This is a genomic window from Pseudomonas alkylphenolica (assembly GCF_016009175.1).
GTDB classification, from domain to species: Bacteria; Pseudomonadota; Gammaproteobacteria; order Pseudomonadales; family Pseudomonadaceae; genus Aquipseudomonas; species Aquipseudomonas alkylphenolica_B.
In genome coordinates, this window is sequence record NZ_JADUCM010000006.1 from 56,962 (window position 1) to 114,632 (window position 57,671).

General features: G+C 61.0%; 52 protein-coding genes (2 of these 52 only partly in view). All 52 read right to left on the reverse strand.

Going from position 1 to position 57,671, the window contains the following annotated elements; genetic code table 11:
* Nucleotides 1-324, reverse strand: partial view of a DUF2802 domain-containing protein gene (locus I5S59_RS08195; RefSeq protein ID WP_197876179.1) — the 5' portion only. It extends 75 nt beyond the left edge of the window; 324 of the gene's 399 nt are visible here — the first part of the coding sequence; it begins with the start codon at nt 322-324; the stop codon falls past the left edge of the window.
* Between the two features lies 1 nt (nt 325).
* Nucleotides 326-805 carry a chemotaxis protein CheW gene (locus I5S59_RS08200; protein WP_028945467.1) on the reverse strand — a complete coding sequence of 160 codons (480 nt, stop codon included), beginning with the start codon at nt 803-805 and terminating at the stop codon, nt 326-328.
* Nucleotides 806-866: 61 nt separating this feature from the next.
* The gene (locus tag I5S59_RS08205; protein ID WP_197876180.1) at nt 867-1,739 is read right to left on the reverse strand and encodes a CheW domain-containing protein; all 873 of its coding nucleotides are present in this window, start codon (nt 1,737-1,739) and stop codon (nt 867-869) included.
* A complete protein-coding gene (locus I5S59_RS08210; RefSeq protein ID WP_197876181.1) occupies nt 1,739-2,527 on the reverse strand; it encodes a ParA family protein in 789 nt (262 codons plus the stop codon). Before I5S59_RS08210 ends, I5S59_RS08205 begins: the two co-directional genes overlap by 1 nt.
* A gap of 45 nt (nt 2,528-2,572) precedes the next feature.
* Nucleotides 2,573-3,460 (reverse strand): flagellar motor protein MotD, encoded by an 888-nt coding sequence (gene motD, locus I5S59_RS08215; RefSeq protein ID WP_197876182.1) that lies wholly within the window; start codon nt 3,458-3,460, stop codon nt 2,573-2,575.
* Nucleotides 3,461-3,463: 3 nt separating this feature from the next.
* Nucleotides 3,464-4,204, reverse strand: a complete 741-nt coding sequence (locus I5S59_RS08220) for a flagellar motor protein (RefSeq protein WP_128324365.1) — start codon at nt 4,202-4,204, stop codon at nt 3,464-3,466.
* Nucleotides 4,204-5,322 carry a protein-glutamate methylesterase/protein-glutamine glutaminase gene (locus I5S59_RS08225; protein ID WP_197876183.1) on the reverse strand — a complete coding sequence of 373 codons (1,119 nt, stop codon included), beginning with the start codon at nt 5,320-5,322 and terminating at the stop codon, nt 4,204-4,206. Before I5S59_RS08225 ends, I5S59_RS08220 begins: the two co-directional genes overlap by 1 nt.
* A 44-nt stretch (nt 5,323-5,366) precedes the next feature.
* A complete protein-coding gene (locus I5S59_RS08230) occupies nt 5,367-7,592 on the reverse strand; it encodes a chemotaxis protein CheA (protein WP_197876184.1) in 2,226 nt (741 codons plus the stop codon).
* Nucleotides 7,593-7,604: 12 nt separating this feature from the next.
* Nucleotides 7,605-8,393, reverse strand: a complete 789-nt coding sequence (locus tag I5S59_RS08235) for a protein phosphatase CheZ (protein WP_128324362.1) — start codon at nt 8,391-8,393, stop codon at nt 7,605-7,607.
* Nucleotides 8,394-8,412: 19 nt separating this feature from the next.
* Nucleotides 8,413-8,787, reverse strand: a complete 375-nt coding sequence (locus I5S59_RS08240) for a chemotaxis response regulator CheY (protein WP_036990294.1) — start codon at nt 8,785-8,787, stop codon at nt 8,413-8,415.
* 104 nt (nt 8,788-8,891) lie between these two features.
* Nucleotides 8,892-9,632: an RNA polymerase sigma factor FliA gene (fliA, locus tag I5S59_RS08245; RefSeq protein WP_045189022.1), complete on the reverse strand. Its 741-nt coding sequence runs from the start codon at nt 9,630-9,632 to the stop codon at nt 8,892-8,894.
* Nucleotides 9,629-10,462 (reverse strand): flagellar synthesis regulator FleN, encoded by an 834-nt coding sequence (fleN, locus tag I5S59_RS08250; RefSeq protein WP_038613333.1) that lies wholly within the window; start codon nt 10,460-10,462, stop codon nt 9,629-9,631. The genes fliA and fleN overlap by 4 nt, the downstream gene beginning before the upstream one ends.
* Nucleotides 10,463-10,581: 119 nt before the next feature.
* Complete coding sequence (gene flhF / locus I5S59_RS08255) at nt 10,582-11,892, reverse strand: flagellar biosynthesis protein FlhF (RefSeq protein ID WP_197876185.1); 1,311 nt, start codon at nt 11,890-11,892, stop codon at nt 10,582-10,584.
* 11 nt (nt 11,893-11,903) lie between these two features.
* Nucleotides 11,904-14,033, reverse strand: coding sequence for a flagellar biosynthesis protein FlhA (flhA, locus tag I5S59_RS08260; protein WP_197876186.1), 2,130 nt, complete (start codon nt 14,031-14,033; stop codon nt 11,904-11,906).
* A gap of 210 nt (nt 14,034-14,243) precedes the next feature.
* Complete coding sequence (gene flhB, locus I5S59_RS08265) at nt 14,244-15,380, reverse strand: flagellar biosynthesis protein FlhB (protein ID WP_197876187.1); 1,137 nt, start codon at nt 15,378-15,380, stop codon at nt 14,244-14,246.
* 2 nt (nt 15,381-15,382) lie between these two features.
* Nucleotides 15,383-16,159 (reverse strand): flagellar biosynthetic protein FliR, encoded by a 777-nt coding sequence (gene fliR, locus I5S59_RS08270; protein WP_197876188.1) that lies wholly within the window; start codon nt 16,157-16,159, stop codon nt 15,383-15,385.
* Between the two features lie 7 nt (nt 16,160-16,166).
* The gene (fliQ, locus tag I5S59_RS08275) at nt 16,167-16,436 is read right to left on the reverse strand and encodes a flagellar biosynthesis protein FliQ (protein WP_128324357.1); all 270 of its coding nucleotides are present in this window, start codon (nt 16,434-16,436) and stop codon (nt 16,167-16,169) included.
* Nucleotides 16,437-16,457: 21 nt separating this feature from the next.
* Nucleotides 16,458-17,210, reverse strand: a complete 753-nt coding sequence (gene fliP, locus I5S59_RS08280) for a flagellar type III secretion system pore protein FliP (protein WP_197876189.1) — start codon at nt 17,208-17,210, stop codon at nt 16,458-16,460.
* Nucleotides 17,210-17,662: a flagellar biosynthetic protein FliO gene (fliO, locus tag I5S59_RS08285; RefSeq protein WP_197876190.1), complete on the reverse strand. Its 453-nt coding sequence runs from the start codon at nt 17,660-17,662 to the stop codon at nt 17,210-17,212. The genes fliP and fliO overlap by 1 nt, the downstream gene beginning before the upstream one ends.
* A complete protein-coding gene (gene fliN / locus I5S59_RS08290) occupies nt 17,663-18,133 on the reverse strand; it encodes a flagellar motor switch protein FliN (RefSeq protein WP_197876191.1) in 471 nt (156 codons plus the stop codon). It lies immediately after the preceding gene.
* Nucleotides 18,134-18,181: 48 nt separating this feature from the next.
* A complete protein-coding gene (gene fliM, locus I5S59_RS08295) occupies nt 18,182-19,150 on the reverse strand; it encodes a flagellar motor switch protein FliM (RefSeq protein ID WP_128324353.1) in 969 nt (322 codons plus the stop codon).
* 9 nt (nt 19,151-19,159) lie between these two features.
* Complete coding sequence (fliL, locus tag I5S59_RS08300) at nt 19,160-19,657, reverse strand: flagellar basal body-associated protein FliL (RefSeq protein ID WP_197876192.1); 498 nt, start codon at nt 19,655-19,657, stop codon at nt 19,160-19,162.
* Between the two features lie 154 nt (nt 19,658-19,811).
* Nucleotides 19,812-21,101, reverse strand: a complete 1,290-nt coding sequence (locus I5S59_RS08305; protein ID WP_197876193.1) for a flagellar hook-length control protein FliK — start codon at nt 21,099-21,101, stop codon at nt 19,812-19,814.
* 81 nt (nt 21,102-21,182) lie between these two features.
* A complete protein-coding gene (locus I5S59_RS08310; protein ID WP_197876194.1) occupies nt 21,183-21,530 on the reverse strand; it encodes an Hpt domain-containing protein in 348 nt (115 codons plus the stop codon).
* 25 nt (nt 21,531-21,555) lie between these two features.
* A complete protein-coding gene (locus I5S59_RS08315; RefSeq protein ID WP_197876195.1) occupies nt 21,556-23,256 on the reverse strand; it encodes an ATP-binding SpoIIE family protein phosphatase in 1,701 nt (566 codons plus the stop codon).
* An 8-nt stretch (nt 23,257-23,264) separates the two neighbouring features.
* Complete coding sequence (locus I5S59_RS08320; protein ID WP_128324348.1) at nt 23,265-23,567, reverse strand: STAS domain-containing protein; 303 nt, start codon at nt 23,565-23,567, stop codon at nt 23,265-23,267.
* A 93-nt stretch (nt 23,568-23,660) separates the two neighbouring features.
* The gene (fliJ, locus tag I5S59_RS08325) at nt 23,661-24,113 is read right to left on the reverse strand and encodes a flagellar export protein FliJ (RefSeq protein WP_197876196.1); all 453 of its coding nucleotides are present in this window, start codon (nt 24,111-24,113) and stop codon (nt 23,661-23,663) included.
* 6 nt (nt 24,114-24,119) lie between these two features.
* Complete coding sequence (fliI, locus tag I5S59_RS08330) at nt 24,120-25,487, reverse strand: flagellar protein export ATPase FliI (protein ID WP_197876197.1); 1,368 nt, start codon at nt 25,485-25,487, stop codon at nt 24,120-24,122.
* On the reverse strand, nt 25,477-26,238 hold the full coding sequence (gene fliH, locus I5S59_RS08335; RefSeq protein WP_197876198.1) for a flagellar assembly protein FliH: 762 nt from the start codon (nt 26,236-26,238) through the stop codon (nt 25,477-25,479). The genes fliI and fliH overlap by 11 nt, the downstream gene beginning before the upstream one ends.
* A gap of 29 nt (nt 26,239-26,267) precedes the next feature.
* Nucleotides 26,268-27,287 carry a flagellar motor switch protein FliG gene (gene fliG / locus I5S59_RS08340; RefSeq protein WP_038613367.1) on the reverse strand — a complete coding sequence of 340 codons (1,020 nt, stop codon included), beginning with the start codon at nt 27,285-27,287 and terminating at the stop codon, nt 26,268-26,270.
* A complete protein-coding gene (gene fliF / locus I5S59_RS08345; protein WP_197876199.1) occupies nt 27,280-29,061 on the reverse strand; it encodes a flagellar basal-body MS-ring/collar protein FliF in 1,782 nt (593 codons plus the stop codon). The genes fliG and fliF overlap by 8 nt, the downstream gene beginning before the upstream one ends.
* Before the next feature lie 15 nt (nt 29,062-29,076).
* Nucleotides 29,077-29,403, reverse strand: a complete 327-nt coding sequence (gene fliE, locus I5S59_RS08350) for a flagellar hook-basal body complex protein FliE (protein ID WP_128324343.1) — start codon at nt 29,401-29,403, stop codon at nt 29,077-29,079.
* Between the two features lie 120 nt (nt 29,404-29,523).
* A complete protein-coding gene (locus I5S59_RS08355) occupies nt 29,524-30,894 on the reverse strand; it encodes a sigma-54-dependent transcriptional regulator (RefSeq protein ID WP_197876200.1) in 1,371 nt (456 codons plus the stop codon).
* Nucleotides 30,891-32,105, reverse strand: coding sequence for a sensor histidine kinase (locus tag I5S59_RS08360; protein WP_232239640.1), 1,215 nt, complete (start codon nt 32,103-32,105; stop codon nt 30,891-30,893). The genes I5S59_RS08355 and I5S59_RS08360 overlap by 4 nt, the downstream gene beginning before the upstream one ends.
* Nucleotides 32,106-32,309: 204 nt before the next feature.
* A complete protein-coding gene (gene fleQ, locus I5S59_RS08365; RefSeq protein WP_197876201.1) occupies nt 32,310-33,785 on the reverse strand; it encodes a sigma-54 dependent transcriptional regulator in 1,476 nt (491 codons plus the stop codon).
* A 170-nt stretch (nt 33,786-33,955) separates the two neighbouring features.
* Nucleotides 33,956-34,252, reverse strand: coding sequence for a flagellar protein FliT (locus I5S59_RS08370; RefSeq protein WP_197876202.1), 297 nt, complete (start codon nt 34,250-34,252; stop codon nt 33,956-33,958).
* 9 nt (nt 34,253-34,261) lie between these two features.
* The gene (gene fliS, locus I5S59_RS08375) at nt 34,262-34,657 is read right to left on the reverse strand and encodes a flagellar export chaperone FliS (protein WP_128324338.1); all 396 of its coding nucleotides are present in this window, start codon (nt 34,655-34,657) and stop codon (nt 34,262-34,264) included.
* Nucleotides 34,658-34,811: 154 nt separating this feature from the next.
* Nucleotides 34,812-36,215: a flagellar filament capping protein FliD gene (gene fliD / locus I5S59_RS08380; RefSeq protein WP_197876203.1), complete on the reverse strand. Its 1,404-nt coding sequence runs from the start codon at nt 36,213-36,215 to the stop codon at nt 34,812-34,814.
* 80 nt (nt 36,216-36,295) lie between these two features.
* A complete protein-coding gene (locus I5S59_RS08385) occupies nt 36,296-36,652 on the reverse strand; it encodes a flagellar protein FlaG (RefSeq protein ID WP_197876204.1) in 357 nt (118 codons plus the stop codon).
* A 72-nt stretch (nt 36,653-36,724) separates the two neighbouring features.
* On the reverse strand, nt 36,725-37,585 hold the full coding sequence (locus I5S59_RS08390) for a flagellin domain-containing protein (RefSeq protein WP_128324335.1): 861 nt from the start codon (nt 37,583-37,585) through the stop codon (nt 36,725-36,727).
* Between the two features lie 251 nt (nt 37,586-37,836).
* Nucleotides 37,837-38,772: a ketoacyl-ACP synthase III gene (locus tag I5S59_RS08395; RefSeq protein WP_128324334.1), complete on the reverse strand. Its 936-nt coding sequence runs from the start codon at nt 38,770-38,772 to the stop codon at nt 37,837-37,839.
* A 351-nt stretch (nt 38,773-39,123) separates the two neighbouring features.
* A complete protein-coding gene (locus I5S59_RS08400; RefSeq protein ID WP_197876205.1) occupies nt 39,124-42,666 on the reverse strand; it encodes a glycosyltransferase in 3,543 nt (1,180 codons plus the stop codon).
* Nucleotides 42,667-42,714: 48 nt separating this feature from the next.
* Nucleotides 42,715-43,869 carry a dTDP-4-amino-4,6-dideoxygalactose transaminase gene (gene rffA / locus I5S59_RS08405; RefSeq protein ID WP_197876206.1) on the reverse strand — a complete coding sequence of 385 codons (1,155 nt, stop codon included), beginning with the start codon at nt 43,867-43,869 and terminating at the stop codon, nt 42,715-42,717.
* 24 nt (nt 43,870-43,893) lie between these two features.
* Nucleotides 43,894-45,273: an NAD(P)/FAD-dependent oxidoreductase gene (locus I5S59_RS08410; RefSeq protein WP_197876207.1), complete on the reverse strand. Its 1,380-nt coding sequence runs from the start codon at nt 45,271-45,273 to the stop codon at nt 43,894-43,896.
* A 10-nt stretch (nt 45,274-45,283) separates the two neighbouring features.
* Nucleotides 45,284-46,051 carry a dTDP-6-deoxy-L-hexose 3-O-methyltransferase gene (locus tag I5S59_RS08415; protein ID WP_197876208.1) on the reverse strand — a complete coding sequence of 256 codons (768 nt, stop codon included), beginning with the start codon at nt 46,049-46,051 and terminating at the stop codon, nt 45,284-45,286.
* Between the two features lie 36 nt (nt 46,052-46,087).
* Entirely contained in the window at nt 46,088-46,723 is a 636-nt protein-coding gene (locus I5S59_RS08420; RefSeq protein ID WP_197876209.1) for a class I SAM-dependent methyltransferase, read from the reverse strand.
* Nucleotides 46,720-47,418, reverse strand: a complete 699-nt coding sequence (locus tag I5S59_RS08425; protein WP_197876210.1) for a WbqC family protein — start codon at nt 47,416-47,418, stop codon at nt 46,720-46,722. Before I5S59_RS08425 ends, I5S59_RS08420 begins: the two co-directional genes overlap by 4 nt.
* A gap of 109 nt (nt 47,419-47,527) precedes the next feature.
* Complete coding sequence (locus I5S59_RS08430) at nt 47,528-50,266, reverse strand: glycosyltransferase family 2 protein (RefSeq protein ID WP_197876211.1); 2,739 nt, start codon at nt 50,264-50,266, stop codon at nt 47,528-47,530.
* A gap of 54 nt (nt 50,267-50,320) precedes the next feature.
* Entirely contained in the window at nt 50,321-53,887 is a 3,567-nt protein-coding gene (locus tag I5S59_RS08435) for a glycosyltransferase (protein WP_197876212.1), read from the reverse strand.
* Nucleotides 53,888-53,969: 82 nt separating this feature from the next.
* Nucleotides 53,970-55,535 carry a flagellar hook-associated protein 3 gene (locus tag I5S59_RS08440; protein ID WP_197876213.1) on the reverse strand — a complete coding sequence of 522 codons (1,566 nt, stop codon included), beginning with the start codon at nt 55,533-55,535 and terminating at the stop codon, nt 53,970-53,972.
* Between the two features lie 13 nt (nt 55,536-55,548).
* Nucleotides 55,549-57,594, reverse strand: a complete 2,046-nt coding sequence (flgK, locus tag I5S59_RS08445) for a flagellar hook-associated protein FlgK (protein WP_197876214.1) — start codon at nt 57,592-57,594, stop codon at nt 55,549-55,551.
* Nucleotides 57,595-57,604: 10 nt separating this feature from the next.
* Nucleotides 57,605-57,671, reverse strand: the 3' end of a protein-coding gene (gene flgJ / locus I5S59_RS08450) for a flagellar assembly peptidoglycan hydrolase FlgJ (protein WP_197876215.1). 1,136 nt of this gene lie beyond the right edge of the window; only the last 67 of its 1,203 coding nucleotides appear in the window; its start codon lies off the right edge, out of view — the gene reads right to left on this strand; its stop codon occupies nt 57,605-57,607.

Here is a 57,671-nt window from a genome sequence, read left to right on the forward strand (position 1 = left end):
ATCGACACTGGCGCCCATGCCCACCAGCCGCGCCGCCTGAGCGAACGACAGACTGTTGGGGTCACGCTGCTCCAACTGCAACATTTTGTCGGGCAGCGGTGCTACCGTCGCACGCAGCTCATGCAGGGCTTCGCCCATGCGCACCGTACCGTTCTGGTAGTCGTCCAGGCGCTTGGCCAGATCCTTGATGCGCTGGTCACGCAGCGCATCCCCCTGAGCCTGCTGGGCCGCTACCTCGCGCTGGCGCTTGCTGTAGTTCAGGAAGAACCACAGGCTGAGCACCCAGAGCAACGCCAGAAAAATGACTGCAACCTCGAGGATCACCTCAAATATTCTCCAGCTCGGACCACTCTTCCTCGGTCATCATCTTGTCCAGCTCGACCAGGATCAGCAGTTCGTTGTTCTTGTTGCACACACCCTGAATGAATTTGGCCGATTCTTCGTTGCCTACATTCGGCGCGGTTTCGATTTCCGACTGGCGCAGGTAAACCACTTCGGCGACGCTGTCGACGAGGATGCCAACCACTTGCTTGTCGGCTTCGATGATGACGATGCGGCTGTTGTCGGTGATTTCACTCGACATCAGGCCGAAGCGCTGGCGGGTGTCGATCACGGTGACCACGTTGCCACGCAGGTTGATGATGCCCAGCACATAGCTCGGTGCACCCGGGACCGGGGCGATCTCGGTATAGCGCAGGACTTCCTGCACCTGCATCACGTTGATGCCGTAGGACTCGTTGTCCAGTTTGAAGGTTACCCACTGCAGGATCGGATCTTCGGAACCTTGTGCAGACGACTTTTTCATTCCCCTATCCCTCAAAAACCGCCTTCGGCGGAGTGCTCTGTGCGGTCGCAGGCGCGACCGATTATTTATGGATTGCGTGCAGCTGCCGGACTGCACCGCTGGCGATCAACTCGGCCAGCTCGGCAACATCCAGCAAGGCGCACATGTGTTCGATGACCGTGCCCGCCAGCCAGGGTCGCTGGCCGCGCTGGCTGCGCCATTTGATCTCGTTGGGGTCCAGGCGCAGCGAACGGCTGACCTGATGCACCGCCAGCCCCCACTCGTAGCCCTGAACCGAAATGACATACTGCAGGCCCTGTCTGAAGTCGTCGCGGTAGCGGTCGGGCATTACCCAACGTGCAGTGTCCAGGACTTTAAGGTTGCCGCTTTGACTTGGCAGGATGCCCAGGAACCAGTCAGGTTGTCCGAACAGTGGCGTCAGCTCATGGCCGGCCAATGAATAGATTGAGCCCAGGCACACCAGCGGTACCGCCAGTGTCAGCCCGGCCACGTCAAACAGCAGGCACTCAAAGGGTTCGGCAGCCCAGGCCGGGCGACCGTCGACAGTGACTGGCGGCACGGGTGTGTTGGGCGCGGGTGGCAGGTGCACCTCCACCAGCGGCTCGACCGGTGTCGGCAGCTCGGCGATCACTGCAACTGCTACCGGTTCAGGTTCGGGTTCAGGCATCGGCGCAACAACCGGCAGCACAGCCGGCAGCGCTACCGCCGCTGGCTCCGCAAACGGCAAGGGCTTGGCCTTGACCTCCGGTGCCGGCGACTGACGGACAACCTGGGCATCGCGCGCCTGCTCTTCGAGCACCGCAGCCTGGAACTCGTCGATTTCGATGGACTGTACAACCTGCCCGATTTCCTCGGTGGCCTCATGCAGCAAACCGTCCAGGTAGGACTGCAGGGCCAGTTGCGGGCCGGTAGCGAGCTTGTGGGCGCGATTCATCAGGCCACCTGCTGGGCAATGTTGCAGGTCAACAGGTGCTTGAGCAGCGCCCGGTAGGCCACCACCCCGCGGCTCTTGCCGTCGAATTGCGACGGCGTCACGCCGGCACGGCTGGCATCACGCAGGCGCGTGTCCACCGGGATGTAGCCTTGCCAGATGTTCTCGGGATAGGCATCGCGCAGCACCCGCAAGGTGCCCATCGAGGCTTGCGTACGACGGTCGAACAGCGTTGGCACGATGTGATAGGGCAACGCCTGCTTGCGCGAGCGGTTGACCATCGCCAGGGTACTGACCATGCGCTCCAGCCCCTTCACCGCCAGGTATTCGGTCTGCACCGGAATCACCAGCTGCTGGCTGGCTGCCAGGGCGTTGACCATCAGCACGCCCAGCAATGGCGGGCTGTCGATAATGGCGTAATCGAAGTCCTGCCACAGCTGCGCCAGAGACTTGGCGATTACCAGGCCCAGGCCACTTTGCCCGGGCGACTGGCGTTCCAGCACAGCCAGTGCCGTGCTCGACGGCAACAGCGAGATCTTCTCGTCACTGGTGGGCAGCAGCAATTGCCCCGGCAAACCCTCAGGCACACTGCCCTTGTGCAGGAACAGGTCGTAGCAGCTGTGCTCCAGAACGTCCGGATTGTGCCCAAAGTAGCTGGTCATGGACCCGTGGGGGTCGAGATCGACCACGACCACGCGCTTGCCCGCCTCGGCCAGCAAGCCGGCCAGAGCGATAGAAGTGGTGGTCTTACCGACGCCACCTTTTTGATTGGCTACTGCCCAGACTCTCATTACGCTGCTTCCTCCCGGCAAGGCGGCCTGCCCTGCCAGGAACGGTTATGGGTTCGGTGACGGAGGATTGACGCGATTGCCCCCCACCGTCGGTGATACCGCTGCCGGTGCAGTTTGTGTGCCAGCCCGCTTCAATGCCGCATCAGGCGTTGCATTGGCGCTGCCGGTACCGGTCAGGCTACGACGCACTTCAAGGTTGCGGGAGATCACCAGCACCACCCGGCGGTTGCGCGCCCGTCCTTCGGCGGTGTCGTTGCCGGTTATCGGCTGGAACTCGCCATAGCCCACCGACGCCATGCGTGCCGGGTTCACCCCTTCCATCGCGAGCAGGCGGACGATACTGGCGGCGCGTGCCGAAGACAGTTCCCAGTTGGTCGGGTATTGCGCCGTGCGGATCGGCAGGTCGTCGGTAAAGCCCTCGACATGCACCGGGTTGGCGAACGGTTTGAGGATCCTGGCGACCTTCTCGATGATGTTGAACGCAACATCGCTGGGCATTGCATCGCCGCTGCCAAACAGCAGCGAAGAGTTGAGTTCGATTTCGACCCACAGCTCATTACCGCGCACGGTCATCTGATCGGACTTGATCAGGTCGCCAAAGGCATCACGTACATCGTCGGTAATGGTTTTCAGCGGGTCGCTGCTGGTCTGTGCAAGCCCGGCGTCCACCTGGTCGCTGTCCTTGATCAGAGGTTCGGCCGGCTTCACCGTCAGCGGACGCTCATCACCGATCGGGATCGGACGCATGCTTTTTTCCGGGTCGTTGAACACCCCGATCAACGCCTGGGAAAGGATTTTGTACTTGCCCTCGTTAATCGAAGAGATCGAGTACATGACCACGAAAAAGGCAAACAGCAAGGTGATGAAGTCCGCGTAGGACACCAGCCAGCGTTCGTGGTTTTCATGCTCTTCGGGCTGTCGACGGCGCGCCATGTATTACTCCATGAAGCCCTGAAGCTTCAGCTCGATCGAACGCGGGTTTTCACCCTCAGCGATCGACAGCAGGCCCTCCAGCAGCATTTCCCGGTAACGCGACTGGCGCATGGCCAGAGCCTTGAGCTTGTTCGCGATCGGTAACAGGATGAGGTTGGCACTGGCCACGCCATAAATGGTGGCAACGAAGGCCACGGCAATGCCGTTGCCCAGCTGCGACGGATCAGCCAGGTTGCCCATCACATGAATCAGGCCCATGACCGCACCGATGATGCCGATGGTCGGTGCGTAACCGCCCATGCACTCGAACACCTTGGCGGCCTGGATATCCCGGCTTTCCTGGGTGTAGAAATCCACTTCAAGGATGCTGCGGATGGCCTCGGGCTCAGCACCATCGACCAGCAACTGCAGGCCTTTGCGCGCATACGGGTCAGGCTCGGCATCGGCCACGCCTTCCAGGCCCAGCAGGCCCTCCTTGCGCGCCGTCAGGCTCCAGTTGACTACGCGATCTATGCCACCGGCCAGGTCGACCCGTGGCGGAAACAGAATCCAGCGCACGATCTGCAGCGCCCGCTTGAACGCGCTCATCGGCGACTGCAGCAGCGCCGCCGCCAGGGTACCGCCCAGCACGATCAAGGCCGCCGGGCCGTTGATCAGGGCAGACAGGTGCCCGCCTTCAAGAAAGTTGCCGCCGATAATGGCGACAAACGCCAGAATGATCCCGATAAGGCTCAAAACATCCATCAGACGCAAGCCTCGACCAGGTGTTTGCCAATCTCATCCAGGCTATACACCGCGTCGGCCAGGTTGGCCTTGACGATAGCCATGGGCATGCCATAGATCACGCAGCTGGCTTCATCCTGGGCCCACACCGTACTCCCGCCCTGCTTGAGCAGACGTGCGCCTTCACGGCCATCGGCGCCCATGCCGGTCAGCACGACTGACAAGACTTTGTCGCCGTAGGACTTGGCTGCAGAACCAAAGGTGATGTCTACGCATGGCTTGTAGTTCAAGCGCTCATCACCCGGCAGAATCTTCACCGCGCCACGACCGTCGACCATCATTTGCTTGCCGCCCGGGGCCAGCAACGCCAGGCCCGGACGCAACATGTCACCATCTTCGGCTTCTTTCACACTGATCTTGCACAGCTTGTCGAGTCGCTCGGCAAAGGCCTTGGTGAACGCCGCCGGCATGTGCTGGATCAGCACGATCGGTGCCGGGAAATTCGCCGGTAGCTGGGTCAGCACGCGCTGCAGGGCTACCGGGCCTCCGGTGGACGTGCCAATGGCGACCAGCTTGTAGGGCTTGCGCTTGGGCGCAGGCGAGCTGGCGACAGGTGCCGCTGCCCGCACTGGCGCTGCGCTGCGCACGGTGGCGCTGGCGCCCAGGCTGCTGACATGCGGCTGAGCAACGGCGCTCGGCTGCGGTGCTGGCGCCGGGCTGGCATGGCTGCTGAAACGACGGTTGCTGCGCGAAATGGTATGGACCTTTTCGCACAGCATCTGCTTGACCTTCTCCGGGTTGCGCGAGATGTCTTCAAAGTTTTTTGGCAGGTAATCGACCGCGCCGGCATCCAGGGCGTCGAGGGTGACCCGCGCACCTTCGTGCGTCAGCGAAGAGAACATCAACACCGGGGTCGGGCAGCGCTGCATGATGTGCCGCACCGCGGTGATGCCATCCATCATGGGCATTTCGTAGTCCATGGTGATGACATCGGGTTTGAGCGACAGCGCCTGGTCGATCGCTTCCTTGCCGTTGGTCGCAGTACCCACGACCTGGATAGTCGGGTCCGCTGAAAGAATTTCCGAGACACGGCGGCGGAAGAAACCGGAATCATCCACCACCAGGACCTTGACTGCCATAAACACTCCATTAGGGGGCGCGGCGGGCGGCCGCGCCACCAGAATCAAATACGCCGGGCGGCGTAACGCTTGAGCATGCTCGGCACGTCGAGAATCAGCGCAATGCGCCCGTCACCGGTGATGGTGGCGCCCGACATGCCTGGCGTGCCCTGGAGCATTTTGCCCAGCGGCTTGATGACCACTTCCTCCTGACCCACCAGCTGATCGACGACGAAGCCGATACGCTGGGTGCCCACCGAAAGGATCACCACATGGCCTTCGCGCTGCTCTTCATGAGCGGCGGAACTGACCAGCCAACGCTTGAGGTAGAACAGCGGCAAGGCCTTGTCGCGGACGATGACCACTTCCTGACCGTCGACGACATTGGTGCGCGACAGGTCGAGGTGGAAAATCTCGTTGACGTTGACCAGCGGGAAAGCAAACGCCTGGTTGCCGAGCATCACCATCAGCGTCGGCATGATCGCCAGGGTCAGCGGCACCTTGATGACGATCTTCGAGCCCTGGCCCTTGGCCGAGAAGATGTTGATCGAGCCGTTGAGCTGGGCGATCTTGGTTTTCACCACGTCCATGCCCACACCGCGACCGGACACATCGGAGATTTCGGTCTTGGTCGAAAAGCCCGGGGCAAAAATCAGGTTGTAGCAGTCCGACTCGCTCAGGCGATCGGCTGCATCCTTGTCCATCAGGCCCTTTTCCACGGCCTTGGCGCGCAGCACGTTAGGGTCCATGCCCTTGCCGTCGTCAGAAATCGACAGGAGGATGTGATCACCTTCCTGCTCGGCCGACAGCACTACCTTGCCGCCCCGCGACTTGCCCGATGCTTCACGTTCTTCCGGGGTTTCGACGCCATGGTCGACGGCGTTGCGCACCAAGTGCACCAGCGGGTCGGCCAAGGCCTCCACGAGGTTCTTGTCGAGGTCGGTTTCTTCACCGACGAGCTCGAGGTTGATCTCTTTCTTCAGCTGGCGGGCCAGGTCGCGAACCAGCCGCGGGAAGCGCCCGAAGACCTTCTTGATCGGCTGCATGCGGGTTTTCATGACTGCGGTCTGCAGGTCGGCCGTGACCACGTCAAGGTTCGACACTGCCTTGGACATGGCCTCGTCGCCGCTGTTGAGCCCCAGACGAACCAGGCGGTTACGCACCAGCACCAGTTCGCCGACCATGTTCATGATTTCGTCCAGCCGCGCGGTATCGACCCGCACAGTCGTTTCCGCTTCACTGGCGGCATGCTTGTCAGGCGCCGGGGCTGCCTGGCGTGCAGGGGCCGCGGCAGGCGCCGCAGCTTTCGCCGGCGCAGCAACGGGTGCAGCCGCAGGTTTGGCGGCCGGCGTTGGCGCAGCGGCTGCGGCAGGCTTGGCTGCACTGGCAACGGCCGGCGCGGCGGCAGTGGCAACGCTGTCCGGGGTGAACTTGCCCTTGCCATGCAACTGATCGAGCAGCGCTTCGAACTCGTGCTCGGAAATGTGTTCGTCTGTGCTCGCTACTGCCGGGGTTTCAGCCGGTGCGGCACCTGCCAGCGCGTCGACGGCGAAGGTGCCCTTGCCGTGCAACTGGTCCAGCAATGCTTCGAACTCGTCGTCGGTGATTTCGTCACTGGCGCTTGGCGTGCTCTCGGCAGTGGCTGCCGGCGCGCTGACGCTGCCAGGGGCGAACTGGCCTTTACCGTGCAGTTGATCGAGCAGCGACTCGAACTCGGCGTCGGTGATCTCGTCACTGGCAGCCTCAGGCGCCTGCGTTTCGGCCTCGGCCTGCGCCTTGACGGCGTTGAGCGAGTCGAGCAACTGCTCGAATTCGGTATCGGTAATGTCGGCATCAGCCGGCGTTTCGACAGCTTGCTCAAGCACAGGCTCCGGGGTGGCAACCGCTGCCGGTGCGGCACCGCCGGGCTCGGCCAAGCGTGCCAGCGCAGCCAGCAATTCGGCGGTGGCCGGGGTGATGTCAGTGCGTTCGCGCACTTGACCAAACATGCTGTTGACCGTGTCCAGGGCCTCCAGGACCACGTCCATCAGTTCGGCGTCGACGCGCCGCTCACCCTTGCGCAGGATATCGAACACGTTCTCGGCGATGTGGCAGCACTCCACCAGCTCGTTGAGCTGGAGGAAGCCGGCGCCCCCTTTTACAGTGTGAAATCCGCGGAAAATCGCATTGAGCAGGTCGGCATCATCCGGACGGCTTTCCAGCTCGACCAGTTGTTCGGACAGTTGCTCAAGAATCTCCCCGGCTTCTACCAGAAAATCCTGGAGGATTTCTTCATCGGCGCCGAAGCTCATTAAACGTGCTCCCTAAAAACCCAGGCTGGACAGCAGATCGTCGACATCGTCCTGACCGGACACAACGTCTTCACGCTTATCGGCATGAATCTGCGGACCTTCACCCCGAGTCGGATGTTTTTCTTGATCTTTTTCAGCGCGCAGCTGTTGGTGGTCATGTTCGATACCGGCAAAACGGTCGACCTGACTGGCCATCAGCACGAGCTTGAGCAGATTGCTTTCTACTTCGGTAACCAGTGCAGTGACGCGCTTGATTACCTGACCGGTCAGGTCCTGATAGTCCTGAGCCAGCAAAATGTCATTGAGGTGGCCGGCGACCTTGCGGTTGCCCTCCTCGCTACGCGTCAGGAAGCTGTCGACGCGCTTGGCCAGCTCACGAAACTCCGGCGCGGCCACTTCGCGGCGCATGAAGCGCTGCCAGTCGACACTCAGGCTTTTCGCTTCGGCACTCAGCTCATTGAGCACCGGGGTGCTTTCCTCGACCAGGTCCATGGTCCGGTTAGCCGCCCCTTCCGTCAGCTTGACCACGTAGGACAGGCGTTCGGTCGCATCGGTGATCTGCGAGACTTCCTCGGCTTGAGGCATCTGCGGATCGATCTGGAAACTGACGATCGCGCTGTGCAGCTCACGCGTGAGCTTGCCCACTTCCTGGTACAGGCCACGGTCACGGGTCTGGTTCAGCTGATGGATCAGTTGCACCGCGTCGCCGAACTTGCCTCTTTCAAGGCTGTCGACCAGTTCCTGGGCGTGCTTTTTCAGCGTCGACTCGAACTCGCCCAAGGATGATTGTGTTTGCTCCATAGCGCCCCCGTGGCGTGTCTCAGCTATTGACGCGCTCGAAGATCTTCTCGATCTTTTCTTTCAGCACCTGGGCAGTGAAAGGCTTGACCACGTAACCATTGACGCCGGCCTGAGCCGCTTCGATGATCTGCTCGCGCTTGGCTTCGGCGGTAACCATCAGCACCGGCAGGTGCTTGAGGCGCTCGTCGGCACGCACTTTGCGCAGCAGGTCGATTCCGGACATGCCCGGCATGTTCCAGTCGGTCACGAGGAAATCGAAATGACCGCTTTCAAGCATCGGCAGCGCCGTGTTGCCGTCGTCGGCTTCCTGGGTGTTGGTGAAGCCCAGGTCACGCAACAGGTTTTTGATGATCCGCCGCATCGTCGAAAAATCGTCGACGATGAGGATTTTCATGTCTTTGTTCAATTAGACCTCCAAGCAGTCTTAAACGCGTTCGGCGCTGAACGCGCACTCAATCAATTCGGGCACAACATTTCACGACTGCATTGAACCTGCGTTCAACGCGCCCGCCATTCCCCCAGGCGACTGCGCAAACGCGCCGCGCACTGGCTGTGCAGCTGGCTGACACGCGACTCGCTGACCCCCAGCACCTCACCGATTTCCTTGAGGTTCAGTTCTTCGTCGTAGTACAGCGCCAGCACCAGACGCTCGCGTTCAGGCAGGTTGGCAATGGCATCGGCCAGTGCCGCCTGAAAACGCTCGTCCTCCAGATCGCGCGAAGGCTCGAGCTGGGCACTGGCGCCGTCCTCGTGCAGGCCTTCATGCTCGCCGTCCTGCAACAGGTCGTCGAAGCTGAACAGGCGGCTGCCCAGGGTGTCATTCAAAATCCCGTAGTAATCATCGAGACTCAATTGAAGTTCGGCAGCAACTTCGTGATCTTTAGCGTCACGGCCGGTTTTTGCTTCAATTGCGCGAATCGCATCACTGACCATGCGGGTGTTGCGGTGAACCGAGCGCGGCGCCCAATCCCCCTTGCGCACTTCATCCAGCATTGCCCCGCGGATCCGGATACCGGCATAGGTCTCGAAACTGGCCCCTTTGCTCGCGTCGTACTTGTTCGCGACTTCGAGCAAGCCGATCATCCCGGCCTGGATCAGATCCTCCACCTGCACACTGGCTGGCAAACGTGCCAGCAAGTGATAGGCGATGCGCTTGACCAACGGCGCATAGCGCTCGATCAACTCATACTGGCCATCGCGCGATGCCTTGCTGTACATCCGATAACCGCTGGCGTTCATAGCACCGGACCCGCACTGGTTGGCTGTACCAGACGTTCGACGAAAAACTCCAGGTGGCCACGCGGATTGGCCGGCAACGGCCAGGTGTCAACCTTCTGGGCAATCGCCTTGAATGCCAGCGCGCACTTGGAACGCGGGAAGGCTTCATACACGGCTCGCTGCTTTTGCACCGCCTTGCGCACGCACTCGTCGTACGGCACTGCGCCGACGTATTGTAGGGCCACGTCAAGAAAGCGATCCGTGACCTTGGTCAACTTGGCGAACAGGTTGCGCCCTTCCTGAGGGCTTTGCGCCATGTTGGCCAACACGCGGAAACGGTTCATGCCGTAATCGCGGTTGAGCAACTTGATCAGCGCGTAGGCGTCGGTGATCGAGGTCGGTTCGTCGCACACTACCAACAACACTTCCTGCGCTGCGCGAACAAAACTGACTACCGAGTCACCAATACCTGCAGCTGTGTCGATGACCAGCACATCGAGGTTGTCGCCGATCTCGCTGAACGCCTGAATCAGGCCTGCGTGCTGCGCCGGTGCCAGGTGCACCATGCTTTGCGTGCCAGAGGCTGCCGGTACGATGCGCACACCGCCCGGCCCCTGCAGCAGCACGTCGCGCAGCTCGCAGCGGCCCTCGATGACGTCAGCCAGGGTGCGCTTGGGCGTCAGGCCCAGCAGCACGTCTACGTTGGCCAGCCCCAGGTCAGCGTCCAGCAGCATGACGCGACGGCCGAGTTCGGCCAGCGCCAATGACAGGTTCACCGACACGTTGGTCTTGCCGACGCCACCTTTACCGCCAGTTACGGCGATCACCTGTACGGGATGCATGCTACCCATATTTGTTTATTACCTTGTCTTGCTTAGACCGAGGCCACATGACTGGCTGCGCTTTCAACACCTGAAAAATGCCTGGCAGTCCATCAATGCAGATACTTTGCAACGTCTTCACAATCACCTCAGCCAACACGCTTGCCGGGGCTGTGGTAGAGATCAGCGAACATATCGGCCATTGCCTCTTCGCTGGGCTCCTCCTGCATCTGCACGCTCACCGCCCGACTGACCAACTGGTGCCGGCGGGGCAAGTGCAGATCGTCAGGAATGCGCGGCCCATCGGTTAGATAAGCCACTGGCAATTCATGACTGATGGCCAGGCTCAGGACTTCACCGAGACAGGCCGTTTCATCAAGCTTGGTCAGGATGCACCCGGCCAGCCCACAACGCTTGTAGCTGTGGTAGGCCGCCGTGAGCACCTGTTTCTGGCTGGTTGTCGCCAGCACCAGATAATTTTTAGACGCAATACCGCGTCCGGCAAGGGTTTCCAGCTGCATGCGCAGGGCCGGATCGCTGGCTTGCAGGCCGGCGGTATCGATCAGCACCACGCGCTTGCGCAGCAACGGGTCCAGCGCCTGTGCCAACGATTGCCCCGGATCGACGTGGGTCACCGAGACATTGAGGATCCGCCCCAGGGTCTTGAGCTGTTCCTGGGCACCGATGCGAAAACTGTCCATGCTCACCAGCGCCAGGTTCTGCGCGCCGTACTTGAGCACATAACGCGCAGCGAGCTTGGCCAGGGTGGTGGTCTTGCCCATGCCAGCCGGGCCGACCATGGCAATCACCCCGCCCTCTTCGATCGGTTCGATCTCGGGCACATCGATACGCCGCGCCAGGTGCGCAAGCAGCATGCGCCACGCCTGGCGCGGTTCCTCGATACCCGTGACCTGATCCAGCAGCTCGTGCGCCAACGGCCCCGACAGGCCGACACGCTGCAAGCGCCGCCAGAGGTTGGCTTGCTGCGGCTGGTTGCCCTGCAGCTGGCTCCAGGCCAATGAGCCGAGCTGCACTTCAAGCAGCTCGCGCAGCCCGGACAGCTCGGAGCGCATGGCATCGAACAGGCGCGGATCGACCGGCGCCGGTGCGACCACAGGTGGCGCCACCGGCGCTTCCACATGGGTATCGATCAGCGGCTCGGAAGCCGTCAGTGGCAAACCGGCAAACAACTGACGGTTACCCTCTTCGCTTTCACTGCGGCTGCTCAGTTCGGCCTGGGCCGTGACGATGCGCGACTGGGTCTTGCGCAACTCGTCCTCGAGCTCGACATTCGGCACCCGCGGCGCGAGGGCAGACAGCTTGTAGTCCAGCGCAGCCGTCAGCTCGACGCCACCAGCAATCCGCCGGTTGCCGATGATGGCGGCCTCAGCCCCCAGCTCATCACGAACCAGCTTCATGGCCTGACGCATATCGGCTGCGAAAAAACGCTTAACTTGCATAACCCACTACCTCAGCCGTTGGGGCCTACTGTGGCAACGATGGTAACTTGCTTGTTGTCAGGTATTTCCTGATACGCCAAAACATGCAAATTCGGTACAGCCAGACGACCGAAGCGCGACAGCATTGCCCGAACCGGTCCTGCGACCAGCAAGATCGCCGGCTGCCCTTGCATCTCTTGACGCTGGGCGGCTTCGATCAACGAACGCTGAAGCTTTTCGGCCATGCTCGGTTCAAGAAGAACACCATCTTCCTGACCTTGTCCGGCCCTTTGCAGACTATTGAGCAAAATCTGTTCCAACCTTGGCTCAAGGGTGATCACAGGCAGCTCGGACTCAACGCCGACAATGCTTTGGACGATGGCGCGACACAATCCGACGCGTACCACCGCCACCAGCGCGGCGGTATCTTGACTCTTGGCAGCGTTGTTGGCGATAGCCTCGGCAATGCTGCGAATATCACGCACCGGCACCTGCTCGGCAAGCAACGCCTGCAACACCTTGAGCAGACCCGACAATGAAATGACGCCTGGCACCAGTTCTTCAGCCAGTTTCGGCGACGCCTTGGCCAGCACTTGCAGCAGTTGCTGGACCTCTTCGTGGCCGATCAACTCATGGCAGTGCTTGTGCAGAATCTGGTTCAAGTGGGTCGCAACCACGGTGCTGGCATCCACCACGGTATACCCCAGCGACTGGGCCTGGCTGCGCTGGTTGACGTCGATCCACACCGCTTCCAGGCCGAAGGCCGGGTCGCGGGCGGCGATACCGTTGAGGGTACCGAACACCTGCCCGGGGTTGATCGCCAGCTCGCGATCCGGATAGATCTCGGCCTCCGCCAGGATTACGCCCATGAGAGTTAAGCGATAGGCGCTTGGTGCCAGGTCGAGGTTGTCGCGGATATGCACGGTGGGCATGAGAAAACCCAGGTCCTGGGAGAGCTTCTTGCGCACCCCCTTGATCCGCGCCAGCAATTGACCCGCCTGATTGCGGTCGACCAGCGGAATCAGCCGGTAACCGACCTCCAGGCCGATCATGTCGATCGGCGTGACATCGTCCCAGCCCAGCTCTTTGGTTTCCATCGCCCGCTGCGGGGACGGCAGCAGGTCTTGCTGGCGCTGGACTTCCGCCAGCGCCTTGACCTTGGCTTCGTTCTGTTTGCGCCAGAGCCAATAGGCACCACCAGCAGCCACCAGACCCAGACTCAGGAAGGCAAAGTGCGGCATGCCCGGCACCAGGCCCATGACAATCATGATCCCCGCCGACACCGCCAGCGCCTTGGGTGACGTGAACATCTGCCGATTGATCTGGTTACCCATGTCTTCGGAGCCGGAAGCACGGGTTACCATGATGGCCGCAGCGGTGGACAACAACAGTGATGGCAATTGCGCCACCAAACCGTCACCGATGGTCAGCAAGGCATAGACTCTACCGGCATCGCCGAACGTCATGCCGTGCTGGAACATGCCCACCAGCATGCCACCGATCAGGTTGATGAAGAGGATCAGCAGACCCGCGATGGCATCACCGCGAACGAACTTGCTGGCACCGTCCATCGAACCGTAGAACTCAGCCTCCTGAGCAACTTCCGAACGCCGCGCCTTGGCCTGCGCCTGATCGATCAGGCCAGCGTTGAGGTCGGCGTCGATGGCCATCTGCTTGCCCGGCATCGCATCGAGGGTGAAACGCGCACTCACCTCGGAAATACGCCCGGCCCCCTTGGTCACCACCACGAAGTTGATGATCATCAGGATCGCGAACACCACGATACCGACCACGTAGTTGCCGCCGATCACCACCTCACCAAACGCCTGGATCACTTTACCGGCAGCGTCATGACCATCTTGCCCATGGAGCATGACCACCCTCGTGGAGGCCACGTTGAGCGCCAGGCGCAGCAATGTCGCCACCAGCAGGATGGTCGGAAACGCAGCAAAATCGAGGGGGCGCAGCGCGTAGACGCAGACCAGCAGGACCACGATCGACAGCGCGATGTTGAAGGTAAAGAACACGTCGAGCAGGAACGGCGGGATCGGCAACATCATCATTGCCAACATCACCAGCAGCAACAGCGGCACACCCAGATTCCCCCGGCCTAGTCCGGCCAGGTTGTTACGGGCATTGCTGATTAACTGAGAGCGATCCACCGGTATTCCTCGTTTAGCTCAAGCAAAACTTTGACGCGAATGACGCGCGCAGCGCTGCCTTTGCAAGAAGCTCTCCAACTTTTGGATTCCGGACCGTGGGAGCGAGGCTTGCCCGCGAAAAACGGTAACGCGGTGTAGCAAGTACACCGCAGCGCCTGCTTCGCCGGCAAGCCTGGCTCCTACAGATCAACGGCGCCGGGAGCCTTGCCGCTACTGATCGCGACGCAGGTCCGGCGGAATCGGCAGGTCCTTGAGCGGCTCCGGCGGCTTGCCCTTGCCGGCCCGGTACTGACGGATCTGATAGACGTAGGCCAGCACCTGGGCCACGGCCAGGTACAGCCCGGCAGGGATCTCTTCCTCAAGCTCGGTGGAGTAGTAGATCGACCGTGCCAGGGCCGGCGATTCGAGCACCTGGATCTTGTGCTCGTTGGCGATTTCACGAATCTTCAAGGCAATGAAGTCGGCCCCTTTGGCCAGCAACAGCGGCGCCGCACCTTTCTCCGGGTCGTACTTGAGCGCTACCGCGTAGTGCGTCGGGTTGGTGATGATGACATCGGCTTCCGGCACCGCCGCCATCATCCGCCGCTGCGAAGCCTCGCGCTGGAGCTGGCGGATACGTTGTTTGACCTCGGGCTTGCCGTCACTGTCCTTGTACTCGTCGCGTACTTCCTGCTTGGTCATCAACAGTTTCTTGTGGGTTTGCCAGAGCTGGATGGGCACGTCCACCGCCGCAATCAGCAACAGCCCTGCCGCCATCCACAGCGCGCTCCAGCCCACCACCTGAACGCCATGGATAATGGCCTGCTCCAACGGCTCATTGGCAATCGCCAGCAGGTCGTCACGATCCGCCGAGAGCACGACCAGAGCGACGATCAGAATCATGACAAACTTGGCCAGCGCCTTGAGCAATTCGGACAAGGCGTTGATCGAGAACATCCGCTTGATCCCGGCAATCGGGTTCATACGACTGAACTTGGGCTCCAGCAAACTGCCGGAAAACAGGAAGCCGCCCAACGCCACCGGACCGATGATTGCGGCCACCAGCAGCACCAGCAGCACCGGCTGAACCGTGAGCAGCGCCGTTTTGCCCGCCGCCATGAGAAAAATCCCCATGAAGCGCTCATCGGTAATGACTTCGCGCGACAACACGAAGTTGCTGCGCATCAATTCCATCAACGCCTGAGCCATGCCGCCGCCAAATGCCAGCAAGGCACCCGCACCGGCCAGGGTCACCGCCACGGTATTGAGTTCTTTGGAGCGCGCAACGTCACCCTTTTCCCGCGCGTCCTTCTTGCGTTTGTCGGTGGGGTCTTCTGTTTTGTCCTGACCGCTTTCGCTCTCTGCCATGCCTAGCGCGCCCGTGCCAGTTCACGCAGCCACTGCAAGGCCTCGGAGGCCAGCGCCTGGTAATGCGGAAGAATCTCGGCAAGACTGACCCAGAAGATGCCAAGCCCCAGCACCAGCGTCAGCGGAAAGCCGATGGAAAAGATGTTCAGCTGCGGCGCCGCACGCGTCATCACGCCGAAGGCAACGTTGACCACCAGCAAGGCGATGATCGCCGGCAACACCAGCAGCAGCGCCGCACCAAGCACCCAGCTCAGTCGCCCGGCCAGGTCCCAGAAGTGATTGACCAGCAAGCCACTGCCGACCGGCAAGGTGGTGAAACTCTCGGTGAGCACTTCGAACACCACCAGGTGGCCATTGATGGACAAAAACAGCAAAGTCACCAGCATGGTCAGGAACTGACTGATCACCGCCACGTTGACGCCGTTGGCCGGGTCGACCATCGAGGCGAAGGCCATACCCATCTGGATCGCCACAATCTGCCCGGCAATCACGAATATCTGGAAAAACAGCTGCAGCGAAAAGCCGAACAACGCGCCGATGATGACCTGCTCGGCAATCAGCAACAACGCACTGAGGTCCAGTGCATTGACCACGGGCATCGGCGGCAACCCCGGCACGATGACTACGGTGATCGCCAGGGCGAAGTACAGGCGCACACGCGCCGAAACCAGAGTGGTGCCGAACACCGGCATGGTCATCAGCACTGCAGTCACGCGAAACAGCGGCAGGATGAAACTGGCCACCCACGAGCCGATCTGTGCATCGGTCAATTCAAGCATGGACAGGTCAGCCGATCAGCTGCGGAATGCTGCCGTACAACGACAGCATGTACTCCATGAACTTCTGCACCAACCAGGGCCCGACCACGATCAGGGTCACCAGCATTACCAACAGGCGCGGCAAGAAGCTCAGGGTCTGTTCGTTGATCTGTGTGGCGGCCTGGAACATCGCCACCACCAGACCCACCAGCAGGCTCGGCACCACCAGCACGGCGACCATAAGCGTGGTCAGCCACAGCGCATCACGAAACAGGTCGACAGCCACTTCAGGGGTCATGATCCACTTCTCCTCGAGGCGTCAAACGCCGCCGAAACTGCCGGCCAGGGTACCCATGATCAATGCCCAGCCATCCACCAGCACAAACAGCATGATCTTGAATGGCAGCGAGATGATCAGCGGCGAGAGCATCATCATACCCATGGCCATCAGCACACTGGCCACCACCAGGTCGATGATCAGAAACGGAATGAAGATCATGAAACCGATCTGGAACGCGGTCTTCAGCTCCGAGGTGACAAATGCCGGCACCAGGATGGTCAACGGCGCCTGCTCGGGGCTGGCAATGTCGGTTCGCTTGGACAGGCGCATGAACAGGTCCAGGTCACTCTGGCGCGTCTGGGCGAGCATGAAGTCCTTGAGCGGCACCTGCGCCTTGGCAATTGCTTCCTGCGCCACCATCTGCTCGTTCAGGTAAGGCTGCAGGGCATCCTTGTTCACCCGGTCGAACACCGGCGCCATGATGAACATGGTCAGGAACAGCGCCATCCCCGTGAGGATCTGGTTCGACGGCGTCTGCTGCAGCCCCAGGGCCTGACGCAGGATCGAGAAGACAATGATGATGCGGGTAAAGCTAGTCATCAGGATGACAAACGCCGGAATGAAACTCAGCGCCGTCATGATCAGCAGGATCTGCAGGCTGACCGAATACTCCTGCTGCCCGTCCGCACCGCTGGACAAGGTAATGGCCGGAATCGACAACGGATCGGCAGCCAGGGCCAATGGCGCTGCCAACAGCAACAGCAGCGTCAACATCATGCGCAATGCGCCCATCACGACCTACCCTTCTGATCCTTGCCCATCAGCTCCATCAGGCGCTGGGCGAACTCTGGTGTTGCCTGGCGCGCAGCGGCCGGCACATCGACCGGCTCCGCCATGACGTGTAGCGCCTCGATGCTGCCGGGCGAGTGACCGATCAGGATCTGCTCCTTGCCGACCTGGACCAGCAGCAGGCGATCCCGCGGCCCCAGCGAACGGCTGCCGAGAATCTCGATCACCTGACCACTGCCTGGCGCTGCGCCCTGCACCCGGCGCAGCAACCAGGCGAGAAGGAAGATCAGCCCCAGTACCAGCAGCAGCCCGAGCACCAGTTGCGTCAACTGGCCGGCAGCACTGCCACCGGTGGCCGGCGCGACCACAGCGGCGGCCGGCTGTACGGTTGCCAGGGCCACATCCGCGTACAGCGCAGCAACCAGCGCCAGTGCGCGGGGCAACAAACGGCTCACTCAGCGCAGCTTCTTGATGCGTTCGCTCGGACTGATCACGTCAGTCAGGCGAATACCGAACTTTTCGTTGACCACGACTACTTCACCGTGAGCAATCAAGGTGCCGTTGACCAGTACGTCCAGCGGCTCACCCGCCAGGCGATCCAGTTCGATCACCGAGCCCTGGTTGAGTTGCAGCAGGTTGCGGATGTTGATTTCGGTGCTGCCCACTTCCATGGAAATACTGACCGGGATGTCGAGGATCACATCCAGGTTCGGGCCTTCCAGGCTCACCGGCTCATTGCTGCGCGGCGAGCTGCCGAATTCTTCCATCGGCAGGCGATTGGAGGACGAGCCACCAGCGCCAACGTCTGCAGCGAGCAAGGCATCAATATCGGCCTGACCGCCGTCGCCGGTTTCTTCCAGCGCAGCGGCCCACTCATCGGCCAGCGCTTGCTCTTCCGGAGAGGTGATATCGTTTTCGTTAGCCATTTTGTCCTCGACGGGCAATCAATACGGGGTTGGAACAACCGGCGCCGCTCAGCGGCGCTCGATCGGATCAATAATCTGCAGGGCCAGGGTGCCTTTGTGCGAACCCAGCTTGGCCTTGAACGACGGAACGCCGTTGGCCCGCAGGATCAGCTCCTCAGGCAGCTCGACCGGAATCACGTCGCCCGGCTGCATGTGCAAAATGTCGCGCAGCTTCAGCTGACGACGGGCAACCGTGGCGCTCAGCGGTACGCTGACATCCAGCACGTCTTCGCGCAGGGCCTTGATCCAGCGCTCGTCCTGGTCATCCAGGTCGGACTGAAAGCCGGCATCGAGCATTTCGCGCACCGGCTCGATCATCGAGTACGGCATGGTCACGTGCAGGTCGCCGCCGCCGCCATCGAGCTCGATGTGGAAGGTAGAAACCACCACCGCCTCACTTGGCCCGACGATGTTGGCCATGGCCGGGTTGACCTCGGAGTTGATGTACTCGAAGTTGACCGGCATGATCGCCTGCCAGGCTTCTTTGAGGTCGACAAACGCCTGATCCAGCACCATGCGCACCACACGCAATTCGGTCGGGGTGAATTCACGCCCTTCGATCTTGGCGTGACGACCGTCACCGCCAAAGAAGTTGTCCACCAGCTTGAACACCAGTTTGGCGTCGAGAATGAACAGCGACGTGCCACGCAGCGGCTTGATCTTCACCAGGTTGAGGCTGGTCGGCACATACAGCGAATGCACGTACTCGCCGAACTTCATGACCTGCACGCCACCGACTGCCACGTCAGCGGAGCGACGCAACAGGTTGAACATGCTGATACGGGTGTAGCGGGCGAAGCGCTCGTTGATCATTTCCAGGGTCGGCATACGCCCGCGAACGATGCGATCCTGACTGGTCAGGTCATAGCTCTTGACGCTGCCAGGTTCGGCGTTGCTCTCGGTTTGTACCAACCCGTCATCGACACCATGCAACAAGGCATCGATTTCGTCCTGGGACAGCAGGTCCTGCACGGCCATTTGTGGCTCCTACTGCAATACGAAATTGGTGAACAGCAACTGGTCGACGACCGGTTTGCCGACTTCCTTCTGCGCGACTTCCTGCACACTGGCGGTCGCCTTCTGGCGCAGCATCTCCTGCCCCACGGGGCTGGCCAGGGTGTCGAAACCCTGACCGGAAAACAGCATCACCAGGTTGTTGCGAATGACCGGCATGTGCACTTTCAACGCATCCAGCGCCGCCTGGTCACGCCCCTGCAAGGTGATACTCACCTGCATGTAGCGCTGGCGGCCGTTCTGGTTGAAATTGACCACAAAGGCGGGCGCCAGCGGCTCATAGATGGCCGCAGGCTTGAGGTTGCTGACCTGCGCCGGGTCGGCTTCCGGTTTGTCTGCAGACTTGTGCAGGAAAAACCAGGTCGCACCTACCGAGAGGCCGATAGCCAGCAGCAGTGCCAGCACCACCAACAGGATCAGCTTGAGTTTGCCTTTAGCGGCGGGGTCTTTCTCTGCGTCGCTCTTCGCCATGCCAATATTCCGTCATTCATCGGAGAATTCAGTCACATGGCGAGGGTGGAGCAAGTGTTATGCCAGATCAGGCCCCCTTCGCGGATAAATCCACTCCCACAGGTCCAGCTCAGCACCTGTGGGAGCGGGTTTACCCGCGAAGCAGTGACACCGGTCAGGCGTAGTAATCGACCGCGCTGGAACCGATCACCGTCTGATGCTCGACTGCAGTGGCGCTTGCAGCAGCCTCGGCTTGCGCACCATCAGCCTCATTGCGCCGCGCTGCCACACCACTCAGGCGCGGCGAATCAGACTGGCCCTGTTGCTGCTGCCCACGCGACTGGTCGGCAACGTTGACATCAGGCTGACCAAGCCCCTGCTGGGCGAACATCTCCTTGAGCCGGTGCACCTGGTTTTCCAGGGCCTCGCGCACGCCGACATGACCACTGGTGAAAGTAATCTGCGCCTGCTGTTCGGGCGCCAGGTGTACGCGAATATCCAGGCGCCCCAGCTCGGCGGGCTCCAGTTGAATGTCGGCGGACTTCAGGCTTTGACTGGACAGGTACATCACCCGGTTGACCAGACCCTCGGTCCAGCCGCCCTGATTCATCGCCAGGGGTTGTTGCAGGGTGGTCGCCGCCAATGGAACGGCATTGGCGGTTTTCGCCGTAGCCGCCTGGGTCAATGCGCCCAGGCGCTCGGCGAAGTTGTCAATGCGTGTATCGCTTGAGGCGCTTTTGAGGTCCTTGAGGCCATCATCGAGCAAGCCGGCAAAGGCCTTGTCGCCCGGCTCACCCGACTCGGCATCGGCGCCCGGCTTGTCCAGCAAGGCCGCCAGGGTATTGACGGCAGGCTGGGCAGACGCGGCTTCAGGCTGCGCGCCTGTCGATTTGCTGGCGGCGTGTGCCGAGGTGGTGCCTTGCGCCTGTGCGCTTTGCTCCAGCGCCATGCGCAAGGCAGGCAGATCGGCCAGCGGGGCGGCTTCCGGGTCAAACTCAGGCTCGCCCGGGAGCACGGCGGCAGGCGCCACCTGAGCCTGCAACTGCGCCGCCTGGACCACCGGTGCCACGGCTTCGGCCTGCGCCTGGATCAATTGGGCCCCAGGCTGCGCATCCGTCACCTGACCGGCCACCAGATTGGGGTCGAGCAGGGCCGGCTCAGTAGTCTGCCCCAGCTCATCGACGCCGGCGTCCGGGTCATCAGGCAAGGTTTTGCCGCTGTCGGCAATGTTGCGCTTGTCGGCGGCATCTTCCTTGCCGTCAACCACCTCTTTGCCGCCAGCTACACCTTTGCCCCGCTTGAGCGCATCAGCGCCGGTCTCCCGAGATTGCTGGGCGTACACACTGGAAAAGCCCGAAGCCTTGTCGTTAGAAGCCTGCAGCGCCTTGTCCGGCTGATTGACTACAGCCCGTGAAGGTTTTGTCGCGACACTGTTTTGCAGCAGTGGGTTGGAAGCGACAGGCATGTGAAAATCTCCGCGACGGCGTGTAGTAAGCGTAAGTTGAGAATGACGCAGCAAAAGTCGCGCCAGTTTCAAAGATGGCATTCAGCCAATGGATACGCGATGGCGTTCTTCGGCATACAAGTGACGAACCAATTCGTACTCGCGATCAATCTGATTGATCAGATCCTCGATGCCGTACAACGGCTGTTGCTTGACGCGCGCCTCCAGCTGCTGGCACAGCGCAGCCAGCGCCAACGCCCCCATGTTGCTGCTGCTGCCTTTGAAACTGTGCGCCGCATGGCCAAGCTCTGCAGCATTCTTGGCCTCATGCAACTGACTCAGGCGCTTGTCGGAGTCAATCAGAAAGGTTTCCAGCAAACACACGTAACCTTCCTCCATGACCTCTTGCAGGTCACGCAGCACGTTACGATCGATGTGGATATCGGACACTTGCTCACTCCTTGATCAAGCTGGATTATGCCAGAGCCTCCCAGGTGAACTCCACGCATACGCGCCGCCCCTCGTCAGCCCACTCCACACGCCGGCTCAGCCGCCGTATCAGGTTAAGCCCGCGCCCATACAAGCCCTGCTCGATCAATGGACGTGCAAGCACTGTATGTACATCAAAGCCCTTGCCACTGTCTTCCACCTCGATAATCAGCCGCCCACCGGGGCCATGCGGCTCAACACGCAGACTCAATCGAATATAGCCGCTGTTCAGCGCCTGCAAGCGCTCGTTGCGCTGCCGGTAATACTCGGCAAATCCCCGGGCATCACGCTTGAGCGCCGAATCCAGCCCCAGCACTCCGTGTTCCAGGGCATTGGAATACAACTCATTGAGGACACTGTGCAAAGCGCCACTCTGGGCGCGCAGGCCATGTATCTCTTGCAACAACTGCAGCAAGTAGGGCAACGGATTGAAGCGTTTGAGCGTGTCGGCACGAAACTCGAACTGCAACGACCAGTCCAGCGGTGCACACTGGCCACTATCGGAATAAGCCATCGGCGGTGGCGACAAGGCATCCGGATCAACGATCCCGATCTCCAGCAGGCTCACGTCATCACGGCAACGCCCACGAAACGCCTCCAGCGCCCCAAGCACTTCCTCAAACAGCAACTGCGGCTGCTGATTGGCGACCAGTATCTGGCGCAGCCGCTCGACCCCGAACAGCTGATCGTTGTCGTCACTGGTATCAACCACGCCATCCGACAGCAGGAACAGGCGTTGACCCAGCGCCAGCGGCAGTACCTGCGTGGAATCGTCGAACCGCTCCGGCGCCAGCACCCCCAACGGCAAATGCCGGGACACCAGTGGCAACGGCTCGCCACCGTCAGCGCTCAACACATAGCCGTCGGGCATGCCGCCGTTCCAGACCTCTACCATTCGCCGAGAAAAGCTCAGGTTGAGCAGCAGCGCGCAGCAGAACATATCCACAGGCAGGATGCGCTTGAGCTTGGCGTTCATCTCGCGCAGGGTTTCCGCCAGGCCATAGCCCTTGGCGGTCATGCCATAGAACACTTCGGCCAAGGGCATGGCGCCAACTGCCGCGGGCAAACCATGGCCGGTGAAATCCCCCAGCAGCACATGCATGTCGCCGGACGGGGTGAAGGCGGCCAGCAACAGGTCGCCGTTGAACAGCGCGTAGGGCGACTGCAGGTAACGGATATTGGGTGAGCTCAGGCAACCGGCATGCGCCACCTTGTCGAACACTGCCTTTGCCACGCGCTGCTCATTGAGCAAATGATGGTGATGGTGGGCAATCTGGTCACGCTGCTCCAGCACGGTCGCCTGCAGCCGGCGCAGGCGATCCATGGCCTTGATCTTGGCGGCGAGAATCACCGGGCTGTAGGGCTTTGCCAGAAAATCGTCTCCGCCCGCCTCCAGGCACCGCACCAATGCCTCTTCTTCGCTCAACGAGGTCAGAAAGATGATCGGTATCAGCGCCTCGCCCGCCAGCGCCTTGATTTGCCGGGCGGCCTCAAAGCCATCCATGACCGGCATCAGCGCATCCAGCAACACCAGCTGCGGCCGTTGCTCGGCGAACAGCGCCACCGCCTGCTCGCCGTTTTCAGCGGTGAGCACTGCATGCCCCTGCCTGCTGACGATACGCGCCAGCAGCATACGGTCGGTCGCACTGTCTTCGGCGATCAACACCGTCAAGACTGCGTCAGGCATGGCCTGGCTCAACTGATATCGAACAGTTTGTCGAAATTGGAAATGGCGAGGATCTTGCGAACATCCGAACTGGTGTTGACGACACGAATTTCCGAGTCATCGCCACCGACGTGATCGCGCAGCAACAGCAGCATGCCCAGCGCCGAGCTGTCGAGGTAAGTGGCCTCCTTCAAGTCGACCACCACCGAGGCCGGCTGTGCGTTGCGCTCGTAGGCCTCGCGAAACTCCTGATGCTTGCCAAAATCAAAGCGGCCCTTGACCTTGATCGTCAGCTTTTTCCCATCCTGGGACAACTCAGAGATAACGCCCATAGTGGCAGTCCTTTCCGTTACGACCCATGCAGTCATCCAACAGGTTTAGCAGCCCGCCCACCGCGCAGCAAGCCCGGGCAATCATGGCGGGCTTCAGTAGCGGTCATGGCGCGGAAGACGCTGGGACAATTCGTCGAGCAGCTTTTGCTCGCGCTTGTCCTCGATCAGCCGCGCTTCGTCGATGTAGCGCTGAACCAGCTTGCGCAACCCTTCGACCCGGGCATACGCCTGCTGCCAGGTGCCGCGGGCATTGTTGAGGTTGTTCTGGTGCCAGGCCAGGCTTTGGCGCTGCTGGGTCATCGCGCTCTCCAGCTGACCGAGAAAGCGCTGGTAATTGACCAGCCAGCTGCCGGAAACGCCTTGCCCGCCCCGATCAATCCATTGCAACTGATAATCTGCGCGAAAGCGGTCGAGTTCGGCGAGCTTGGCCTGCGCCAGGTTCACCTGCTGCTGGAACTGCCCCAGGCGCTGAGCGGCCTGACGCTCGGCGTTTTCGGCCATCTCCACGACCGGCGCCAGGCGCGCCGCACGGCTGGACTGAGCCATGAGCTATCAGCCGCCGGTGTCGGATTTGGGCTGCGCAAAGACGCTGGCCAGGTGCTCGCGACTTTGCTGCATGCCGACATTGTCGTTCAGTCCCTGACGCAGGAAATGCACCAGCTTCGGTTGCAAGGCAATGGCCAGGTCGGTTTCGGCATCGCCGCCGGCCACGTAGGCACCGACACTGATCAGGTCGCGACTTTGCGACAGGCGCGACCACAGCTGCTTGAACTGCTGCGCCTCGCGCATCTGGTCCGGGCTGACCACCTGCGGCATGACCCGACTGATCGAGGCTTCGATATCGATGGCCGGGTAATGCCCTTCTTCAGCCAGGCGCCGGGACAGGACGATATGCCCGTCGAGCACACCACGCGCCGAGTCGGCAATCGGGTCCTGCTGATCGTCACCTTCGGAGAGCACGGTATAGAACGCGGTAATCGAGCCACCGCCGGCCTCGCCGTTACCGGCACGCTCGACCAATTTGGGCAGTTTGGCAAACACTGAGGGCGGATAGCCTTTAGTGGCGGGCGGTTCGCCGATGGCCAGGGCGATTTCCCGCTGGGCCTGGGCAAAACGGGTCAGTGAGTCCATCAGTAACAGGACATTCTTGCCCTTGTCGCGAAAATATTCGGCAATGCGCGTGCAGTACATCGCCGCACGCAGACGCATCAGCGGCGCATCGTCCGCCGGAGAAGCCACGACCACCGAGCGCTTGAGGCCCTCGGTGCCGAGAATGTGCTCGATGAATTCCTTCACCTCACGGCCCCGCTCACCAATCAGGCCAACCACGATGATGTCGGCCTCGGTGAAGCGGGTCATCATCCCCAGCAGCACACTCTTGCCGACGCCGGTACCGGCAAACAGGCCCAGACGCTGACCGCGACCGACCGTGAGCAAACCGTTGATGCTGCGAATGCCGACATCCAGTGGCTGGCTGATGGGGTCACGATTGAGCGGGTTGATAGTCGGACCATCCATGGGCACCCAGTCTTCGGCCTTCATGCCACCCTTGCCATCCAGCGCGCGCCCGGCGCCGTCAAGCACCCGTCCAAGCATGCTCATGCCCATGGGCAGCCGCCCGCTGTCAGCCAGCGGCACCACGCGCGCGCCCGGTGCAATACCGGCGACACTGCCGACCGGCATCAGGAACACCTTGGTGCCGGAAAAGCCCATGACTTCTGCTTCGACCCGCACCGGGTGGTGGCTGTCATCATTGATCACTACGCAGCGGCTACCGATTGCCGCGCGCAGGCCTTCAGCCTCCAGGGTCAAACCGACCATGCGCAGCAGGCGGCCTTCGACTACCGGCTGAGCGGGCAGTTTCACGGTGTCGGCATAGGTACCCAGGCGCTTGGCGAAGCTGGTGCGTTCAAGGCGCATCGGCGGTGTCCAGCTCGACCGTCAGGTCAGGCGCTGCCGGGTGCAAGCCCTGGTCGTGCAACTGATCGAACAGTTGCGCCAAGGCTTTCTCGAGTCGGGTTTCCATGGTCGCATCGATGCGGCTATGGTCGGTTTCAATCCGGCAGCCGCCCGGCAACAGGGCTTCATCCTCAAGCAGCTTCCAGCGTTCTTCATGACGCTCGCGCAAGGCTTTGGCCTGCTCGAAGTCCTGCGGATTGATATGAATGCGGATGTTCTCGGCGCCCATGGGCAGCAGCTTCAACGCTTCGCGCAACACCTGGGTGATCTGCCCGGAATCGATGCGCAGCTCGCGACCGATGACCTCGCGGGCCATGTGCGCGACCAGGTTGACCAGGGCTTTCTCGATCTGGCTGTCTTGCTCGGCAATCGGCTCAAGCAGGTTGCCCATCAACTGCTCAAGGCTGGCCAGCTTGGCCGCCAGGGCCACTTCAGCCTCCTGGCGAACCTTGAGCTGGGTGCTGTGAAAACCTTCCCGCTCACCGATGGCAAAGCCTTCGTTGTAGGCATCCTGGCGGATGCTCTCAAGCTCTTCGAGGGTCAGTGGCTGGACTTCCTCCAGCGGCACCTCCTCGATTTCCTCCTGAACCACTTCAGGCTCGGGTTCGGGCTCGGGCTCCGGTTGTGGATCGAAGCTGGGCAGCGCCCAGCGATCGAAGCCTTCAACCTCGTTGGCGCGAATCAGTTCGCTCAGGTGCTCGTTGGTCGACATGATTGCACGCACTCAAAGAATCGCGGACTTTAGATCATCTCTTCGCCGCCCTTGCCACCGAGCACGATTTCTCCTGCTTCGGCCATACGGCGGGCGATGGTGAGGATTTCTTTTTGCGCCGTTTCGACGTCGCTGACCCGTACCGGCCCCTTGGCCTCCAGGTCGTCGCGCAGCAGCTCGGAGGCACGCTTGGACATGTTCTTGAAGATCTTGTCCTTGACCTTCTCGTCCGCACCCTTGAGCGAAACCACCAGCACATCGGAAGAAACTTCGCGCAACAGCGCCTGGATACCACGGTCGTCGACATCGGCGAGGTTGTTGAAGACGAACATCAGGTCTTCGATCTGCTCGGACAGGTCGCCGTCGATATCACGGATCGCATCCATCAGCTGGCCTTCCACCGAGCTGTCGAGGAAGTTCATGATGTCGGCTGCACGCTTGATACCACCCAGCGTGGTGCGCGCCGCATTGGAGTTGCCGGAGAACTGCTTCTCGAGGATCTGGTTGAGCTCCTTGAGCGCCGCCGGCTGTACGGTATTGAGCGAGGAAACCCGCAGGATGATGTCCAGGCGCACCTTGTGGTCGAAGTTACCCAGTACTTCACCAGCCTGGTCCGGGTCCAGGTAGGCCACCACGATCGCCTGGATCTGTGGGTGCTCGTAGCGAATGACGTCGGCCACGGCACGCGGCTCCATCCACTTGAGGCTGTCCAGGCCGCTGGTGTTGCCACCGAGCAGGATGCGGTCGATCAGGCCGTTGGCCTTGTCTTCACCCAGCGCCTGGGTAAGCATCTTGCGGATGTAGCCGTCAGAGCCGACGCCCAGGCTGGTCTGGTCGCCGACGATCTCGACGAACTCACTCATCACCTGTTCAACCTGCTCGCGATGGACATTGCCCATCTGCGCCATGGCCACACCGACGCGCTGCACTTCCTTGGGCCCCATGTGGCGCAGCACCTGCGCAGCATCGGTTTCCCCCAGGGACAGGAGCAGGATTGCCGCCTTGTCGACCCGGGTCAGTTTCGCGGTAAGGGCTCGGTTATCACTCATCGGCGTTGATCCACTCTTTCACGACCTGGGCCACACGACCCGGGTCTTCGGCCACCAGGCTCTTGATTGCATTGAGCTGCGCGTCGTAACCCTCGCTCGGGCTTGGCAGCAGAATGCTTTGCGGACCACCCAGGCTAACGCGGTCGTTGGCCAGTTCGCCATCCAGACCGAGCATGCCGCCCAGTTCCATGTCGCCATCGGCACCGGCGCCCTGCTTGCCATTGCCGGTGATGTTGTTAAGTACCGGACGCAGCACACCGAACACCAGCACCAGGATGAACAGCACACCCATGACCTGCTTGATGATGTCCCAGAACCAGGGCTGCGAGTAGAACGGAATCTCGGTGATCACTTCACCACGGTCAGCAGCAAACGGCACGTTGATGACGCTGACACTGTCGCCACGACTGGCATCGAAGCCCACCGCGTCCTGCACCAGGCGGGTAAAGCGCGCCAGGTCTTCGGTGCCCCATGGGGCACGGGTGGTATCGCCCGTCGCCGGGTCGATCTTGACCTGATCGTCGACCACCACAGCCACCGACAAACGACTCAGGCGGCCCTGCTGCTGACGGGTATGACTGATGGAACGGTCCAGCTCGAAGTTCTTGGTCGACTGCGAACGCTTGTCGGCAGGATACGGCGCGAGCATCGGCTGGCCGGTGGCCGGATCCATGATCTGCTGGCCGTTGGCATCGAGCAGCGGTTGCCCCGGCTGGATGGCTGCGGTGGCAGGTTGCGCGCCGCCAGTGGTCTGTGGCGCTGACGCCGGCCCTGGTGGCTGGTTGCTGAGCGCGCCCGGCACACCTTGAGGGCCCATGCTGCTGGAGCGCTGTTCATTCACCGACTGCTCGCTGCGCAGTGCCGGCTGATCAGGGTTGAACTGCTCGGAAGTCGACTCGACCGCACTGAAGTCGACATCCGCCGACACTTCGGCCTTGTACCGGTCGTTACCGAGCACAGGCTGCAGGATGTTGTGCACACGCTGGGTGAGCATGCCTTCCATGCGCCGGCTGTAGTCGAACTGCTTGCCGGCCATGGTCAGCTCGGAGTTGCCGATCTGGTCGGAGAGCAGGCTGCCCTTCTGATCGACAACAGTGACCTGCGACTTGTCCAGCTCCGGCACACTGGTTGCCACCAGATTGACAATCGCCATCACCTGACCGGCTTCCAGCGCACGGCCCGGATACAGCTCGACCAGTACCGAAGCACTTGGACGACGCTCGTCACGCACGAACACCGAGCTTTTCGGGATTGCCAGGTGCACGCGCGCGCCCTTGACGTTGTTCAGGCTGGAAATGGTCCGCGCCAGCTCACCTTCAAGGCCACGACGATAACGGGTAGCTTCCATGAACTGGCTGGTGCCCAGGCCCTGGTCCTTGTCGAGAATCTCGAAGCCGACATTACCGTCGCCAGGCGCCACACCGGCAGCCGCCAGTTTCAGGCGCGCACGCGACAGGTCATCGGCCTTGACCAGCAAGGCGCCTGAATTGGGCTCGACGTTATAGGCGATATCAGCAGCTGCCAGGGTGTCCATGACCTGCTTGGTGTCCATCCCCGCCAGGCTGCCGTACAGCGGCCGGTAGTCGGGTTGCTGCGACCAGAGCACCACGGCAAAACCGATCGCCACGCTCGCGGCAAGGCCCACCAGCAGGCCCACCTGGCGCAGCATGGGCATCTGCGAGATGTTCTCCAGGAACGACATGCCGAACAACGGCGGCTTGGGCGCTGTTGCGCTGCCTTTGGCGGGCACGTTATCGACGACTGCTTCGGCCATGACTCAATCTCGCCCTTATACCGGCATCTGCATGATGTCTTGATACGCCTGAACCAGCTTGTTACGCACCTGGGTCAAGGCTTGAAAGGAGACGGAGGCCTTCTGCGAGGCGATCATCACGTCGGTCAGATCGACACCGCTTTTGCCGATCTCGAATGCATTGGCCAGCTGCGTGGAAGCCTGTTGGGTGTCACTGACCTTGTTGATGGCCTGACCCAGCATGTCGGCAAAGTTGCTCGAACCGAGCTCGGGCGCGGCTGCCGTTTTCGGCATCGACATGGCGTCCATCTGCATGGCCCGCATGTCCAACATCAATCGATTAAACTCAACACCTTGGCTCATGGACTTCTCTCTCCGACGGCCCGCATTTTTTTGACACTCACGCAGCGGATAGGCAGGACTTAGCAACAAAAGTGCCAGCTCTACCTGCCGCACCAACAAAAGCGCGAATATTCATACCCTTCAACTGGCGTACAGGCTGGCCTCGACATCCATGCCGGCATCGCGCATTTGCGCCAGCTTGTAGCGCAGGGTGCGCGGGCTGATACCCAGGCGTTCGGCGGCTTCCTTGCGCCGGCCTCGCTCGGAACGCAGGGTATCGATGATCATCTGGAACTCGTGACGACGCATGTCATCACCCAGGCCGCTGGCCTCGGGTATCGCTGGCGCCGACTGAACAACCGGGGAGGCAAAGGTCGGCATGGCACCGGCCAGACAAAAATCCGCCGCCTCGATCACGCCACCCTGCTGCAGGATCAACGCACGCTGCACGGCGTTGTCCAGCTCGCGCACGTTACCCGGCCAGGCATAGCCTTGCAGGCAGGCCCGGGCCTCGGGCGACAGGCGCACCGCAGCGTGCTTCATTTTATTGACGTGGCGCGCCAGCAATCGCTCGGCGAGCGGCAGAATGTCGGCGCTGCGCTCACGCAACGGCCTCCACGCCAGCGGGAACACCGAGAGGCGATAGAACAGGTCCTCACGAAAACGCCCCGCTGCCACCTCGCCGGCCAGGTCACGGTTGGTGGTCGCCACCACGCGGATGTCCAGTGCGATAGGTTTGCGCCCACCCACCCGCTCCACTTCCCGCTCCTGCAATACGCGCAGCAATTTGGCCTGCAACCCCAGAGGCATCTCGGAGATTTCATCGAGCAACAGCGTGCCGCCATCGGCCTGCTCGAACTTGCCCGCCTGGGCGGCGATGGCGCCGGTGAAGGAACCCTTCTCATGCCCGAACAGCGTTGCTTCCAGCATGTTGTCCGGAATCGCCGCGCAGTTGATGGCCACAAAGGGCTGCGTCGCGCGCGTGGACTGCTGATGAATGTAGCGCGCCAGCACCTCTTTACCGGTGCCCGACTCACCCGAGATCAGCACCGTGGAATCGCTACGCGCCACCCGCGCGGCCAGCTCCAGTAATTGCGCACTGGCCGGCTCGCAGGCCACAGGCCCCTCATCCGCCGAAGCAGCCAGCACCCCGAGGGCATGGCGCGCAACCAGATCAAGCAAGGCCCGCGGCTCAAACGGTTTGACCAGATAATCCACCGCCCCTTGGCGCATGGCCTCAACGGCACGCTCAACGGCAGCATGCGCCGTCATCAGCAGCACCGGCAATTGCGGCTGACGTGCACGCAACAGCGCCAGCAACTGATGCCCGTCCATGCCAGGCATGTTGACGTCGCTGACGACCAGACTGAAAGCCTCTGCAGCAACGGCTTGCAGCGCCTCTTCGGCCGACCCCACCGCTTGATAGTCAAAGCCGCCCAGCTCAAGGGTGTCGCCCAAGGCCTGACGCAGTGCCCGATCGTCCTCGACCAGCAGCACCTTGATTGCCTTCATTGCTCAATCTCCATTTTCATCGCGTCGATCAACGGCAACGTGACCAACGCACACGTACCACGGCCCGGCCGTGATCGTAATTGCAAGGCACCCTGATGGGCCCGTGCCACCGCATTGACCACCGCCAGGCCAAGGCCGGTGCCGGTCGGCTTGGTGGTCAGGAAGGGTTCCCCCAGGCGCGCCAGCAACGCACTGTCGATACCGGCACCGGCATCACTGATGCACAGGCGCAGCAGCTGACCACGGCGATACAGGTGCACCTTCAGGCGAACCGGCTCGCTGCTGGCCTGCAACGCATTTTCCACCAGGTTGAGCAAGGCACCGACCAGGGTGTCGCGATTGCACAGCAACTCGCCCAGATGACTGTCGCACTGCCAGCGCACCGCGTGCCCCTGGACATGTGCCTGAGCGGCCTGTTGCAGCGACTGGAACAGCGCCTTGGGCGTGATCCGGTCGGTCAACGGCAGTTCGCCGCGGGCAAACACCAGCATGTCGCGTACCTGGTGCTCCAGCTCATGCAGGCGCTCCTTGAGGTTGCCGGCAAAGCGCTGCTGGGTTTCCAGCGGCAGGTTCTGCTCGGCCAGGTGACTGGCGTACAGCAGCGCCGCCGACAATGGCGTACGGATCTGATGCGCCAGCGAAGCCACCATCCGCCCGAGCGACGACAAACGCTCATGGCGAGCCAGCTGGCCCTGCAGGCGACGGGTTTCGGTGAGGTCGTTGAGCAGCACCAACTGGCCCGGCTCGGCATCCAGCGAGCGCGTGGCGATCGACAGGCGACGTCCGTCGCGCAGCGATACTTCATGACCATCGTCTTCACGCGGGGCAAAACTGCGGGCAATCACCTGCCGCCACAACTCGCCCACCAACGGCTCGCCCAAGAGCTCGCAGGCAGCAGGATTCGCTTCGCGCACCCGGCCATTGGCGTCAATGACAATGACGCCACCGGGCAACAGGTCGAGCAGGTTTTGCAGGCGATTGGCCAACCGCTCCTTCTCGGCAAGCTCGGCCATGCGCTGGGCACTGACCACCGCCAGCTCACCCTTGAGCTCGGTGACCCGCGCTTCAAGCAAGCTATAGGATTCGCTCAGCTGATTGGAGACCTGGTCGAACATGGCAAAGGCCTGTTCCAACCCGAGACGGCTTTCCTGTTCGGCGGCGTTCTGCCCCTTCGAATCAGGGACACAGGAGATGGGGGCGGCCTGGGGCATCGTGCTCTCTCGCGTGACTGACCGTCATAAAACGGTATGTTGTCTGCGTAGTAGCAATAGCCGTGCCGGATAGTGCGAGGCGGGTAGTGTCGGGGACCGCAGAGTAACGGCAAACACCGATGAGGCGGGCGTTACAGCCCTTGAAAAGATAAGGGTATTACCATGACGGGAGCATCCCTGCGCTCCGTCACGGCGAGGCAGGCGTCAATCCTCCGCCTGTTCGTCTCCATCACGACGGCTCATGCCGTACTTGCGCATTTTTTCCACCAGCGTCGTACGGCGGATACGCAAACGCTCAGCAGCCCGGGCGACGATACCGTTGGCATCATCCAGCGCCTGCTGGATAAGCCCCTGCTCCAGACCGCCGAGGTAGTCCTTGAGGTCCAGCCCTTCTGGCGGAAGCATGGCGTGCGTGGCAAAACTCGGCGAACTGCCATTGATTGCCACACGTTCTTCCAGGTCCGAACGCAGGCTGTCGACCAGATGCTCGTCTTCGTCATCGACGTAGCGGAATTTTTTCGGCAGTTCCGACACACCGATCACCCCATAGGGGTGCATGATCGCCATGCGCTCCACCAGGTTGGCCAGCTCACGGACGTTGCCCGGCCAGCCATGACGGCACAGCGACATGATCGCTGCCGAATTGAAACGGATCGACCCGCGCTTTTCGTGTTCCATGCGCGAAATCAGTTCGTTCATCAGCAGCGGAATGTCCTCGACGCGCTCACGCAGCGGAGCCATCTCGATCGGGAAGACATTGAGACGGTAGTACAGGTCTTCGCGGAAGGTGCCCGCCTCGATCATGCTCTCGAGGTTCTTGTGGGTCGCGGCGATGATGCGCACGTCGATGCCCTGGGTCTTGTTGCTGCCGACCCGCTCGAACGTCCGCTCTTGCAGTACGCGCAACAGCTTGACCTGCATCGGCAGGGGCATGTCACCGATTTCATCGAGGAACAGCGTGCCACCGTTGGCCAGCTCGAAGCGTCCAGCACGGCTGGTGATGGCACCGGTAAAGGCACCTTTCTCATGGCCGAACAGTTCGCTTTCCAGCAACTCGGCCGGGATTGCACCGCAGTTGACCGGCACGAACGGCGCTTCGCGGCGCTTGGAGTGATAGTGCAGGTTGCGCGCCACCACTTCCTTGCCGGTACCGGACTCGCCGAGGATCAGCACGCTGGCGTCAGTATCCGCCACCTGCTGCATCATCTGCCGCACATGCTGAATGGCTCGACTGGTGCCCACCAGGCTGCGGAACAGGTTCGGCTCGCGCTGGCGACCGCGCTCGCGGGCCTGGTCGTACATCTCGCGATAGACCTGGGCGCGATGCAGCGAATCGAGCAACTTGCTGTAGCTCGGCGGCATTTCGAGGTTGGACAGCACCCGACGACGCAGCTCTTCCGGAAGCTCGGCTGAAGAAATTTCGCCTAAAAGCAAAACCGGAAGGAACTCATCCCACGCAGCCACTGTCTTAAGCACGCTCAACAGACTTGCCGGAGCATTTACGGTCCCGATCAGGACACAGAGTACTTCACGACTGGATGACAACGATTCGACAGCCTGCTGCCAGTCTTGGCTTGAGCAGGTGAGATTTTCTTCGCCGAGAAAATTGAGTACCACCGCCAGGTCGCGGCGGCGAACGCTATCGTCATCGATCAGCAAAATTTTGGTTTCACGCCACATGCAATAGCAACTTCCCTAGTCATCTCGGCGCCCCGCAAAGGGCTTGCTCGACATCATTCCGACTGAACGATCAGTGTTCGGACGTCTGAATTGTGAAAACAGCCACTAGTTAAGTCAAAAAACCGTTCAGGGTCAAATTTATGGCGCCCTGTTTCCGGTTTTGCCCAGCGTCAGCTGAACAAATGGTATACCTTTGCCGCGTTTTTGGCTTGTCGGAACTGCGTCATCTCGTTGACTATTGTTTGACGCTCGTCACTTGCAACCGCAATTAATTGTCGGTAGACCCCGAGCAACTCCTCAAGACTGCTACGCAGCACCGCTTCATTGACCGACGCCTCCGCCAATACATCGTCGACACACAACCTGATGCTGACATCGAGCTCGCTGATCGCCTCCCAGTCGCGACTGTCTAGGGCACCCAGCAATGCTGCGCGGGTTTGTTCGATACGCTCGAGCACGACACTCATCACAACCTCCTAGATATCGGCGGGTTGATCGCCAATTGCGTCCCAGCCTTCCTTGACAGTAATCAGCAGCCGGGCGACCTCATTGAGGATCTCCGGGTCATTCTGCACATTTGCCTCGACCAGACGCTTGCTCATGTAGGCGTACAGGTTGTCCAGATCGGTCAGCGTGTCCGCATGGTTGTCCAGATCCAGGCCCTCACGCAGGCCGCCAACAATGCCAATGGCCTTGCCGATGAGAATGCCGCGCTGGGCAATATCGTTACGCGCCATGGCGCCCTTAGCCTGGGCAATGCGGTCAAGGCCGCCCTGCATCAGCATTTGCACCAGACGATGGGGGCTGGCCTCAGAGGTCTGGGCCACGCCATTGACTTTCTGGTACTGCCGAAGGGCCAACATAGGGTTCATGTTCTACCTCGTCACAACTAAAAAGGTTTCGTATACCGCTTATATCGCCTGCGCGTCAAAAAACTTTAAGGCAAAAGAAAAAGCCCGGCGCATCAGACTGACGCTGCCGGGCTTTTGGCGTGCTACGCGATCAGGACTTTGGCGTGCTACGCGATCAGGACTTTTTAGCCTGCGCGTTGATGGCATCGAAGAACGAGGTGATCTGATCCGCCTGAGCCTTCATCTTGCCCAGCGCCGTATCCAGTGCGACATATTTCCTGGTCAGCGATTCGGTCAGCGACTCGGTACGACGATCCAGTGCCTCTTGCTGGTCACTCAACGCCTTGGCGGTTTTGTCCAGGTTGGTCTTGCGCGAGGCCAGGCTGCCATCGGTGGCGTTGTAAGGGTCGATCGCCTTGTTCATGCGCTCGAAGATACCGTTGGTCCCGGTGAACAGCTCCTGGACTTCCGGGCCGAGCTTCTTGTCGTTCATCGCAGCATCGAACTTGGTGCTGTTGAACTCCAGCGTACCGTCCTTCTGGGTGTTGATACCCAGCTGGCTCAAGGTGGTCAGCTGATCGCCGGCCCCTACTTCGGTCAACACCTTGCGCACATCACCCAGCAGGGAGCGGGTGGTCGGGTCGTTGGTCAGCGAGCCCAGTACCAGGTTGTCGTTCTCGTCACGGCTGGTGGCTGTCAGCGTGGTGATTGCTTTTTGCAGCGTGTTGTAGGCGTCGACGAAGCTCTGGATCGACGTTTTCAGGCCGTCGTTGTTGGCCGTTACGCTGACTTTGGTGCCCGCACCATCGACAGGGGTGGCGGAGACCAGATCGAAGGTCAGGCCGCTGATCGCGTTGCTGATGGTGTTGCTCGCACTGTTGACCACCAGACCGTCGATGGTCAGTTCTGCGTTCTGGGTCTTGGCCGTGATGTAGCCGGCACCTTCAGTTGCCATGGGCTTGGTGCCATCGATTTCAAGCTCGGGAATCCCCGTCAGCTTTAGGTCGGTGTTCTCACCCGTTGTGGTGGACGACAGCACCAGGCGCGTACCGTCCTTGCCAGTCACGATGTTGGCACTGATGCCATTGGCACCCATCTCTTTGTTGATCTGATCGCGCACGCTTTGCAGGGTGGCGCCATCACCAATGGTGAGCTTGTAGCTTTTGGTGCCTTGACCGATGGTCAGCTCACCCGCGGTGATCGACTTGGCTGCACCTTCGATGTAGGCCTGGCTGGCCACTTTCGAGCTGGTCGCCAGCTGCTTGACCTTGATGTCGTACTCGCCTGCAACGGCGGTGTTGCCGGAGGTGACTTTGATCACCGCGTCGTTGGCAGACTTTGCCGCAAAGGCATTGAACGACGGCGCATCTTTGTCGTTGAGTTTTTTCATGGCGTCTTGGTACGCCGTGAGGGCACTGCGCAGCGCACCAATCCCGGAGATCATCGCACTGTTGTTACTGGTCTGGCGGGTGATCTGCGCCTGCTTGGCAGCGGTATCAGACTGAACCAGCGCCTTGACGATCCCGGAAATATCGAGACCGGAACCCAGGCCAGTGGAGGAAGTAATCGGGCTTGCCATGCTGTTGTCCCTCTCATTGTCGCGTCAGACCCACTCCTGCAAGCCCGACATCAAACACCACAAAACTGTTCGCCGCCCGGTCAGACCTTGGCGTCGAATAGAATACTGTTTACATCGCTCAAACTGTTGGCGATTCGCAGCGCCTCTTCCGAGGGGATCTGACGAATCAGCTCGCCGGTATCGCTGGCGAGAACCCTGACGACGATTTTGCCGGAATCTTCATCAGTGGAGAATTCCAGATTCCGTCGGGTCGCGTGCAGGAACTTTTCAATTTCCGAGACGGCACTCTTGACCTTGTCGACGTCCCCACTCGCTTGCAAGCCAGGCTTGTCGCTGTCACCGGATGCCTCGGCCAACCGCTTAACCGGCTTGTCCGCAACCTGTTCGGCCGCACGCGCAGCCGGATATGACAGGTTCATTTTGACACTCATGTCCATGTCCGCCACCTCAGAATGAAAAGGCGGGGAAGTGCCTCAAGTGCACTCCCCCGCCGAAAACCATCAGGCAGATTAGCCCAGCAGTTTCAGAACTGCCGATGGCAGCTGGTTGGCTTGAGCCAGAACCGAAGTCGACGCTTGCTGCAGAGTCTGCTGCTTGGTCAGCTGAGCGGTTTCAGCAGCGAAGTCGGTGTCCTGTACACGGCCACGAGCGGCTTCGGCGTTCTCGTTGATGTTTTGCAGGTTGTTGATGGTGCTGGTCAGACGGTTCTGGTTGGCACCCAGGTCAGCACGCGAGGCGTTGATTGCTGCCAGTGCGTCGTCGATAGCGCTGACAGCAGCGGTGAAGGTCTGCTCAGCAGCGGTGGTGTTGGCACCAGTGATGCTCTTGCCAGCCAGGCCGGTCAGCGCAGCGCCAGTACCGGTGGTTTTCATGGCAGCGCTGAGGCTGATGGTGATCTGGTTGCTGGTGCCGGAGTTGGAGCCGACCTGGAAGGTCATGGCGCCAGCAGTACCGTCCAGCAGGTTCTTGCCGTTCAGCTGGGTGCTGTCAGCAATACGGTCGATCTCTTTCAGCATCGACTGGAATTCTTTGTCCAGTGCGTCACGGTCGGTCTGGCTGTTGGAGTCGTTTCGGGACTGAACGGCCAGTTCACGCATACGCTGCAGAATGTTGGTCTGCTCTTGCATCGCGCCTTCAGCGGTCTGGGCGATGGAGATACCGTCGTTGGCGTTTTTGATTGCCATGGTTTGACCACGGATCTGCGAGGTCATGCGGGTAGCGATCTGCAGGCCGGCGGCGTCGTCTTTGGCGCTGTTGATTTTCAGGCCCGAAGACAGACGAGTCATCGAAGTGCTCAGAGCGTCGGTAGCACGGTTCAGGTTCTTCTGAACGCCCAGGGAGGTGGTGTTGGTGTTTACAGTCAAAGCCATGACGAATTCCTCGTTGGATGGGTACTACGGCTTCCGGCCTTGGCAATTCGCCGGGTGTGGCACAGAGAACCTTCGTAATAGTTATCGTCGTCAGGGCGGGTTGCTTTAGGGAGTTTTCAAAAAAAATTAATGGCCACCTGCCAGCCCAATGAAATCAAGGTGTTGACGCCAATTATCAGGCAGGCCACACCGCAGCCGGAAACAAAAACGCCGCCCGTAGGGGGCGGCGTTTCGGGTTTGACGCGAATGCTTCAGTCCCGGCGCTCGATGATCGCCGAGCCCCAGGACAGCCCCACGCCAAAACCACTGAGCGCGACGCGTTTGCACTGGGAGCCAAGCACGTGCTTCTCCAGCAGCAAAGGAATGCTCGACGACACGGTGTTGCCGGTCTCGACCATGTCCTTGACGAACTTGGCCTTGTGCTCGCCTTCATCGAAACGCGCCGACACGGCATCGACAATCGCTGCGCTGCCTTGGTGCAGGCAGTACAGGTCGATGTCTTCGGCCTGCAACTGGCTGGCCTCAAGTAACAGATGCAGGTGAGCCGGCACCTTGACCAGGGCAAAGTTGTAGACCTGGCGGCCGTTCATGAAAAACTTGCCATCGGTGGTACGCAGGTGCTCGGCACCGGCGCCATCACTGCCGAACAGTGACTTGCCCAGCTGCCAGGCCGCATCTTCGCCCATCCAGGTCGCGGTTGCCGCGTCACCGAACAACATGGTGGTGTTGCGGTCTTCGGGATCGACAATCTTCGAATAAGGGTCGGCAGTGATCAGCAAGCCGTTCTTCAGGCCAGCCGCCTCCATGAAACCTTTCAGGGCATAGAGGCCGTAGACATAGCCCGAGCAACCCAGGGAGATGTCAAAGGCAGCAATATGGGTCGGCAAGCCAAGCTTGTCCTGAACGATCGCGGCAGTGTGCGGCAACCCTTCGGCATCGCCGTTCTGGGTGACAACGATCACCGCCTGGATAGAGGCCGGGTCCAGCGACGGATTGGCAGCGAACAGGTTGCGGACCGCTTCGACACACAGGTCGGAGGTTTCCTGGCTAGCGTCCTTGCGCGGCAAGAAGGTAGAACCGATCTTGCCGAAGATGAAATCCTGGTCCTTGCCGAATTTCGCGCCCTGGGCATAGTTGTCTATCCCTTCAGTAGGCACGTAACTGGCGATGCTTTTAATGCCAATCATATGGCTTCCCAATTCAATAACAGCGAAATACCCACTGCGACTACAACGACAAACAGCCAGACGAACGGGTCACCCCCTTCCCTGACAGCTCCTCCAGGCGCGACGCAGCAGTTCCCGGTTTCGACAATATACAGTGAAGATGCGCGTTCTGACTCTCGAGTCACGCGCTTTTTGTCGATTCGCTGAAGGCGACAGGCGCAACCGGGTTTAGGCGCACCTATTGCTCATGGGCAAGCCTGCGACTCATTCGAGCGCCTCTCACCGGCTTCTCCCGGCACAGCCCCTCACAAAAAAACAGGCGCTGTTCAACGCGCCTGTGAGGTCGAGTACCTGCCTACCCTGCACAGCTGATCAATTGGCCAGCCAGGCGAGCCGCCAGTCTTCCAGCCTCTGCCCTTGCAGCAGCCATTCACTGCGCACGAGTGCCTGCTGGGCGTCGCCCAGGGCCGCAGAAGCACCCAGGTCCTCCAGGTGCAGGCGGATGGCCCGGACCCAATCAGCAGCATCGTTGCTCACCCGCGACAACGGCAACGCGTCGCCACCGGCAAAGCCCGCTACCCGGCTACAGATGACCGATTGACCGCACGCGGCATGCTGGAGCACCCGTATATCGCCGGAGCATCTGTTGATCAGGGTTTCCGCCATAGGGACCAGGGCAATGTCCAGATTCAGGGCCGCCAGATCGACCCCCAGGTAATCCAGGTCCACGGCCGGGTGATGCTCCTTCAGGTATGGCCTCAAGGCGTCAGGGCAATCGCCAAGGACCACCCACTCGACTTCACCGGCCAGCATCGGCACAACCTCGGCGAGCAGGTACGCATCCTGGCAGCCCAGCCATCCCACGCGCGGCTTCTCCCCCATCCGCCGAGCCCCTTGCAGGCGCCCCCACGAAGGGTGCAACACGTTCTCCAGAACCTGTACATCATCGAGCTGGGCCCGCACCAGCTCCGCCAGCGCTGCAGTTGCAACCAACACCCTGTCAGCCTGCATGACCCCAAAGCGGATACGCTGTTCCAGATCCTCGGCAGAACGCAGCTGCCCATCGTCGATATCGAGCACATAGCGGTCCAGATCGTAGACCTTGAATGCCTGCGAAAACGCACGCAAGCGACGCATGGTCAACAACCCCGAATCTTCCAGTGGACGCTGCAGCACGATGCTTGAAGGGTTGAAGCGTTCTATCTCCACCGGCGACAACGTCCCGGCGATCACCGCGCCATCGATACTCCCTGCGCCGCGCAAAGCTGCCATAGGCCCCAGCAGACGCGAACTTACCGCACCGCTCTGACCGTCAGCGCAGGCGAGCACGGTAGGCACCAATCCCCGCAGTGGCCGCCAGCTCATGTCGCCCCCCTGAACGGCAAATTCCTCGCCAGCACGCAGCGAGAAGTTGACGTTGTACGCGGGGTCACGCGCCAATTGCGGTAACCAGCGCGCATACAATGCATCCTCCTGGTCGGTGCCGGCCGGCGCGTCCTGAGTAGCCTCCAGCAACAGCCGGGCATGGGGCGTCCACACGTTCAGGTAACCGGCTTGAAGCAGCTTGAGGCACAGGTCCACAGCCACCCAGCGAGAAAACAGCGGATCAATCTCGAAACCACCGGACTCGATGAACAGCGAACGGCGCACCATGAGACATTCACCCCCGACCGCCGAGCAATCCTGCTCCAGCCCAAGGCGCCCCATGTAACCGGCATCCTGCGTGGACCGTCCTTCGAAGGCACGCCCCACCCCGCCTCCGAGCCCCAGTACCAGGGCCGCCTGACGAACAGTGCTGTCCCGGCTCACCAGCTTGCAACCCACGGCGCCCACCTCCGGGCGCTGTGCATGGTTGAGCAACACCTGCAGCCAGTCACCATCGAGTACGGCGCTGCCGGCATCCAGCCACAGCAGGTATTCGCCCTGCGCCTCATGCGCTGCCGCGTTACACATCGCCGCACGCGTGTGACCGGGTTCAAAGCGCAGGATATTGAAGCGCCCGCCCCCCATTTGCCCGACCATTGCAAGCCAGTCCAGCAACAAAGGGTCATCACCGCCCGGCTCAACCAGCAACACCTCGTAGTCGCCATGGGTCGTCTGCGCCAGCAAGCTTTCCAGGCAACGCTGGAAGTGCAGCAACTGCCCTTCCAGGAAGATGACGATACTGACCGACGCCTGCGGCTGGTGCCCGTAGTCGATACGGTAACGCCCCGGCGCTGCAGCCAGCGGTAGCGCCCGGGCAGCGGAATATCCACGGCCTTGCAGATGCGCTTCGATGACCGCGCATTCGTCGGCACAGGCCTGCAACTGCAGGGCATTACCGATCAGCAACGGCTCGCCGACATGACCGATACATCCCAACCCTCGCTCACTGATCAAGCGCAACTGGAAGTCGAGCTCAAACGCTCGGCCACCCGCCTCGCTGAAGCCGCCGAGCTGGCGCCAGGCATCGCATCGGTACAACCAATGTCGCGACAGGTAGCCCGGGAAGGCCAGCAGCATGTCCAGATTAAAGTCCGGGCGCAATGCGGTATCGACGACGCCCTGTGCCTGGCACAGCGCTTCATCCGCATAGACAGCCAGACAATCCACGGGAAGCCGGGTCAACTCCAGTGCTGTCAGCAACAAGCCGCTGGCGGTGAATTCGCTGCCGGCATCGACCAGCATGAACCAATCACTCTCGCACCCACGCAGACAGGCTTCGATCGCAAGGACCGCCTGTGCAGGATTGCACTGCAGCCATTGGACGGTGCTCAACCCGGGATTATCCCGGCCCAACACGCAAACCTTCACCCCCGGACACAGGCCACGCGCCAGGCTGTCCAGGGTAATTGCCAGCGCCGCGGGGTCACCATGGTCGACCACCAGCACAGTAAACCGCGCAGCAGTTGCATCTGCCAGGCGATCTTCGATAACCCGCATCTGCTGCGGCTGCGGATAACGCTGCCGCAGCCAATCCCGCACACCCAGCCGATTGCCCACAACCTCACGACAGGCGGATGCCTGGGTCTTGGCGATGAAAACATCCAGCTGACTCCAGAAAGGCGCCGTTCGCTCGACATAGCGTTGCAACGCACCTTCAAGGCCTGCCTGGGCATGGGCCAGCGCATCCTCGCGATCCAGCATGGCAAAGCCACTGCTGCCGACAAAGCTGGCATCGAGGAATGCCTGATCAATGCCATGCCCGGGAATGAAGATCACCGGGCAACCGCAGAGCACCGCGATTACACAGGTCATCGACCACTCATGGGTGTACATCACCTCTGCCTGTTGAAGCAGTTGTGCCAGCTCTGGCAGCGTCAGGGCATTGGCCATGCTCAGCAAGCGAATATCCGCTGGCAGTATCGAATAATCGATGGCGTCGAGCGGATAGCGATTCTGGTAGAGGTAACGACCTTCACGCTGAGCCGACGGTTGACCGGTACAGAACAGATCAACATCGATGGTGGGCAGGCATAGCAAATCACCGTCCGGGTGACCATGATCTTCGGCGATCAGCTTGCCCGAGTAGAACAGCAGATCGCTGGGAGCAGCCTCCATGCCCCGGCCCGTGATGAACCCTTCGAAGTTCAACAGGAAACGCGCCACCACCGAACAGTTGTATGGATTGCCGGTGGTGACTTCCGGATAGACCGCAATCGGCACCCGACCCGCCAGCCTGTGACGCTGGCGGGTCTCGTCGTCAAGCAGCGGTGTTTTCAACTCCGGGTTCACCACCTTGCCGCCACAGATGTAGGCCTCTCGTCCATTCAGGTTGAGCAGGTGGCAAAGGTAATGGAGCGAGGCGACCCCCGATGAAGTCTCCCGGTAACCCGGCGCCATGATGTAGTAAGGGTGCTCCGGCCGGGCATACATCAGTCGGAGACGCTTCATGGCCTGCTCCAGGCCCGCGCCAGCCTGTACAGAATTCAACATGGGGTGAAACTCCAGAAATCAGCTGAACAATCGCCGGGCCCGAGGCACTCATGCCTCCCGGGCACCTGCGAAGAATTGGAAGATGGCTGCACACACCTGAGCGACCTCGCGCAGGCTCATGTCGGAATAAAGCGGCAGGCGCACCAGGCATGCAGAAACCTCCTGGGTGACAGGCAAGTCACCGACGCTGCGTGAGTAGCGCAATCCGGCAGGTGAATCATGCAAGGGAACGTAGTGGAACACGGCATAAATGCCCCGCTCACGAAGATACTCAATCAGCTCACCGCGTTCTTTGTTACTGCGCAGCAGCAGATAGAAGATATGCGCATTGGCCGGTTTGCCGCCCTGGGCGCGAGGCAGGGTGAAATAACCATCTGCTTCAAGCGTCGTCAGCTGATGGTAATAGGACTCGTACAACGCACGGCGGTGTGTATTGATACTCTCTCCCTGCTCCAGCTGGGCATACAGAAAAGCAGCCGTCAGCTCGCTGGGCAAGAATGAAGAACCTACGTCGACCCAGGTGTACTTGCTCACTTCCCCACGGGAAAAAGCCTTGCGGTTGGTGCCCTTCTGCCAGATGATCTCAGCCCGCTCGATCAACTTGGGATCATTGATGAGCAGGGCCCCACCCTCGCCGCTGATCACGTTCTTCGTTTCGTGAAAACTCAGGCAACCGAGATGACCGATGGTCCCCAGCGCACGGGTTTTCTCCCTGGCGAGAATCGCCTGGGCGGCGTCTTCGATAAGGATCAGCCCGTGCTTGTCGCACAGGCGTAACAGGGCATCCATGTCACAAGGCTGGCCAGCGTAATGCACCGCGACGATCGCCTTGGTCTTCTCGGTGATTGCCGCCTCCACCAGGCGTTCGTCCAGGTTCAGCGTATCCTTGCGTACATCTACAAACACCGGTACTGCGCCGCGCAAGACAAAGGCGTTTGCCGTGGATACGAAGGTAAACGACGGCATGATGACTTCATCGCCCGGACCTATGTCTGCCAGGATCGCCGCCATCTCAAGGGCCGCCGTGCACGAATGCGTCAACAGTGCCCTGGGACATCCCAGGTTGTCCTCCAGCCACTCCTGGCATAAGCGCGTGAATTGCCCATCGCCGGCAATACCGCCATTCATCACCGCCTGCGCGATATAGAACAGCTCTTTGCCGACAACAAAAGGCTTATTGAAAGGAATGATCTGATTGCTCACTCTCGTGACTCCGGCGCTCGGGCTTCAGGCAAAATCCGACAGGGAAAGGTAACCACCCAGCAGCGCGTCCAGGAAATCCACCTGAACACTCTGCTCGAGCGCGTGCTTGTCAAAGAAGGTTCGTGCACGCTGGTAGTAGTAATTCTCCAGCGCCTGGTCGGCATCGGTATGACCGGCATCGAAACCGTGCTGGGACAACGCCGAACACTTGACCGCCGCATACTTGCGACAGCATGCCTCCACCGATTGGTCCAGCCATGCACTGCGCTGCGGTCGAGTGAAGTGAAAATACTCCCTGGCCTGTGCCGAGACCGACTTGTCCAGCAGCAAGGCCGCCAGGTTGTCAGCCAGCCATGGCGCAAAATGGTAGCCATCCCTGCGGGTGCCGGAAGCAATGAACGTGTTGTCGTTGAGCTGGCCGATAACCGGATAACCGTCAAGGCTCAGCGGGCGATAGCCGAAGTTGTAACGGATGAACCCGCTGGTGCGGTGCAGGTGGTTGACCTGATTGATCGCGCCGTTTATCAGCGCCGCCACCGACTCTGCACGCGGGAACTGTTCGTCGGCGGTGGTCACCAGGTTGGTGGCCCCGACGACAAACTGATCGTCCTGATAGGGCGCATGGTAGATGCCACAGGCGCCGCCACGGTTGGGCGTACGCAGTACATAGCGACCCTTGATACCGGGGTTCTTCAACACCACGGTTGCGCCGACACCATTGATCACCCGGATGCAGCCTTCTTCGTCCCACAGGCGCGTGGCCATACTGCCGTTGGCCAGCACGACACGCTCCGCGCCCAGCACGCGTCCGTCTTCCAGGGTCACGCCTCGGGTGCGACCGTTGACCTTGTCCAGCGTTTTCACCACGCCATCAACAAAACGCACACCGCGCTTTTCCAGCGTTGCCTGCAGCGCACGAACTACACCATCCGGATTGAGCACGCCCTCGCGCGGCAGGAACAGCGCCTGGCGCGTGCGATAGCTCGCACCTGGCACATAGGCCGGCTCAAGGTGCGGGTCGACACGCTCGTACGGCTCGGCAAATTCGTCAAGGTATCCGGCGATCGCATCGAACGCTTCATCCTCGAAGCTGTTGGAGGCGTTGTTGTTCACCAGCACGGTACCCAGTCGGTAGTACTCGGCGGGAATGTCGAACTCTTCGACAAAGTTCTCCCAGAGACGGGCTGATGCCTGGCTCAACTCGAACTTCAGACGGTCACGCGGTTGGTCGAGTGCGCCCGGCTCAAGCTCTGCGAAGGAGTTGAGCATGGCCGCGGCAGCCATCGAAGCACTGTTCGGACGTGCAGCCGGGCCGACAACCTGAATGCGCTCACCCGGAACACTGCGCGAGAGGCCGGCTGCGATAGCCAGGGCAACCATGCCATTGCCAACGATCAGAAACATGAAGAGCTCCTTACAGCAGCTTGACGATGCACAGTGACGGGTAGGTTTCCGAACGTTTGATCTCGTGACGCACCTTCCCGAGTATCTCGGCGACATAGGCATAGCCCTCGCCCGGCAGGAAGTCGCGCTGCAACTGGAAGAACACCAGCAACGAGCCAGGCACACAGCGTGGCAGAATCTGTTCCAGGGCAAATCGGGTCGGCCCTTCCAGATTCATGTCAAAGAAAGCGAGGGCTACCAGCAAGTTGCGTTGCAGCTCGATGAACTGCGGCAAGGTGTCCTTGATATCCCCTTCCACCACCTGATGCCCGCCGGGTACTTGAGGCAAGGCATTGATACCTTCATGAAGGGCCAGCAGGTGACGCAGGTAATCCGCATAGCCATTGCCGGTGTCGTAGCACCCGTCCTGGAAATGGGCGTTGGCCACCTTGCCGTCACCGGTATGGGACTTGTAGCCGGCAAAGGTATCGAACGCCGCGATCCGGCGCTGCTTGTTGAACGGTTCAAAGATTGCCCGAAGGTTCTCACAGAGCACGGCGTTCTGCCCGCGCCACGTACCGAAGTCCAGTACCGAACCAGGCAACCGGACAATCTCACGATATAGATCGGAAACCGCCAGCATCCGCGCCAATGAAGCAGAGCGGATGAACAAGCCGAGGTTGCGCTCTTTCTCGGCATCATCCAGAGGCGCGTTGTGGAAGGCCTGCCAGAGCTGCTCACGGGCTTCGAGCTGGCCATCGCTGGACTGTGTGACGGAGGTGGAACCGCTTTTGAGCATAGTGTTTTCCAGGAGACAGAGGGGTCGGACAGTTCGTCAAGAAGCCTTGCGCACAAGCAAGGTGAACTCGTACAAACCATAATCGTGCAAGAGTGCCACCTCTCTGGAGTAGTTACTTTTGCACAGATCAAAGTAGAAGCACGGATCACCGTAATAGAGGTAATCACGCATGAAGGGCGGGTCTGAATAAGACGTCAGGCAATTGAACGCGAAGCCCTTGCGACTGCAGGCGTCCATGCTGCGCAGCACGTCGGCGATGTAGGCCTCCCAGGCCGCACGCGGAGTATCCTGGCAGACATTGAAAATGCCACTGGCTACTGCGTAATCCGCTTCGCACGAGGCACGTTCGGCCACCTCGAAGCGCACCGCATCGCTGGCCGGATGCTGTTGACGGGCAGCCGCGATCATCTGGTCCGACAGGTCATACCCATGGTAATCGACTGCCAGGCCACGCTCACGCATCCACGTCAGCAACGCCCCATAGCCACATCCGACATCGATCAGGCTGAACCCTTCCTGCTGTTCATTGGCAGGTACCAGCTTGAGCAACTGGGCAAACCGCAGTTGTTGTGATGCGCTGCCGTTCCAGTCGACCCCCTCGGGAGTGGCGCCGTGTGCACGAACTCGCGATGAGTAATACTCCGCCACGTCTTGCAAGATGTCCGTACTCATGGACGTCGCTCCAGAAAAGTAGATGCGTCGCTGCCGGTGTTGAACAACAAGTCGACGACGCTGACGGCATGTTGAAATTCGCCGTACAACTGTGGGTACTCGGGATAACCCGCATAATTCATGTAGGACACCTCGATCCCGGTAGCAGCAAAGGCCGCTTCGTCCAGATAGCAACCGGCCGCAGGCCCTGAAAGGTACTCGGTGGCATCGAGGGCCTGGCATAGCTGGATCAACCGCTCGTTCTTACCCTCGCAATGCCCCAGGTCCGCGGAGCGATACAGCGGCGTATGAATATCGAGCAGTGCGCACAGGCCACGGATGAACAGTTCGTTGATGCAAGAAAGATTCTCGAGGCCGGCAGCTTGCTCGTAGAGGGCACGCATGGGTGCCTCCATCTGGGTAAAGCAAGCCGCTCGCCGGTAGCTCATCTCGATGGTCTTCCAGTGTTTGGCTGCCCAGTCCGGCTCACTGACCTGCACGTCATTGATCAACTGTTCATAACGTCCGCGGTTCTTCACCGGAACACTCAACCAATGCTCACCCTGGGCGGTCTTGATCTTGTTGCGATTGCGCCAGTCGCGCCGGGTGTACTGAACATCGTCATACAAGACGAACGCGTCTACGCTACGAATCAGATCGAAGTAGCCTTTCCAAGGTATGTAGTTCGACTGCACCACAGCCACTTTCTTCTGCATCCTGAGCCTCATGTTCACAACGGACACCTGGGCCTCTCACCTGTCAATAAATCGCCACCAGAAATGAAAAAGCCGGGTATAGACCCGGCTTTTGCAATTCCCACGCCAGCTATGCCAACTGAGCAACCCACTCCAGGCTCACGCTGAACGGCGCACGACCACTGAACGCTGTCGGCCAGCGTTCAGCCAGTGCGTGGCTGACGCTGTCGTCCATCGCGCCCAGGTCGCCGGCCAGCAACTGCGCACGCGGGGTCCACACCACAGCCAGCCCGGCCTGGGCAGCGGCCAGGCACAACTCGATACCGGCACCGGGCGCCGACACCAGGCCGCCACAGTGTTCGAACACCTGCTTGCGTACCATCAGGCAACCTTCGGACACCGCGGTGCAACTGCGCACCGACAGCGGCCAGAAGTGGGCAGCGCTCTGTTCAAACGCAGCGCCCGCCCACGGCGCGTGTACCGAAGGCCCGGCCAGCAACTCATAACCGGCATGAACCAAGGTTCCGTCGGCGGCCTGAAGGCGCGCACCGACAACACCGACCTCCGGGCGCTGCGCTTCGTTGAGCAGGCCCTCGATCCAGGCTGGGGTGACCACTTGCGCATGCTCAGACAGCAGCACCAGGTAGTCGCCACGCGCCTCACTGGCAGCCAGGTTCAGCAACTCGCTCTGCGAAGTGCCAGGCTCGCCCGACAACAGACGGACACGACCGGCAAAGGCCTGGAATGCCGCGGCGTCAAGTTCGATGTGATCACCAACACAGGCCACCAGCACTTCATAACGCGGGTAACGGGTACGCTGAAGCACAGAGGTGAGGCATGCCTGCAACTGCGCGCTATCGCCTTCATGCGCCAGCAGGATGCTAACCAGCGGGGTAGCGGAATGACGGAAATCGATCAGCAAACCGGCCGCACCCTGATCGCTGACCTGACTGCGATAACCCAATTGCGTCAGGTGCCGGTTAAGGATCGTCTGCGCCTCGGTGACCAGCGCTGGCGACGCTTGTTGACCGATCACCAGGTACTCGTCCATATGCGCCAGGCTGCCAAGCCCCTGGGTCTCGACAAGACGCAGCAGCAGGTCGAGCTCCAACGCCTGGCGAGACGTCTCGCTGTAACCACCCAGGTCCAGCACTGCCTGACGGCGCACCAGCCAGTGGCGAGACATCAGGCCCGGCTGGCTACGCAGCAGGTCCAGGTTGGCACCCGGGCGCACAACGCTGAGCAAACGTCCCTGCTCGTCACGCTGCACTTCGTTGGCAGCAATGGCCTGGCACGCTGGCGCCTCGCCCAGCTCAACCATCAAGCGCAGCAAGCCGCCGGCAAGCAATACGTCGCCCGCCTGCAACAGCAGCAGCCACTCACTTGGCAGTTGCTTCACTACATGATTGAGGTGAGTGGCCCAGTTGCTCTCGGTCACCTGGACGAAGTGCAGGGTATCGCGCGCCGTGGTGATCGTCGGCAGATTACCCGCCTTGAGCACCACCAGCTTGAAGTTGCGCACACCCGAGGCCAGCAGGCTGTCAAAGGTGGCTTGCAGGGCCAGGTCGTCGTCGTTGAGATCCAGCACCACAAACGCGATTTGCTCTGCCGGATGCTTGGCCAGGTGCGCCAATACACGCTGGCGCCCCTGCTCGTCGGGCGTGGCGGCGGCGATTGCCTCCAGCACCTTACCTGACGGCGTGGCACGCAGCCGTTCGTGCATCTCGGTGCCCGGCACCTGCTGCAGTCGCTGCAGCCAGCTCTTCAGCTCACGAACCCGCTCGCCATCCTCGCCATCGGTCAACATCGGCATCAACTGCTGGCACAGATTCAGGTTGAACAGTCCCAGCGCCATGGCTTGCCAATAGCGCGCTTGTAAACTCTCCGGGGTGTCATTGGGGTGCACCTGCATGAGATCGCGCTGACGTACCCAGATACCTTCCAGCGCCTGCTGATGCCGCAGGCCCGTTGGCCAGGCATGGCAAAGAAACTCCAGCGCGGTCAACTGCTCGAACAAGGCGCGGTTGTAGTACGGCAGCTCTACATATTGACGCGACTCGAACGCGCGCTCTGGTTCATCAATGACGCTTTTCCATCCAGAGGTGAACAGCAAAGGCTCTTCACCCTGCTCATAGCTGCTGCGCACAAAACCATTGAGCACCGCAAACCCGGCATCGTCGGCGTACAGACGCTGGCGATCGGCATCCCACTGACGCAGCGTGCGCACAGTCTGGGTAACCCGCTCTTCGCGAACTACCGGCGTCAACGCGCAGGGCGCGTACTCGCAGATCACATCAGTCTGCTCGAGCTGTGCGATGGCGCCACTGGCCAGCAGCACACACGACAAGGCCGTGCGCGTACCGGCAACATCCAGTACCTGCGGCACCTCGGCCAACGCCGACCGCAAGACCGCAACACGCGATACTGCACGCCAGGCTTGCTGGCCCGCCTGGGCATACTGCTTGAGGCGGGCAACGGCGCCCTCCCCGGCCGCTGGCGCAAAGGATGCACCAAGCTTGTGATAAGTCACTTCAGCATTGCCGGCAGCATAGGCCAAGGCATAGCCCTGCACGGCCGCTACGTGTGACTGCTCGAGCAGGTACGCTGCGGCGCTGTCCAGTGCAGGCGCCAGAACGAAATCGGCATCCTGGGCCAGGGCCACGAAAGGCGTGGTCACCTCGGCCAAAGCCTGGCTCAGGCGCTCGCAGAACAAAGCGCCCGAAGCACCCGCCAGCAGCGGTTCCAGGGGCAGACAAGGCACACCGGCCTCGCGGTAGTAGTGAAGCGCGCGAGCACGATGGTCCGTCTGATCATGCCCGAGCAGGACAACGGTTACATCGCTGCGCTTGCCAGTTGCGATTTCGATCATAGTGCACCTGTTCCAGTTATCGATTCGGCATCCGGCCTCGCCGGACGCCAGGGTTCAGTCCGCCAGCCAGGCATTGGCCCAATGCTGCAGATGGTGTTCATTCAGTACGTAGTCGCGCAACACCGCCTCACGCAGGGCATCGCCCTGGCGATAGCTGGCCAACGGATCGCCAAGGTGCATGCGGATTGCATCCAGCCACTGCGCGGTGGTGTTTTCGCGCACACGCGTGCAAGGCAGATAGCCGGCATAGGCCTTGGTGTCGGTACAGATGACCGGGAATCCACAGGCGCCATATTCCAGCAGGCGCAAGTTGCTCTTGCAGTCGTTGAAGAGGTTCTGCTCAAGCGGCGCCAGGGCCAGGTCGAGATTGAGGCTGGCCAGCTTGCGTGGGTACTGGGCGAATGAGATGCCCTCGTAGAATTCCTTTACATAAGGCCGCAGCGCATCCGGGCACATACCGAAAAACACCCAGTCGACTTCGTCGGCCAGGGTCTTGATCACCTCCAGCAGCAGTTCCAGGTCGCCACGATGACTGGTGCCACCGGCCCAGCCCACGCGAGGCCGCGCACTGGTCTGACGCTCGCTGACAAGCCCGCTCCAGAGGGGCGCGGCCAGCATGTTGGGGACCACGCGAATGTCGTGATGCATGCTGGAGAGTGCATCGGCCAGCGGCTCGGTTGACACCACTACGCGATCGCACAGGCTGATGGCCTGGCCGACCAGTTCGCGCATGTTGCTCGGCATGTTGCGCGCGTGATCGTTCTTTTTCGGCGGCTCGATGATGTAATCGTCGAGTTCATAAATGCGCCGCGCATTGGAAAGCTGCTTGTACCTGCCCATGTCCTTGATGTTGCCCGGCGTGTAGCGGCACTGCAGGATCACCACGTCGGGCTTTTCCCGCTCGAGCTCAATCAGCCCCGGCGAACTGTAGTCGATCCGGCCCTGAATCCAGCCGGCACGCTCCAGCTCCATGAACGGCTGCACCACCCGGTAGTGTCCGATCGCCGAAGTATTGCTTGGCAACGCCAATACCGATGGCATGGCCCGCGCAATGAACGGGTCCCAGCCACTGCGCAGGCCAGGCTCGAAGTTGAAGTTTGCCAGCTTCAGGCTGAGGTTGCGGTTATAGGCCGGATCAAAGGCAACCCAGGACAACCAGCGCTGATAGAACGCAACCTGGTCGGCCTCGACGTGCGCAGCCTCGCGGTCGTCAGCGACGGTCAGCCTGGCCACCTTTGAATACGGCGTCCACACTGTCAGATAACCGAGCTTGCGCGCCCGCAGGCACAAGTCGGCGTCCTGCAGGTTACCGTGCAAGCTGGCAGTATCGAGCCCTTCAAGTGACTGGAACAGCTCAGTGCGCACCAACAGGCAGTCAAGACTCAGCGCGCTCCAGTTTTGTACCAGTTGCAGGCGGCTCATGTAGCTGTCGGCATTCGCCGCACAACCGAGCACGGGGCTGCCCGTGACGCCGTTCATGCCCAGTACCAGGCCTGCAGAAATGACCGCGCCATTGCGGTCGAGCAGTTTCGGACCGACCACGCCGACTTCCGGACGCTGCGCCAGGTGCATCAATTCGCACAGCCACTGCCTGTCGAACAGCGCGCAGGCCGGATCAAGCAGCAGCAGATAGTCGCCGGTAGCCTGCAGGCTCGCCAGGTTCAGGCTCGCAGCCTGACCGCTGGCGTGAACGGCAACGACGCGCAACTGGTCGCTACCCAGGTTGGCCATTGCCGCCAGCCAGTCACGCACCTCGGCAGGCGCCTCATCGTTGACCACCAACAGCAATTCGAACTGACTGTAGGCGGTGTGCTCAAGCAAAGACTCGACGCAGCGCATTAACGCTGTGAGGTCGGCGCCGGCAAGGATCAGAATCGATACCTTCGCCGCCCACTCATGCTGGTAGGTCACGCGGGTCATCAGGCTGTTTTCAATGCCTGTGACCTGGGCGTTGACGCCCAGGCGCTGCAGGTGCGCCTGCACCACGCGAGACGCCTGAACCTGAGCACCGGACTCAGCCAGCCACTGGGCATAGGTGTACCGGCACTGCACCAGCACCTCGGCAATGTGCTCCACCACCTGCAAACCATGGGTCTCAACCAGACGCCAGAGCAAGTCCTGGGGCGCCAGACTGTCGAAGTCCTGATCAAAGCCGCCCAAGGCACGCACCGCTGCGCTGTTGAAAGCCAGCAGGCGCCCGACGTAGGGCACGCTGCGCATCAGGTCGAGGTTGAAGTCCGGCTTGAAGATCGGGTTCGAGGGCTCAAGGTTGTCGTTGGCGCCTTCATCGGTGTACAGGCACAGGCTGTCGGTACGCAGGGCCATACGCTCGGCCATGATGACCAGTGCGTGCGGATGCAGACGGTCACCAGCGCGCATCAGGAAGAACCAGTCGGCCGACTCATCGCTGTGCAACCATTGATTGAGCGCAGCATAGTCACCGCCGTCGCGCACGCGGAACTGAACCTCGTCACCGGCCACAGCCTGCAACGACGCCGGTCCCATCACCAGAATGCGTCGGGCGGGATAGGATTGCTCGGCCAGGCTTTCGAGGGTCACGCGCAACGCGGCCTCGTCATCCTCGCAGAGAATCACCGGAACAATACGCGGCTGACTGGGCCACTGCTCGATACGTTTGGGCAGCAAGCGCAACTGGCCCGCCGAGAGGCTGCGGTATTTCAGCCACTCGGCGTACAGCTCGGAAAAGCTGAGGCTGTTACTGCCAACTTGCTGATTGAAGTTGGCCATCTGCCCGGAGAAGAAGCGCCGCATGTCCAGCTCTTCCCAGCGCGCATCTGCGCTGTCGTCGTAGGCTGCCAGCGACTGGTAGCGCACCCAGCCTTCAGCGGGTGCGGTCTCACCGCTGCGCGCAGCGAGCATTTGCATCAGCCATTCGGACTCGACCTTGTACGCTTCGGTCATGCTGCTCTGGTGGCTCAGCCGTCCAGGGTATACACGCTCAAGGCTCAGCACCTGATCCAGGTTGCACAGGTGGCCACGGCGCAGCAGGCAGGTGTACAAGGCCAGGTCCAGGCGCGCGACGAAGCCCTGACCGTCCTGCACCAGGGTCGCCAGGTATTCGTCTACCTGCGCCCGGCGGAACATGGCATGGCTTAACCCGCCAAACAGGTTCGGCGCGCGATCGGCAATGCTGTCCAGCAGGTCCGTGCCGCACAGCACGGCACTGTGCATCGACATAACGAAATTCAGCGAACGCGACGGCAGCAACACATCATCAGCGGCGCAGAGCAGGCGCTGGCAGTTGACCAAGCTCACCTGCGGCCAGTCAGCCAAGACACCGGCCTGCTGGCTGATGCAGGTGCTGAACAGCACATCGTCATCACACAGGAACTTGATCAGCTCGCCGGACGACTGCGCCAGGCACGCCAGCAGGTTACGGGCAAACCCCAGGCGTTCGGGGTTGCGCACATAGCGTACCGGTACCGGGGAGTCATTCCTGAGCGCTTCGCAGATCGCCTCGATCTCTGAACCCGAACTGTCGTCGCACACTACGATTTCCAGGTTCGGATAATCCTGGGCAATCGCGCTGGTCAACGTACTGTGAAAAAATTCAGTATTGAATGCAGGGATGGCGATGCTGACAAGAGGCTGTTCGTTCACCGTGGGAAACCTTGAAGAAGGTCTATGCACCTGAACTACCTGAACAGGCAGGCGCATAGACCATTAACGCGGAGGAAAGAAATCAGAGCTGGTTGAACAGGCTAAGCGAAGAGATCTTGGTAAACGCCAGCTGCGATGCCTGCAGCATGGTCTGCTGCAGATTCAGACGGATCAGCACTTCTGCGGGATCGGCGTCACGGATCGAGCTTTGCGTCTTGGTGTTGGCAATCTGCAGGCTTTCATTGGTCTCGGCCTGCACGTCCAGCGCCGCGCCGCGGGCACCGATCGAACTGATCGACTCGGCGATCTTGTTTGCACCGCTTTCCAGGTTACCGATAGCCGAATCCAGGGCTGCCTGGTACTTCTGCTTGGCATCGAGGTCGTTGTCCACCGGCATCTCCAGCGCCGAGCGCAACTGCGAGATGGTGTCGAGGATGTTCTGGGTCTGGTGCGTATTGACCTTCACCGAGTACTGATCGCCCGACTTTGGCTCGGACGGCGGAGCACTGAAGGTGAAGTCGACACCGGCGATGCTGGCATTGGTGCCGGTCAGGCTACCGGTGGCAACCGGACGTGCATCAGGCCCCACCGGCTGGGCATAGACCTCATAGTCGGTGTCGCTGGTGAACTTGATGATCGCCCCGCCACCCGGGAACGCGTCCTGGTACAGGCCTTGATCAGTGATGTTGGCCCCGGTGATCTGCGACGACGACGGGTTGCCCGGGCTGCGCGAACCGGCAATGGCGTCAGGCTTGGAGGCCAGGGTGAACGCGTGCGGGGCGATGGCGCCGTTGTCGCCGTCGCGGAAATTGACATCAACACGCATGTCGACACCACGGAAGCTGATGGTATCGGTTTCCGACGAGTCGTAGGTACCGCCGCCCGAAGCCTCCAGCGTGTAGTCGATGGTGCCGGTGGAGTCGGTGATCTTGTACTGGGTGCTGTTGATGAAGGTGATGACGTAAGGCTCGCCACTGCGGAAGCGTTCGTTGTAGGTGGTGCTGCCCGAGACCTGACCATCGGACAGGCTCACGCGCGAGTCGGCCGCCGCTGGCGAGGTGAGCGAGGTCTGGCTGCGGCTGGTATTGAGCGCCTGCTCGAACGCGGTGTAACCGCTTTCGTTGGTCGCCATGCTGAGCATGTCGCCCACCTGCAGGTTCAGGGTGCTCTGGTCGCCTTGATAGGTGTAGGTGCCATCGGCGTTACGCACGTACGGCTGGGTATCTCCGCGCGAGCCGGAGAACAGGTACTTGCCGTTCTCATCGCGGCTGTTCATCAGGCTGTAGAGCTGCTCTTCGAGCTGGCTCAGCTCCTGTGCGTTCGCCTTGCGGTCGGCATCGGTAAAGCTGCCGTTGCCCGCACCGATCGCCAGCTCCTTGACCCGGGCCAGTACGTTGGTGATGCCGTTGAGCGTCGATTCGGCAGTGCTGAGGCTGTTGCGCACGCTGGTGATGTTGCCGTTGTACTGGCCGAGCAAGTTGCTCTGCTGCTGCAATTGCAGCAACCGCGCTGCCCCCACCGGATCATCGGCAGCAGTACGTACACGAATGTTGTCAGTGGCCTGTTCGCCGGTCTTCACCACGTTGGCAAGGTTGCGCGAGTAGCTGGAGGCACTGGCTTCGTAAAACTGGGAAGTAGAAATACGCACGGTCTACCACTCCTTAAAGGGCATTGATCAGCGTGGAGAAGATTTCCTGCGCCGCCTTGATGATCTGCGACGAGGCCGTGTAGTACTGCTGGTACTTGATCAGGTTGCCGGCCTCTTCGTCGAGCTGAACGCCCGACAGCGAATCACGCGAGGCCTTGGCCGAGGTGTGCAAAGCCGTGGTCGAGTCCACGTCCATCTGCGCCTGCGCCGTTTTGCCACCGACGTTTTCCACCAGCTTGCCGTACGCGTCGGTAAGGCTGATGCCCTTGCCGTTGGCGCCGACTTCAACCGTGCCCTTGGTCTGCAGGTCGATCACCGACTGGCCGTTGCGGTTGTTGTCGGAACCTGCGCCGGTGAGCGCGATGGTGTAGTTGTCACCCTGCTTGGGCGAGCCGGACACTTCCATTTCAAAGGTGAAAGACTTCTGGGTGCCGCTGGCGTCGTTGATCGGCGCCCCGGTGGAGTCGACCATCGGTACGGAAAACTGCAGCTTGTTGGCCTGCCCCGGAATGATGGTACCGGTTCCCAGCGTGCCACCTTGGGCATCGAGCAATTTGTAAGTCTGTGGCGACGCGGTGTCGTCACCGAACACCAGCTTCACCGGCGTCGAATACTTCAGGCCGTTCTGCAGGTCCAGGCGCTGGGTAGCATCATAGATGTCGAGGCTGGAGGTCAGGTTCGGCTGGCCGATGATCCCGGTGCCCTGGTTGCCCGAGCCACTGGTAGCGGTCAACGGCGAAGCCAGCGCGATGCGCTTGGGATCGGTGAGGACGGTGTCCAGGTTGCTCGCAGCATTACGGGTCGGAGTAATCTTGAAACTGTCGCCTGGATTGTTGGTGCCGCTGTTCAGGCTGAGCGAGAAACCATCGATGACCGGTGCCGGGTCATCAGTGATGTCGAAGCTGCCCATATTGGTGCCTTCCGGCAGCTTCTTGACGCTGTAGCCGGTGGCACTGGTGAAGGTCACCTGGTAGTCGCTGGTGCTCAGCTTGCCGGTGTCCTTGATGGTCACATCGAGCATGCCGTTGCCGGTGTTGCCGGAACGGGCAGTACTGCGCTGGCTGATCTGCTCGGCACTGTTGATGCTGTTGAACAGGGCGGCGCCGAACTCGCCGTTCTTGTCGATGCCTTGGGCCAGCTGTTTGTTAATCTGGTCGGCCATGACCAGGGCCACACGCCCCAGTTCGTTCAGCGACGGGTCGAGCACTTCGCTGCGATAACGCAGCAGGCCACCGATTTCGCCGCCATTTAGGCTGGAGGTAACGTCCATGACCGTGGTGCCACGGTTGAGCTGGATGCTGGAGCGGGTCGGGTCGTTTTTGCTCGGCACCGCCTCCAGGGTGTTGATGGTTTTACCCATCACCAACGGCTGGCCGTTCTCCAGGTAGATATCCAGGTTACCTTCACGCTCGACCACCTGGGTGCCGACCAGCTCGGACAATTGACGCACGGCTTCGTTGCGCTGGTCGAGCAGGTCGTTCGGCGTGCCCTCAACCACCGACACCCGGGAAATCTGATCGTTGTACTGGGCAATGGTCGCCGACAGCTTGTTGACCTGGTCAGCCATCGACGCCAGGTTGCCGTTGATGTTGGTGTTCTGTTCGTTGAGCTGGTTGGCGATGGTATTGAAGCGTTTGCTCAGCGATTGCGCACTGGTCAGCAGCAACTGGCGCGACGCATCTTCGTTGGGCTTGGCTGCCGCGCTCTGCATGGCGGTGAAGAAGCTCTTCAGCGCTGCGGTAATGCCGGTGTCGGCATCGGACAGCATGCTGTCGATCGGCGCGACCTGGTTGAGGTAGGCCGACGCGTCGCTGCTCAGCGAGGTGGTGGTACGCAACTGGTTTTCCAGGTAGGCGTTGTACACCCGGCGCACATCGGACAAGGTCGTACCGGTGCCGATGAATACATTGCCGTACTGCTGCGAGCCGTTGGCCCGCTGCACGTTCTGCTGGCGCGAATAACCAGCGACATCGGCGTTGGTAATGTTGTTACCGGTGGTGTGCAGGCCCGACTGACTGGCGTTGAGGCCCGACATCCCGATGTTGATCAAACTCGCCATGGTTCAAACCTTATAGTTGCGTAGTGGTGCCAATCGCTGCGTAGCTTTCGTAGGATTTCATCTGCTTGGCGATCTGC

Coding starts and splice junctions, on each gene's coding strand:
- I5S59_RS08200 (WP_028945467.1), bottom strand. CDS start 805: ATGAAAAAGTCGTCTGCACAAGGTTCCGAAGATCCGATCCTGCAGTGG.
- I5S59_RS08205 (WP_197876180.1), bottom strand. CDS start 1,739: ATGAATCGCGCCCACAAGCTCGCTACCGGCCCGCAACTGGCCCTGCAG.
- I5S59_RS08210 (WP_197876181.1), bottom strand. CDS start 2,527: ATGAGAGTCTGGGCAGTAGCCAATCAAAAAGGTGGCGTCGGTAAGACC.
- motD (WP_197876182.1), bottom strand. CDS start 3,460: ATGGCGCGCCGTCGACAGCCCGAAGAGCATGAAAACCACGAACGCTGG.
- I5S59_RS08220 (WP_128324365.1), bottom strand. CDS start 4,204: ATGGATGTTTTGAGCCTTATCGGGATCATTCTGGCGTTTGTCGCCATT.
- I5S59_RS08225 (WP_197876183.1), bottom strand. CDS start 5,322: ATGGCAGTCAAGGTCCTGGTGGTGGATGATTCCGGTTTCTTCCGCCGC.
- I5S59_RS08230 (WP_197876184.1), bottom strand. CDS start 7,592: ATGAGCTTCGGCGCCGATGAAGAAATCCTCCAGGATTTTCTGGTAGAA.
- I5S59_RS08235 (WP_128324362.1), bottom strand. CDS start 8,393: ATGGAGCAAACACAATCATCCTTGGGCGAGTTCGAGTCGACGCTGAAA.
- I5S59_RS08240 (WP_036990294.1), bottom strand. CDS start 8,787: ATGAAAATCCTCATCGTCGACGATTTTTCGACGATGCGGCGGATCATC.
- fliA (WP_045189022.1), bottom strand. CDS start 9,632: ATGAACGCCAGCGGTTATCGGATGTACAGCAAGGCATCGCGCGATGGC.
- fleN (WP_038613333.1), bottom strand. CDS start 10,462: ATGGGTAGCATGCATCCCGTACAGGTGATCGCCGTAACTGGCGGTAAA.
- flhF (WP_197876185.1), bottom strand. CDS start 11,892: ATGCAAGTTAAGCGTTTTTTCGCAGCCGATATGCGTCAGGCCATGAAG.
- flhB (WP_197876187.1), bottom strand. CDS start 15,380: ATGGCAGAGAGCGAAAGCGGTCAGGACAAAACAGAAGACCCCACCGAC.
- fliR (WP_197876188.1), bottom strand. CDS start 16,159: ATGCTTGAATTGACCGATGCACAGATCGGCTCGTGGGTGGCCAGTTTC.
- fliQ (WP_128324357.1), bottom strand. CDS start 16,436: ATGACCCCTGAAGTGGCTGTCGACCTGTTTCGTGATGCGCTGTGGCTG.
- fliP (WP_197876189.1), bottom strand. CDS start 17,210: ATGGGCGCATTGCGCATGATGTTGACGCTGCTGTTGCTGTTGGCAGCG.
- fliN (WP_197876191.1), bottom strand. CDS start 18,133: ATGGCTAACGAAAACGATATCACCTCTCCGGAAGAGCAAGCGCTGGCC.
- fliM (WP_128324353.1), bottom strand. CDS start 19,150: ATGGCCGTGCAGGACCTGCTGTCCCAGGACGAAATCGATGCCTTGTTG.
- fliL (WP_197876192.1), bottom strand. CDS start 19,657: ATGGCGAAGAGCGACGCAGAGAAAGACCCCGCCGCTAAAGGCAAACTC.
- I5S59_RS08305 (WP_197876193.1), bottom strand. CDS start 21,101: ATGCCTGTCGCTTCCAACCCACTGCTGCAAAACAGTGTCGCGACAAAA.
- I5S59_RS08315 (WP_197876195.1), bottom strand. CDS start 23,256: ATGCCTGACGCAGTCTTGACGGTGTTGATCGCCGAAGACAGTGCGACC.
- I5S59_RS08320 (WP_128324348.1), bottom strand. CDS start 23,567: ATGGGCGTTATCTCTGAGTTGTCCCAGGATGGGAAAAAGCTGACGATC.
- fliJ (WP_197876196.1), bottom strand. CDS start 24,113: ATGGCTCAGTCCAGCCGTGCGGCGCGCCTGGCGCCGGTCGTGGAGATG.
- fliI (WP_197876197.1), bottom strand. CDS start 25,487: ATGCGCCTTGAACGCACCAGCTTCGCCAAGCGCCTGGGTACCTATGCC.
- fliH (WP_197876198.1), bottom strand. CDS start 26,238: ATGTCGACCAACGAGCACCTGAGCGAACTGATTCGCGCCAACGAGGTT.
- fliG (WP_038613367.1), bottom strand. CDS start 27,287: ATGAGTGATAACCGAGCCCTTACCGCGAAACTGACCCGGGTCGACAAG.
- fliF (WP_197876199.1), bottom strand. CDS start 29,061: ATGGCCGAAGCAGTCGTCGATAACGTGCCCGCCAAAGGCAGCGCAACA.
- fliE (WP_128324343.1), bottom strand. CDS start 29,403: ATGAGCCAAGGTGTTGAGTTTAATCGATTGATGTTGGACATGCGGGCC.
- I5S59_RS08355 (WP_197876200.1), bottom strand. CDS start 30,894: ATGAAGGCAATCAAGGTGCTGCTGGTCGAGGACGATCGGGCACTGCGT.
- I5S59_RS08360 (WP_232239640.1), bottom strand. CDS start 32,105: ATGCCCCAGGCCGCCCCCATCTCCTGTGTCCCTGATTCGAAGGGGCAG.
- fleQ (WP_197876201.1), bottom strand. CDS start 33,785: ATGTGGCGTGAAACCAAAATTTTGCTGATCGATGACGATAGCGTTCGC.
- I5S59_RS08370 (WP_197876202.1), bottom strand. CDS start 34,252: ATGAGTGTCGTGCTCGAGCGTATCGAACAAACCCGCGCAGCATTGCTG.
- fliS (WP_128324338.1), bottom strand. CDS start 34,657: ATGAACCCTATGTTGGCCCTTCGGCAGTACCAGAAAGTCAATGGCGTG.
- fliD (WP_197876203.1), bottom strand. CDS start 36,215: ATGGCAAGCCCGATTACTTCCTCCACTGGCCTGGGTTCCGGTCTCGAT.
- I5S59_RS08385 (WP_197876204.1), bottom strand. CDS start 36,652: ATGGACATGAGTGTCAAAATGAACCTGTCATATCCGGCTGCGCGTGCG.
- I5S59_RS08390 (WP_128324335.1), bottom strand. CDS start 37,585: ATGGCTTTGACTGTAAACACCAACACCACCTCCCTGGGCGTTCAGAAG.
- I5S59_RS08395 (WP_128324334.1), bottom strand. CDS start 38,772: ATGATTGGCATTAAAAGCATCGCCAGTTACGTGCCTACTGAAGGGATA.
- I5S59_RS08400 (WP_197876205.1), bottom strand. CDS start 42,666: ATGTTGAATTCTGTACAGGCTGGCGCGGGCCTGGAGCAGGCCATGAAG.
- I5S59_RS08410 (WP_197876207.1), bottom strand. CDS start 45,273: ATGTTTCTGATCGTTGGCAATGGCATGGTTGCCCTGGCTATCGCAGCC.
- I5S59_RS08415 (WP_197876208.1), bottom strand. CDS start 46,051: ATGCTCAAAAGCGGTTCCACCTCCGTCACACAGTCCAGCGATGGCCAG.
- I5S59_RS08420 (WP_197876209.1), bottom strand. CDS start 46,723: ATGAGTACGGACATCTTGCAAGACGTGGCGGAGTATTACTCATCGCGA.
- I5S59_RS08425 (WP_197876210.1), bottom strand. CDS start 47,418: ATGCAGAAGAAAGTGGCTGTGGTGCAGTCGAACTACATACCTTGGAAA.
- I5S59_RS08430 (WP_197876211.1), bottom strand. CDS start 50,266: ATGATCGAAATCGCAACTGGCAAGCGCAGCGATGTAACCGTTGTCCTG.
- flgK (WP_197876214.1), bottom strand. CDS start 57,594: ATGGCGAGTTTGATCAACATCGGGATGTCGGGCCTCAACGCCAGTCAG.